The 57671-nt window shown below is 68.0% G+C and carries 46 protein-coding genes and 6 pseudogenes (1 of these 52 running past the window's edge); 26 read left to right on the plus strand and 26 right to left on the minus strand.

What is annotated here, in order from left to right:
* The first annotated feature begins 164 nt into the window (after positions 1-164).
* Positions 165-958: pseudogene (locus tag CLM62_RS03790) on the plus strand (IS5 family transposase).
* 93 nt (positions 959-1051) lie between these two features.
* Here the strand turns inward: CLM62_RS03790 and CLM62_RS03795 are convergent.
* Positions 1052-1984: an RNA polymerase sigma-70 factor gene (locus CLM62_RS03795; protein ID WP_095748446.1), complete on the minus strand. Its 933-nt coding sequence runs from the start codon at positions 1982-1984 to the stop codon at positions 1052-1054.
* 189 nt (positions 1985-2173) lie between these two features.
* Here CLM62_RS03795 and CLM62_RS03800 point away from each other — a divergent pair, with 189 nt between their 5' ends.
* Together CLM62_RS03800 and CLM62_RS03805 are read left to right on the plus strand one after the other, a co-directional pair.
* Positions 2174-2653: a carboxymuconolactone decarboxylase family protein gene (locus CLM62_RS03800; protein ID WP_095748447.1), complete on the plus strand. Its 480-nt coding sequence runs from the start codon at positions 2174-2176 to the stop codon at positions 2651-2653.
* Between the two features lie 111 nt (positions 2654-2764).
* Positions 2765-3052, plus strand: a complete 288-nt coding sequence (locus CLM62_RS03805; RefSeq protein ID WP_095748448.1) for an antibiotic biosynthesis monooxygenase — start codon at positions 2765-2767, stop codon at positions 3050-3052.
* A 202-nt stretch (positions 3053-3254) separates the two neighbouring features.
* Here CLM62_RS03805 and CLM62_RS03810 read toward each other — a convergent pair.
* Positions 3255-4479, minus strand: a pseudogene (locus CLM62_RS03810) (TrkH family potassium uptake protein).
* Here CLM62_RS03810 and CLM62_RS49720 point away from each other — a divergent pair.
* Positions 4445-4612 (plus strand): hypothetical protein, encoded by a 168-nt coding sequence (locus CLM62_RS49720; RefSeq protein ID WP_179381925.1) that lies wholly within the window; start codon positions 4445-4447, stop codon positions 4610-4612. The pseudogene CLM62_RS03810 and the gene CLM62_RS49720 sit on opposite strands and share 35 nt — an antisense overlap.
* Before the next feature lie 149 nt (positions 4613-4761).
* Positions 4762-4953, plus strand: coding sequence for a hypothetical protein (locus tag CLM62_RS52890; RefSeq protein WP_373559102.1), 192 nt, complete (start codon positions 4762-4764; stop codon positions 4951-4953).
* Here CLM62_RS52890 and CLM62_RS03815 read toward each other — a convergent pair.
* Positions 4947-6023, minus strand: coding sequence for a site-specific integrase (locus tag CLM62_RS03815; RefSeq protein WP_306457880.1), 1077 nt, complete (start codon positions 6021-6023; stop codon positions 4947-4949). The genes CLM62_RS52890 and CLM62_RS03815 overlap by 7 nt on opposite strands.
* Before the next feature lie 14 nt (positions 6024-6037).
* On the opposite strand from CLM62_RS03815, the pseudogene CLM62_RS52620 reads away from it, so the two are divergent.
* Positions 6038-6385: pseudogene (locus CLM62_RS52620) on the plus strand (transposase); the annotation flags it as partial.
* Here CLM62_RS52620 and CLM62_RS49725 read toward each other — a convergent pair.
* The 6 genes from CLM62_RS49725 to CLM62_RS03850 all read right to left on the minus strand — a co-directional run bounded on the left by CLM62_RS49725 (position 6277) and on the right by CLM62_RS03850 (position 18268).
* Positions 6277-6573: a hypothetical protein gene (locus CLM62_RS49725; RefSeq protein WP_179381926.1), complete on the minus strand. Its 297-nt coding sequence runs from the start codon at positions 6571-6573 to the stop codon at positions 6277-6279. The pseudogene CLM62_RS52620 and the gene CLM62_RS49725 overlap by 109 nt on opposite strands.
* A gap of 50 nt (positions 6574-6623) precedes the next feature.
* Positions 6624-6899, minus strand: a complete 276-nt coding sequence (locus tag CLM62_RS03830) for an HIT domain-containing protein (protein ID WP_257003663.1) — start codon at positions 6897-6899, stop codon at positions 6624-6626.
* Positions 6900-7302: 403 nt separating this feature from the next.
* On the minus strand, positions 7303-7737 hold the full coding sequence (locus CLM62_RS03840; RefSeq protein ID WP_095748449.1) for a hypothetical protein: 435 nt from the start codon (positions 7735-7737) through the stop codon (positions 7303-7305).
* A 234-nt stretch (positions 7738-7971) separates the two neighbouring features.
* Complete coding sequence (locus CLM62_RS49210; protein WP_143658918.1) at positions 7972-8412, minus strand: hypothetical protein; 441 nt, start codon at positions 8410-8412, stop codon at positions 7972-7974.
* Positions 8413-9017: 605 nt separating this feature from the next.
* Entirely contained in the window at positions 9018-9431 is a 414-nt protein-coding gene (locus CLM62_RS03845; RefSeq protein ID WP_095748450.1) for a hypothetical protein, read from the minus strand.
* Positions 9432-9553: 122 nt separating this feature from the next.
* The gene (locus tag CLM62_RS03850; protein ID WP_095748451.1) at positions 9554-18268 is read right to left on the minus strand and encodes a DNRLRE domain-containing protein; all 8715 of its coding nucleotides are present in this window, start codon (positions 18266-18268) and stop codon (positions 9554-9556) included.
* Between the two features lie 297 nt (positions 18269-18565).
* Between CLM62_RS03850 and CLM62_RS03855 the strand changes: the two genes are divergently transcribed.
* From CLM62_RS03855 to CLM62_RS03865, 3 genes are all read left to right on the plus strand, one after another.
* Positions 18566-19111, plus strand: a complete 546-nt coding sequence (locus tag CLM62_RS03855) for a hypothetical protein (protein ID WP_257003649.1) — start codon at positions 18566-18568, stop codon at positions 19109-19111.
* A gap of 352 nt (positions 19112-19463) precedes the next feature.
* Complete coding sequence (locus CLM62_RS03860) at positions 19464-20396, plus strand: L,D-transpeptidase family protein (protein ID WP_095748452.1); 933 nt, start codon at positions 19464-19466, stop codon at positions 20394-20396.
* A gap of 265 nt (positions 20397-20661) precedes the next feature.
* The gene (locus tag CLM62_RS03865; protein WP_095748453.1) at positions 20662-21132 is read left to right on the plus strand and encodes a hypothetical protein; all 471 of its coding nucleotides are present in this window, start codon (positions 20662-20664) and stop codon (positions 21130-21132) included.
* A 25-nt stretch (positions 21133-21157) separates the two neighbouring features.
* Here the strand turns inward: CLM62_RS03865 and CLM62_RS03870 are convergent, their stop codons facing one another.
* On the minus strand, positions 21158-22105 hold the full coding sequence (locus CLM62_RS03870) for a site-specific integrase (RefSeq protein WP_257003650.1): 948 nt from the start codon (positions 22103-22105) through the stop codon (positions 21158-21160).
* A 114-nt stretch (positions 22106-22219) separates the two neighbouring features.
* On the opposite strand from CLM62_RS03870, the gene CLM62_RS51020 reads away from it, so the two are divergent.
* From CLM62_RS51020 to CLM62_RS03880, 3 genes are all read left to right on the plus strand, one after another.
* Positions 22220-22384, plus strand: a complete 165-nt coding sequence (locus CLM62_RS51020) for a hypothetical protein (RefSeq protein ID WP_257003651.1) — start codon at positions 22220-22222, stop codon at positions 22382-22384.
* 994 nt (positions 22385-23378) lie between these two features.
* Positions 23379-23717 (plus strand): DUF4158 domain-containing protein, encoded by a 339-nt coding sequence (locus tag CLM62_RS52895; RefSeq protein ID WP_373559103.1) that lies wholly within the window; start codon positions 23379-23381, stop codon positions 23715-23717.
* Between the two features lie 28 nt (positions 23718-23745).
* The gene (locus CLM62_RS03880) at positions 23746-24069 is read left to right on the plus strand and encodes a transposase (RefSeq protein WP_373559104.1); all 324 of its coding nucleotides are present in this window, start codon (positions 23746-23748) and stop codon (positions 24067-24069) included.
* A 683-nt stretch (positions 24070-24752) separates the two neighbouring features.
* On the opposite strand, the gene CLM62_RS03885 is transcribed toward CLM62_RS03880, so the two are convergent.
* Both CLM62_RS03885 and CLM62_RS03895 read right to left on the minus strand, forming a co-directional pair.
* Entirely contained in the window at positions 24753-25247 is a 495-nt protein-coding gene (locus CLM62_RS03885; RefSeq protein WP_095748454.1) for a hypothetical protein, read from the minus strand.
* Between the two features lie 713 nt (positions 25248-25960).
* Entirely contained in the window at positions 25961-26278 is a 318-nt protein-coding gene (locus tag CLM62_RS03895; RefSeq protein ID WP_095748456.1) for a WD40 repeat domain-containing protein, read from the minus strand.
* Positions 26279-27378: 1100 nt separating this feature from the next.
* Between CLM62_RS03895 and CLM62_RS03910 the strand changes: the two genes are divergently transcribed.
* From CLM62_RS03910 to CLM62_RS03925, 3 genes are all read left to right on the plus strand, one after another.
* On the plus strand, positions 27379-27960 hold the full coding sequence (locus tag CLM62_RS03910) for a carbonic anhydrase (protein ID WP_095748458.1): 582 nt from the start codon (positions 27379-27381) through the stop codon (positions 27958-27960).
* 14 nt (positions 27961-27974) lie between these two features.
* Positions 27975-29453 (plus strand): SulP family inorganic anion transporter, encoded by a 1479-nt coding sequence (locus CLM62_RS03915; protein ID WP_095748512.1) that lies wholly within the window; start codon positions 27975-27977, stop codon positions 29451-29453.
* A 983-nt stretch (positions 29454-30436) separates the two neighbouring features.
* Entirely contained in the window at positions 30437-31459 is a 1023-nt protein-coding gene (locus tag CLM62_RS03925; RefSeq protein ID WP_095748460.1) for a DNA-directed RNA polymerase subunit alpha, read from the plus strand.
* 218 nt (positions 31460-31677) lie between these two features.
* Here the strand turns inward: CLM62_RS03925 and CLM62_RS03930 are convergent, their stop codons facing one another.
* The gene (locus CLM62_RS03930; RefSeq protein WP_257003652.1) at positions 31678-32961 is read right to left on the minus strand and encodes a serine/threonine-protein kinase; all 1284 of its coding nucleotides are present in this window, start codon (positions 32959-32961) and stop codon (positions 31678-31680) included.
* Between the two features lie 366 nt (positions 32962-33327).
* Here CLM62_RS03930 and CLM62_RS51030 point away from each other — a divergent pair, with 366 nt between their 5' ends.
* From CLM62_RS51030 to CLM62_RS03955, 5 genes and pseudogenes are all read left to right on the plus strand, one after another.
* Positions 33328-33552, plus strand: coding sequence for a protein kinase (locus CLM62_RS51030; RefSeq protein WP_143658921.1), 225 nt, complete (start codon positions 33328-33330; stop codon positions 33550-33552).
* A 757-nt stretch (positions 33553-34309) separates the two neighbouring features.
* Entirely contained in the window at positions 34310-34894 is a 585-nt protein-coding gene (locus CLM62_RS03940; RefSeq protein ID WP_257003653.1) for an RNA polymerase sigma factor, read from the plus strand.
* Entirely contained in the window at positions 34891-35679 is a 789-nt protein-coding gene (locus CLM62_RS03945; RefSeq protein ID WP_143658923.1) for a hypothetical protein, read from the plus strand. The genes CLM62_RS03940 and CLM62_RS03945 overlap by 4 nt, the downstream gene beginning before the upstream one ends.
* Positions 35680-36383: 704 nt before the next feature.
* A complete protein-coding gene (locus CLM62_RS03950; protein ID WP_095748464.1) occupies positions 36384-36968 on the plus strand; it encodes a DUF488 family protein in 585 nt (194 codons plus the stop codon).
* 231 nt (positions 36969-37199) lie between these two features.
* Positions 37200-37469: pseudogene (locus CLM62_RS03955) on the plus strand (DNA-directed RNA polymerase subunit alpha C-terminal domain-containing protein); the annotation flags it as partial.
* A gap of 284 nt (positions 37470-37753) precedes the next feature.
* Here CLM62_RS03955 and CLM62_RS03960 read toward each other — a convergent pair.
* The 3 genes and pseudogenes from CLM62_RS03960 to CLM62_RS03970 form a co-directional block, all read right to left on the minus strand.
* Positions 37754-37957 carry a cold-shock protein gene (locus tag CLM62_RS03960; RefSeq protein ID WP_014670069.1) on the minus strand — a complete coding sequence of 68 codons (204 nt, stop codon included), beginning with the start codon at positions 37955-37957 and terminating at the stop codon, positions 37754-37756.
* A gap of 320 nt (positions 37958-38277) precedes the next feature.
* Positions 38278-38509, minus strand: a pseudogene (locus CLM62_RS03965) (hopanoid C-3 methylase HpnR); the annotation flags it as partial.
* 132 nt (positions 38510-38641) lie between these two features.
* Positions 38642-39182 (minus strand): annotated as a pseudogene (locus CLM62_RS03970) (aromatic ring-hydroxylating dioxygenase subunit alpha); the annotation flags it as partial.
* A gap of 577 nt (positions 39183-39759) precedes the next feature.
* Here CLM62_RS03970 and CLM62_RS52900 point away from each other — a divergent pair.
* Entirely contained in the window at positions 39760-39984 is a 225-nt protein-coding gene (locus CLM62_RS52900) for a DUF2180 family protein (RefSeq protein ID WP_095748465.1), read from the plus strand.
* 45 nt (positions 39985-40029) lie between these two features.
* On the opposite strand, the gene CLM62_RS03980 is transcribed toward CLM62_RS52900, so the two are convergent.
* From CLM62_RS03980 to CLM62_RS04015, 8 genes are all read right to left on the minus strand, one after another.
* Complete coding sequence (locus CLM62_RS03980) at positions 40030-41085, minus strand: TerC family protein (RefSeq protein ID WP_095748466.1); 1056 nt, start codon at positions 41083-41085, stop codon at positions 40030-40032.
* A 336-nt stretch (positions 41086-41421) separates the two neighbouring features.
* Positions 41422-41763 carry an STAS domain-containing protein gene (locus tag CLM62_RS03985; RefSeq protein ID WP_095748467.1) on the minus strand — a complete coding sequence of 114 codons (342 nt, stop codon included), beginning with the start codon at positions 41761-41763 and terminating at the stop codon, positions 41422-41424.
* 198 nt (positions 41764-41961) lie between these two features.
* A complete protein-coding gene (locus CLM62_RS03990) occupies positions 41962-43092 on the minus strand; it encodes a site-2 protease family protein (protein ID WP_095748468.1) in 1131 nt (376 codons plus the stop codon).
* 155 nt (positions 43093-43247) lie between these two features.
* Entirely contained in the window at positions 43248-44630 is a 1383-nt protein-coding gene (gene nhaA / locus CLM62_RS03995; protein WP_095748469.1) for a Na+/H+ antiporter NhaA, read from the minus strand.
* Between the two features lie 68 nt (positions 44631-44698).
* Entirely contained in the window at positions 44699-45160 is a 462-nt protein-coding gene (locus tag CLM62_RS04000; RefSeq protein ID WP_095748470.1) for a CBS domain-containing protein, read from the minus strand.
* Complete coding sequence (locus CLM62_RS04005; protein WP_095748471.1) at positions 45147-45578, minus strand: DUF3040 domain-containing protein; 432 nt, start codon at positions 45576-45578, stop codon at positions 45147-45149. Before CLM62_RS04005 ends, CLM62_RS04000 begins: the two co-directional genes overlap by 14 nt.
* Positions 45579-45641: 63 nt before the next feature.
* A complete protein-coding gene (locus CLM62_RS04010; protein WP_095748472.1) occupies positions 45642-46427 on the minus strand; it encodes a slipin family protein in 786 nt (261 codons plus the stop codon).
* Entirely contained in the window at positions 46424-47773 is a 1350-nt protein-coding gene (locus tag CLM62_RS04015) for a nodulation protein NfeD (RefSeq protein ID WP_257003654.1), read from the minus strand. Before CLM62_RS04015 ends, CLM62_RS04010 begins: the two co-directional genes overlap by 4 nt.
* Before the next feature lie 149 nt (positions 47774-47922).
* Between CLM62_RS04015 and CLM62_RS04020 the strand changes: the two genes are divergently transcribed.
* Together CLM62_RS04020 and CLM62_RS04025 are read left to right on the plus strand one after the other, a co-directional pair.
* On the plus strand, positions 47923-49107 hold the full coding sequence (locus tag CLM62_RS04020; RefSeq protein ID WP_095748473.1) for a CdaR family transcriptional regulator: 1185 nt from the start codon (positions 47923-47925) through the stop codon (positions 49105-49107).
* A gap of 154 nt (positions 49108-49261) precedes the next feature.
* Positions 49262-51436, plus strand: coding sequence for a hypothetical protein (locus tag CLM62_RS04025; RefSeq protein ID WP_095748474.1), 2175 nt, complete (start codon positions 49262-49264; stop codon positions 51434-51436).
* Between the two features lie 50 nt (positions 51437-51486).
* Here CLM62_RS04025 and CLM62_RS04030 read toward each other — a convergent pair whose 3' ends face one another.
* Both CLM62_RS04030 and CLM62_RS04035 read right to left on the minus strand, forming a co-directional pair.
* A complete protein-coding gene (locus CLM62_RS04030; protein ID WP_095748475.1) occupies positions 51487-53328 on the minus strand; it encodes a glycoside hydrolase family 15 protein in 1842 nt (613 codons plus the stop codon).
* A 125-nt stretch (positions 53329-53453) separates the two neighbouring features.
* Positions 53454-54500, minus strand: coding sequence for a PP2C family protein-serine/threonine phosphatase (locus tag CLM62_RS04035; protein WP_095748476.1), 1047 nt, complete (start codon positions 54498-54500; stop codon positions 53454-53456).
* 562 nt (positions 54501-55062) lie between these two features.
* Between CLM62_RS04035 and CLM62_RS04040 the strand changes: the two genes are divergently transcribed.
* The 3 genes from CLM62_RS04040 to CLM62_RS04050 all read left to right on the plus strand — a co-directional run.
* Positions 55063-55959 (plus strand): universal stress protein, encoded by an 897-nt coding sequence (locus tag CLM62_RS04040; RefSeq protein WP_095748477.1) that lies wholly within the window; start codon positions 55063-55065, stop codon positions 55957-55959.
* A gap of 161 nt (positions 55960-56120) precedes the next feature.
* Positions 56121-56531 (plus strand): four-helix bundle copper-binding protein, encoded by a 411-nt coding sequence (locus tag CLM62_RS04045; protein ID WP_095748478.1) that lies wholly within the window; start codon positions 56121-56123, stop codon positions 56529-56531.
* Between the two features lie 563 nt (positions 56532-57094).
* Positions 57095-57671, plus strand: partial view of a sodium:proton antiporter gene (locus CLM62_RS04050; protein ID WP_095748479.1) — the 5' portion only. The gene runs 707 nt beyond the window's last position; only the first 577 of its 1284 coding nucleotides appear in the window; the start codon lies at positions 57095-57097; its stop codon lies beyond the right edge, outside the window.

Here is a 57671-nt window from a genome sequence, read left to right on the forward strand (position 1 = left end):
CAGGATCGAAGAGCTGCTTCGCTCACACGAGACCCCCGTGGAAGACCTCTTCAGCACACTGCTCGACGAGCTGGGCTTCCCCCAGGCCGCTGAGCCCTCACCTGCACCATAAGAAACGACCTCTAAGACCGTGTCCTATGTGGTGAGGCGGACGTTGACCAGGCATTGGGTGGGGAACGTGGAGCTGGATTGTGCCGGACGGCTTGTGGGAGATCGCCAGGCCGCTGATCCCTGAACAACGGACACGGCCACAGGGCGGCGGCACCGCGAACACCCCTGATGAGAGGCTGTTCGCGGCCATCATCTACGTGCTGGTCAGCGGCTGCGCCTGGCGCGCGCTGCCACCCTGTTTCGGCGTCTCGAAGTCGACCGCACACCGCCGGTTCCTGATCTGGTCCAGAGCCGGGGTGTGGGGCCGGCTGCACGAGGCGGTCCCGCACCGGCTCGACGACGCGGGCCTGATCGACGTCTCGCGCGTCGTCCTCGACTCCGCCCATGTCAGGGCCAAAAAGGGGGCGAACGCACAGGTCCGAGCCCCGTGGACCGAGGCAAGCCGGGTTCCAAGATGCACATCCTGTCGGACGCGAACGGACTGCCCTGGTCGTCGGCGTATCCGCCGCGAACGTCCACGACAGCGAGGGCTTGAAGCCGATGGTGGAGGGTCACCAAACGAGACACGACCCCCACCGCGGCCGGTACTTCAAGCCCCAGCGCCTGCATGCGGACAAGGCGTAAGACGTGCCTCACCTGCGGAAATGGCTGCGAGGCAAGCGAATCGGGGTGCGCATCGCCCGGAAGGGCATCGAGTCCAGCGACCGGGTTGGGCCGCCGCCGTTGGGTGATCGAGCGGACGATTTCGTGGCTGTCCGGCTACCGCAGACTCAGTCCCCGCTATGAGCGTCATCCCCGCAACTACCTGGAGCTGAGTTGTCGAAGTCACCTCGCCACTCATACATGATCGTCATGGTCCGAACGTAGTGACCATCGGCAGTCGGATGCCAGGGCTAGCCGAAACGCTGACCTCCTGCTTGTTGTCAAGAAGGCATTGGGCTTAGCGGCGCAAGGTGGTCTCCCGTTCCAGATGCGACAGCTTCTCGGGATTGCGCACGGCGTAGAGCCCGGTGATGAGGCCGTCGTCGATGCGGATCGCCATGACGGTGTCGATCTGGCCGCCCAGCCGGACGATCAGCGCCGGGTCGCCGTTGACCTGTGTCGGCTGCAGCGACATCGCGGTGGCGATCCTGCCCAGCACGTGGGCCACCTGGTCGGCCCCCACGACGGGCGCCAGTGCGGCCTGCACGACTCCGCCGCCGTCGGTCAGCAGGACGACGTCCGGCGCGAGGATGTCGAGCAGGCGTTGCAGGTCGCCCGTTTCAACTGCCCGCTGGAACGCCTCGACGGTGCGGCGGGTCTCGGCAGGGGAAGCGACCCCGCGCGGTCGGCGCACGGCGACGTGGGCCCGTGCCCGGTGGGCGATCTGGCGGACCGCGGCCGGGGTCTTGTCGACGGCCTCGGCGATCTCGTCGTACCCGAGGTCGAACACCTCGCGCAGGACGAACACCGCCCGCTCGGTCGGGGTGAGGGTCTCCAGCACCAGCAGCATCGCCATTGAGACGCTGTCGGCCAGCTCGACGTCCTCGGCCACGTCGGGTGCGGTCAGCAGCGGCTCGGGCAGCCAGGGGCCGACGTAGGACTCCTTGCGCCGGCCAAGCGTACGCAGATGACTCAGCGCTTGGCGGGTGGTGATCCGGACCAGGTACGCACGCTGGTCCCGCACGGTGTCGAGATCCACGCCCACCCACCGTAACCAGGTCTCCTGCAGGACATCCTCGGCGTCGGCGGCCGAGCCGAGCATCTCGTAGGCGACGGTGAACAGCAGGTTGCGGTGGGCGACGAACGCCTGGGTGACGCTGTCCATGCGGTCGCCACGAGCGACCGGCTCGGATGTGTCCCTTGTCCAGCCGCTCGTAGTTCGGTCGTTCATCGCCGACTCCTGCCCGTTCGCTCTCGACTGCGCCGTACAGCCGTACACCAGACGCCGGCCCCCACCGCTTTGTGACACCCGCGACCGGTGACGCACGCCACATCACCGCGCCGTCACAAGGCTCGGGCCGTCGGCATCTTGTGTTCGTCCAGTGCAGCCGCACGCAACACCACGAGTGAGGACGACGTCATGGAACCCCGTTTCAACCTGTTCGACAGCCCGACCGCCGCGAAGGTCGCCAAGCGGTTCTACAACACCTCGTTGGCCCTGGAAGGGTCGACGCTGCCGAAAGTCCTGCGGGAACTGGTGGAGTTGCGGGTCGGCCAGATCAACGGCTGCGGTTTCTGCGTCGACGTCCACACCAAGGAGGCCGCGGCCGCCGGTGAAACCGCGCTCCGGCTCAACCTGGTCGCCGCCTGGCGCCACAGCACCGTGTTCACCGAGGCCGAGCGCGCCGCGCTGGCGCTCGCCGAGGAAGGCACCCGGCTCGGCGACCACGGCGTGACCGACGAGACCTGGGCCGAGGTGCGCAAGCACTACGACGATGACCAGGTCGGTGCGCTGGTCTGCCTGGTCGCCCTGATCAACGCGGCCACCCGGATGAACGTGATCGTGCACAACCCGGGAGGCTCGTACGAGCCCGGCATGTTCGCCCGTACGTCGAGCTGACCAGCAGGCCAAACGCGGCCCGCCCCAGGACCGTTCCATCCGGGCCGGGACCGCGCATGACACAGACGACAAGGCTTCGCACCGTCCCATTCCTACGAAGGGAATCGTCAGATGACCTACCAGGTGGTGGCCATCTTCAAGCTGGACCCGGCCAACGTGGCCGAGGAGGTGCGCCGCGCCGAGACCACCGCGGCGACGCTGCGCGAACAGAGCGGCTTCATCTCGTTCGACGTGATGAAGCCTGATGAGGAGACGGTCGTCGTGACCCAGCACTGGACCTCGCAGCACGCCTTCCTCGACGGCATGAACGGGATGCGTGAAGCGGCCGGACAACTGCCCCCGCCCATCGTCAACACCCGCGAGACCTACAGCGGCGAGGTCGCGGTCAGCGTGCACTGACCCCATCGTCATCGTCACCACGGACTCGGGACCGACTCGGCCGCGCTGCTGTCCTCATTCTCGACCCGCGATGCCCCAGCGGTCGAGAATGAGGCAACGATCTCCCCTGCCACGCCCTCGGTCGGTGTCGCAAACCCGGTGAACATTCATGGTCAGCGCACTAGCACCCCCGTTGGCCGTGGCGGCAGGGACCGTTGAGGTGTCAGCCGATGACAGGACGTTCCTCGGGCAGGCTGTACCTGCGGTCGCGCCGACGGAGCGCGAGCGCGCTGGCGAGAGTGATCGGACCCACGCGTCCGACGAACATCAAGGCGATGATGGTGAGCTGGCCCACCGCGGGAAGGTCGCCGGTGATGCCGGTGCTCAGGCCGACCGTGCCGAAGGCGGAGACGACCTCGAACAGGGCCGCCTCGGCCGACACCGGGGTGACGACGAGGAGCACCAGCGTGCCGGACATGACCAGACCCACGTCCATCAGCGCCACGGCCAGTGCCTGACGCAGAGCCGCTGAGGAGATCCGGCGGCACATGACGTCCACGTCGGCGTGCCCGCGGATCTCCGCCAGGATCGCCGCTCCCAGCACCGCGAACGTGGTGACCTTGATGCCACCGGTGGTACCCGCGCTGCCGCCGCCGATGAACATCAGCACGCAGATGCTCAGCAGCGTGGCCGGTTCCATGGCGCCGGTGTCGACGGTGTTGAAGCCCGCAGTGCGCGCTGGCGGCGGTGAAAAAGCCGTTGAGCAGTTTGTCCCCCCACTCCATGGGGCCGAGGGTCCCGGGGTTGCTCCACTCCAGCGCGCAGGTCAGCAGGGTGCCGACGGCGAGCAGGACCGCGGAGGTGGCGAGAGTGAGGCGAGTGTGCAGGGACCACAGGTGCCGGGCCCTGCCCCGTACGGCCGCGCGGCTGCGCAGCAGTTCCAGCAGTACGGGGAAGCCGAGGGCGCCGACCACGCACGCGGCGGCGACCGGCAGGACGATCCAGGGATCCGTCGCATAGCCGACGAGGTTGTCGTCACGCAGTCCGAATCCGGCGTTGTTGAAAGCGGAGATCCCGTAGAAGATCCCGTGGTAGAGGGCGTCGCCGGCCCCGAGGCCGTAGCCGAAGCGGAAGCGGACCGCGAGCACCGCCGCGGTGGCGAGTTCGATGGCGACAGTGGTGCCGGCGACTCCCAGGACCACCCGGCGGATGTCGCCCGCGCCCTGACTCCCCCTCTCCGTCTGCGTGGTGAGCTGCGTCCGCATCCGCAGGCGACCGGACACGAGCAGAGCCAGCAGCGAGGCGAGCGTCATGGGTAGTCTGCGGCTCACGACCTTCGACCGTCGATCGGCCCGGACCGGCCCAGCGGGTGCCGACCGGTGGTCACGCGGCGGCATTCCCGCAGGCCCACGCATGACTTCCGCCCCAGAGCGCAGTATGCGCCGCATCGTCGCCGCCCTCACGCTGCTGGCCGTGGCTCTGGTCGCTGGGGGTGCGCTCGCGGACTGGCTGTGGCTGCTCGGGCTCGGCGCCTGGGTCCTGATCGTCGCGTTCATGATCGACATGATCCATAGGCCGTGAGCTGCTTGCTCGACCGACTGTTGCGTTAGCCCGCTGCGACCAGGCTGTGGCCAGTGGCACCGCAGTGTGTTGTGGTCACGCACGAGTGAAAGTCAGGAACTCGCCGTGGGCACTCAATACCGTCGAGCAGCTCTGGCGGACCCAACCGCGTGCCGCCTCGTTGCCCGCCCCCATGTCCCTGGGCTGTCCCTGGGCCAGATCGACTTACCGACGGCACTTGTGTCCTGGGCTTCCTGTGCGATCCGCACTCCGCGGACACCGGTACCGACGTCACGCACGACGGCTGCTGGCGCGCCTACCTGGAAACCATCGCTCCCACTTCATCGGCCCGGCGTTACTGATCCTGCTCGGGCGGCTTGTCGTAGGCGCTGAGGAGCCCTTCGATGCGCTGGTTGTTGATGGACTGCCGGTCGTACAGGCACTTCGCGTACCGACTCAGCAGGACCTCGACACTGTTGCCCGCCCGCTGGGCTACCTCGGCCGGGTCGGCGCCCGCGCACAGCCAGGTGGACAGCGCCGAGTGCCGCAGGTCGTATGGCCGTTTCGCGAGCGGGGTGCTGGTGAGGGCGGGCGGCAGAGCCAGTTCGCGGGTCTCGTACCAGACCCGGTTGTAGGTGGTGTACGTGATGATCCGGCCCTGCTCGGTGAAGAACAACCGGCCGTCGTCAGCCGTGCCGAACGTAGCGACGTGATCCCTCCACAGCGCCACCAGGTGCGGCGGCAACGGCACCAGCCGCGTCTCTCCCGGCGGGCGGTTCTTCAGCCCACGCTCGTCGTGGAATTTGCCGGTGTCGGTCCACCGCTTGCCCGCCTGCGGCAGCGTTCGATGCAAGATCAGCCGTCCCCAACCCGTTCGGGGCAGGCGGCAGTCCGGCAACGCCACTGCGACCGCCTCCTCCGGACGCAAGCCGGCGTAGTACATGCCGGCGAAGAACCCGACCAGCCGACGGCCCCGGGCCCGCCGATAGCCGCCCACGTAGGAGACGGCGCTCAGCAGATCCCGCGCCTGGTACGGGTTGGCCACCGCCCGCGGATCCACCGCGACCGACGGCTTGGGCACCCGCCAGCGGATCTTCTCCAGCGGATGACTGCCCAACTCACCCCGCTCCACGGCGTAGTGGAGCGCGTGCACCAGCACCTTGCGCTTGCGGCGCATAGTCTCCACCGCCGCCTCGCCGCCGTCGAGCTTCCGGCGCAGCGACTCCAGCACATCGCGCGCCATGATCGGATCGTGCAGGTCGACCAGCGGCCGGGACGCCTTCGCCACCCACTGCAGCACCAGCCGGTCCTCCGCCGGCAGCTCCCGCTGCTCCGGCCCGGGGACGACGAATGCCCAGTGCCGCAGCGCGCGGCGCAGCAGCTGCCCCTTCGGCCGGCCCGGCATGTCCCAGCACATCGCCATGGTGATCACGGTGAGCGCCTCAAGACAACGCCGCCGGCATCGCGCTGCTGGACAAGATCGCCGCCGACACCGACACCGTTCAGAAGGCCCTGGTCGACCAGGGCTTCAAGAACGCCGTCGTCGCGCACGGAGAGAAGGTGGGCATCGAGGTGGAAATCGTCGAGCGCAACCCGGCCCAGGCCGGGTTCGTGCCGATTCCCAAACGATGGATCGTGGAGCGCGCCTACGGGATCTTGATGCTGCACCGCAGGCTGGTGCGCGACTACGAGCAACTGCCGCGCAGTTCGGAGTCGCGGGTGTACTGGGCGATGACCGCGGTGATACTGCGCCGGCTGACCGGGGCCACCGCTGCGGCCTGGCGCAGCACATGACCCGCGGGGAGCTGACGCTCGGGGCGGTGCTGGCTGATCGCCTCAGCCACCGGGCTGCCGAGCAACCGCTCGATCTCTGCGGTCACCTCGCGCGGCATCGCCGCCCAGGCCATCCTCCGGCTGCCTGTGGCCTCGGGCATGCCCAGGCTGCCCGCCGCTATGAGGCCGTTTTCGGGATCGTGCTTCATCGTGGGTCTTCCCGTCTTCGGCGGATGGTGGTGATTGTGCGAGAGGCACGTCACGGCTGCTCCAAGACGCCCGGTGGCCCGACTCCACCCGCCGCCTCCAGGGCGGTGATTCCGCTGCGGACCGCCGCTGCCGTCTCGTCCAGCAGATGACGTTCGCGCACCCGCCAGTCCGCCTCGATGCGGAACGGATCCCCTCGGAAGCGGGGGAAGACATGCAGGTGGACGTGAAAGACCTCCTGGAAGGCAGCCTCGCCATCGGCCAGGAAGAGATCAACGTGGTGAACAAGGAGCAGGCCGCGGCCTGGAACGGCTACGAGGGCCGGCACTGGGCCGACCACCAGGACCCGCTACGACGCCCTCAACGACGGGGCCAACACCCCACTCCTCGACGCGGCGGCCCTCACGCCGACCGACCGCGTCCTCGACATCGGCTGCGGCAACGGCCGTACCACCCGCCTCGCCGCCGCCCGCGCCGCATACGCCCTGGCTTGTTGGTTCCCTGTTGGGAGCCATCTTGTGGCGCATTCGCTCCACGAGAGCACGTTGCCAGATTCTCCAACTGGGTGCCCGACCCGCTCAGCTACTTGCCCAGGAGATGGCAGGCGTTGATGTTTTCCCGCACTGGGAGCGCCCCGAGGAAGCCAGCTGCACGCTGTGCCCACCGGTACCCGGGAGGGGCGACCACCGAGAGATTCGTGGACATGGAATCCGCCCAGGATGGGCTACTTCTCATACTCCTTCGTCATCAACGTCGCGGTAATAGACCTTCCGCTCCTCAACCTCCGCAAGAAGATGTGGTCCGGCATAGGGCCTGAACCGCTTCCAGTACCCTGGACACCCCAGCAACTCATCGGTGACCCGCAGGCTGACCATGTCACGCACGCTGGGACGCCCGCTCGCCAGCAACGCGTCAATCAGCCGCGCACAGCGTTGAGCGACCGCTTCATCCGTCGATTCGCTCGCCAGAAATGGCTGTAGCACGGGGTAGACGAACGCATAAGTAATCAGCGTGTACATGCCGACATTCCCATCCCCGTCGCCGAAGAGGAGGAGCTCCTCTCTCTCCAGCCTCGGGATTTCATCCCTACTTTCTGGGACGATTTCCCAGATGCACCTCCGGACGAATCCATCGCCATCCTCAACCATCATCGAGTCATCTGCCATCCGAGGACCCCTTACGCGAACAATAACCAGTTTCCTGCATTGGGGTCACAGATGGACCCGCCACCGTCATTCGGGAAGACTTCCCAGGCGCCGCGCGTCCATCCGTATTCCTGGACGTATCCGGGAGCCTGCGCTGCGGCGATCAGACCGCCGCCGGCGACGCCTATAATGCGGGGAAGTTTCACGGAATTGGTCCGCTTGGGAGCCGAGAACCCTCTCGGATCCTCCTGGAATTCACCGCCGGTCACCGATGCCAGCGACGGTGCACTGGCAGCGCGTGATCGACTTCTTCACCGCATTATTGATCTCCTTGTTCCCCTTGATGAAAGCCTTCACCTTGCCGGTGGCATCGGGATTGTCCATGACGTCCCAGATCTCCTGCGCCTCACTGAGCGCGATACGTCGCTCGCGATCGGTGAGAAGGCCATTGTTCTGCTTTCGGTCGTCCTCGAGGAGGCGAGTGAGCTTGATCAGGTGGTCGGCTGCGTCTCCAGCATGCCAACTGCAACTCGTGCTCGAGCGCGGGGCCGACCTTACCGTTGCCCACTTGGGGCTTGGCTCCGGGCTTGATGTAGATGTCTTGATGATTCCCTGGAGCCTCGATTTCGTGACCTTCGGAGGGTTCGCCGCGATACCGGCCTGCCCCAGCAGAGTGTTGAACGCCTTCGACTTCAAGGTTCACCATGCCGGATCCAGCGAGTCGGCAGCGGGAGTAAGATTGCCGGTGAAATAGGTAGGAAATTAGGGGCTCATCGAACCAGCCCTTCGTAAATAAAGGCACGGCATGCCCGATGAACCAATGATGGGGATGCGACTTCTCGTTGGAAGCCGACCACCTGTTTCACACACCGGTGACGGCAGTACCGTCGCCCCACTTATCGCTGTAATATCCACCTTGGGGACGGGGGTGGTCTAAACAGAACTTCAATCCGTCCGTAAGAGCCACAATTCCAAGAATGGGCCGTGGCCCTGAGTATGCCGCTCAGCGCCATGAAAGGGCACCGAGGTCCTTGCCTGGGTTGCTGGCTCCTGGTGCGCTCCTATCTGTCCACCGCCCACAAACGCAAACTGCGGCCCCTCACCGGCCTCCGCGACCTCTTCACCGGAAAACTCTGGCTGCCTCCGCTCACCGCGTAGTCAACCGACCTGAGCAGTCACGACCGGGCCACCAGACCCCAAACAATGGCGACACGCGGATGTGCGGCAGTCCGCGATCCAACTCACGGCAGCGCGCAGTACGGCATCTGCCGTCAGGCACGTCAGGCGCTCGCTCGCGAAGTTCAGTCGAGGCCCGGGACCGGACCACTCCGGCCGAATACCCGAAGACCCTCCTCGTGTACACCTACGTCGTCCAGAGAAGTGCGCCACCCGGCCCCCTCCAGAACATCCCTCAGCATCATTCTCATGGCATCCAAAACCACATCCGCGAAAGGAAGTACGGGGTTCTCGTAATCGCCGCGCGCGGCGCAATCGTCCACCTTCGCCATCAGCTCCGCGCTGGACAGCCACTCGACGTAGACCCCCTCGGACCCACCTGCCGATCCGGCGTCGAGAAACGTGTCGATGTACACGTGCGCACCCGAATTTCCCGTGCGGTCGACCAGGGGGATTCCGACCAGGCGCAGGGTTTTCCGAACTTCTTCTGCGGTACGCTCGTATTGGAGCTTGGTTTCTTGTGAGACATGCTCGATCATGTTTTCCCCTGTCCGGGCGGTGTGGTAATCGGGCGGCGCCGAGCCGCGTTGTTTGAGGCTAGCTCAGTGATGGCACGGAGGGGGCGGCGTGGCATCGTCGCCCCCTCCGTGCCGAACCCGTACTAGTAGCCCCGGGCTCGGTCAATCATCTGAGCAAGCAGGCGCTTGTATCCCGCGTTGATGGATCGGGCGCCAGGAACCTTGCTGCTCACCCACGGAACCGAGTAGGCGATCTGCGCACCACTGGCCCTTGGATCGTCGCGCAGCAGCGGTCCGCACATGTCCGGGCACGGCTGGCGCTCGCTGTAGAGCTCGAGGATCTTGTCCCCTTCCCTGAGCTGGTCCAAAATCTTCTGTTCGGAGTGACCCGTGGGACCGCTCACCGCGGAGACCTCCCGGATCGTCCCGTTCTGACCCTGGACGTTCGCCACGGCGACGTTGTGATCGGCGCCGAACAACCCGCCGTTATCACGGATCTCGAATGCCCTCCGGCTCAGATCGTCACTGTTGTAGTCGATCTGCTTGGCCTCGGGCGAGGCCGATCCGGAGCCGCCGGAACCGCTGCCCCCGCCAGTGCTCTCCATGCGGGCGATGCCGTCCCCGAGGCCCATGGCACCGTGTACTGCGAGCGCCGAGCCCGCGGCGATGAGCCCAGCGCCGGCGGCAAGGCCGCCCGCGCTGGCGATGCACACCGTGCCAAGGGTGGGAATGGCCCCCGCCACGCAGACGCCGACGGACCCAGCTACCAGCGCGGCCCCGCCTGCCATGGCGCCAACGCCGCCGGCCATTTCAAGTGCGCTCCCCGCGGCGTCCAACAAAGCGTCTGAGTTGTGGTCAGCCCAGTCGAGAGTCGCGTCGAGCGTGTCGGAGCACCAGTCACACCAGTCATGACCGTCGAGCTCGATACGACTGATGGGATTTCCGCCGGTGAAGGCGTACCGGTTTCCGGTGTACGGATCTGCCCCAAGGCTTATGTCGGCGAGGGCCCCGGTGTACATGTCCCGGGTGGTGAAGCGATTCAGGCCCGGGCTGTAGTCGCGGAAGCCCATGTCGTAGGTGCCGGACTGGGCGTCCCACCGCTTGGCGTTGAAGCGGTAGGGGTTGTACTCCTCCGTGGTGGGGTTGGCGGCGTCGGGTTTGTCGATGCCGGTGAACTCGGAGGTGTCGTCGGAGCCGTAGGCCGTGTAGCCGTACGTCGCCTTCGTGTTGCCGTTGCTGTCGGTGAGAGTTTCGACGTCGGTGTGGCTGTTGTAGCCGTAGTAGGCGTCCTCGGCCGTGCCGCCCGTGTTGTGCTTGACCTGCGACAGGCGCTCGCCCCACGGGCTGTACTGGTAGGACTTGGTCAGCTGGCCGGCGACCTTCTCGTCCAGGACCTCAGTGGACAGGCCCAGGTACGCGAAGTCCGTGGTTTTGCCGTCCGCGGTCTTCGAAGCGGTGCGGTCCAGCGGGTCGAAGATGTACGTCGTCGACTTCAGCGCGCCCGTGGAGTCCGCCTTCTGGGACTCGATGACGTGGTCGAAGCCGTCGTACACGCTCCGCTCGATGACCTTCCCGCCGCTGGTGACCGACTCCGTCCGGCCGAACGGGTCGTAGTTGTAGTTCGCCGTCACCCCTCCTGCTACGGCACTGAGCAGGCGGTTGCGGTCGTAGTTGTAGGTGGTGGTCGTCCCCTTGACCGTTTGGCTGACGACGTTGGCGTTGTCGTCGTGGACGTAGGTTTCCGTCCCGGCTCCGTTGCCGGTCTTCACCGCCTGCTTCAGCCGGTCGGCCGGGTCGTAGGTGTAATCCGTGGTCGAGTCGAGGTACGCCGCGTGGTTGTCGGCGTTCATCTTCTTCGCCATGTCCTGCGCCTTGTTCCCGTTCGGGTCGTAGGCGTAGGTGTGGGAGGCGACGAGCGTGAGGTTGCCCTTCTTCTCGCTCGTCGACTTCAGAGCGCCGTCGCGGTAGTAGGTGTGGTCGACGGTGTTGCCGTTGGCCTTGGTCTCCTTCAGCCTCTGGCCGCGGTCGGTGTACGTGTACGACGTCACCTTCGGCGAGGCGTCCGTGGCGCTCTTGCCGACCGAGACCGTCCTGACCAGCTCACGCAGGTCGTAGGTGTACCTGGAGAACTGGTCGGGGTGCGTGACCGTCTCCGCCTGGCCGTTGACGTCGTAGGTGTACGACGTCGACTTCTTCTCCAGCGTCGCCAGGGACTCGGTCACCTTCTGGACCTGGTTCAGGCCCGTGTACGTGACCGTGTACGCGTCGATCTTCGCGCCCGACGACGTGTCGTCGATCTTGGTGAGGTTGGCGTTGACGTCGTAGGTGTAGGCGAAGGTCCTCTTCTCGGTGTCCGTCTCGCCGGTGGCGTCCCTGACCAGCTTCACCGCGTCAGCGACCACCATGCCGCCGCTGTTCTGGGACAGCTGCAGCTTGGCGTCGTTGCCCTGCTTGAAGGTGTACGAGCCGAGCGACACCCAGGTGCCCTGGTTCGCGCTCGCGTTCTGGTCGACCGTCTTGTCGGTCGTGGTGTCCTGACCGAGCGCCGACTTGTGGTGGACGGTGTACTTCGCCGTCGCCACGGCGCCGGTCACCTTCGGGAACTTCACGTACGCGGTGTACGTGCCGTCCTTGGGGATGTTGAGCGTCCAGGTGAAGGCATCCGTGCCCGCGCCCGCCGCGTGCGTGGCGTGGTCGTAGCCCTGCTGGCCGGCGAGGTCTCCCTTCGTCCAGGTGCCGGTGGAGGAGGTGTTCTGGGTGTCGGAGTTGTCGACCACGACCACGCTCTTGCCGACCGGCACACCCTCGTCCGAGCGGGACTTGAGCTTGCCGTCGGGGTAGTACGACCAGCTCATGGTGCGGTCCGAGGAACCGCCCGCCGACGTCAGCGTCCGCGCGGTCTGCTGACCCAGCTCGTTGTACTCGTACGTGGCGGTGATGTCCCATGGGTCCGTGGACGACCTCGCCCACCCGTTGTCGAAGTAGCTGTAGGTGGTGTCGTTGCGGACCGTCTGGCCCTGCGACGGCGGCAGCGAGGTCTTCGCCACCCGGCCGACCGCGTCGTAGAACGTCTGGGTGTAGACGTTGGGGCTGTTGTAGCGGGCGTCGCCCGGGTCGTACGGCTGGAACTGCTTGACCGGGCGGTTCAGCGCGTCGTACTCCGTACGCGCGGTGAAGTCGTCCGCCGTGGCCGTCGCCGTACCGCGCGGCGTGATCACCTTCGTGGTGTTGCCGGCCTGGTCGTACTCGTACTTCGTCGTCCGGTACGTGATGGTCGTGGTGCCGTCGTGCGGGACCTTGACCTCGGTCTTCTTGCCACGCTCGTCGTAGGTGACGAGCGTGGTGTTGTTCTCCGCGTCCGTGGTCGACGTGACCAGGCCGTCCTTGTCGTACCCCTTCCTCGTGGTCTTGCCGGCCGCGTCCGTAACGACCGTGACCCGATGGTTCAGGTCGTACGCGATGGTCGACATGAAGTCGGTGGCATCCGCTGTTGCGTTCTTCTTCGGGTCGATGACCTTTGTGTTGTTGCCGACATTGTCGTATTCGTAGGAGATCTTTCCGCCATCCGCGTTCACGACGGACGTCAGCTGGTAGATCTCGTCGTAGTGGTTCGTGGTGAGGTAGTCGGTGGCGTCCGCCGTGGTCAGCGTGCCCTTGGGCTCCGTCGTTGTCTTGAGGTTGCCGACCTTGTCGTACGTGTAGACCGACGTGCGCTCATCGGAGGTCGAGGTGTCCTTCGGCGCGGTCGCCGACGTGACTTGATCCGCCACGTCGTACACCGCGGTGGACACCGCACCGTTGGGCGCTGTCGACTTCGTGACGTTGTCGTTGGCGTCGTACTCAGGCGCCGGCGTCGTGATGAAGGCGCCCGCCGCCTGGTCCCTCGGCACCGTGCTGACCAGCGGACGCCCGAACGTGTCGTACGTCTGCGTGGTCACTTTCTGGTTGGCGTCTGTGACCTTGGTCACCTGGCCACGCTCGTCGTAGTCGAACAGCGTCGACTTCTGCAGCGGGTCCGTGATCGTCGCCGGGTAACCGGTGGGACCGAAGCCGCTGTTGGTCGTCGCGTTGCCGTTGGCGTCAGTCGCCTTGGTCAGCTGCCCGTAGGAGTCGTACGCGTACTTCGTGGTGTAGCCGCTGGTGGTCGGCTCGCAGACTCCCGAGGTCCAGTTGGCTGTGCCCTTGGGGTCGGTGACCGTCTTCAGGTTGCCGAAGCAGTCGTAGCCGAACGTCCAGGCGCGGCCCTCGGGCGAGGTCTTGCGGACGAGGTCGGCCGCGTAGCCGTCGGCGCGGGTCTGGTACTCGTACTTCGCCGCGTTGGCCGGGAAGGTGCCCGGTGCGCAGTCACTCGACGGCGGCACGCCCGCCGTGTTGTTCTCCGCGTCCCTCGACCAGAGCGGGTAGCCGGTCTTCTGGTCGTAGCAGTACGCGGCCTTCGCGCCGTTGGCCTCCTCCAGGTAGGTGACGTTGTTGTCCGCGTCCCAGCTCATCTTCGTGGTCTGGGACTTGGCGTTGGTCGTCTGGACCGGGCGGCCGAAGTCGTCCGTGACGTACTTCGAGGTGCGGGTTTCGGCGTCGGTGACGGTGGTGTCGGTGAACTTCGTGTTCGTCGTGTTCGCCGCGTACGCGAAGCCCGTGTCGTAGCCCAGACGGTCCTTGATCGTCTTGGTCCACCAGTGGTACTTCGGGTCGTCACCGGCCTGCGGGGCGTAGTACGCCATCTGGGTGCCGTTGCCGCGCGGGTCGGTGGCGGTGACCAGCTTGACGTTCTTGTTGCCCTGGGTCGCGTCGTAGGTGAACTTGAAGGTCTTCGGCTGGCTGGATCCATTGCCGTCGACCATGCGGCCCAGCAGGCCCTTGTCGGTGTAGTAGAAGGAGATCCTGCGCCCGGAGATGTCCGTCATGGACGACACGTGGTCGTAGATCTTGGAGTTGTTGAGGTTGGTTCCCGAGACCAGGGCGCCGCTGTCGTTCACGTACGAGTAGGTCGCGTCGCCCTTGAGGTAGTAGCCGATGCGCAGCGACTTGCGGCCCGCCGGGTCGGTGATGTACTTGAGGAACTTCGTCGGCTTGTTGTTGGACCTGCGCTCCTCGTAGGTGTACGTCTGCGTGTTGCCGTTCTTGTCGACCACCGAGGTCAGGTAGCCGTCACAGCCGAACAGGAAGCGCGTGCCGTCCGGGCGCAGCAGCGTCCAGGCGTCGGGCGTGTTGTCCTTGTCCGGGGTGCAGTCAAGGCCCGCCTTGGCCGTGATCCGGTAGTGGACGCCCGCGGGGGCCTTCCATGTGCCGTCGGACTGCTTGGTGAAGACGTGCGTGGTGCCGTCACCGTCCGGGAGGCGTATCTCGGTCGGGTTGGGGTTGGGGTGGAAGTCCAGCGGCGCGCCCAGCCGGATCGGGCCGGCCAGCTGTGCCGACCAACCGGCACCCGTGACGGTGTCGGAGGTGTCCAGCGAGTTGTACGCGAACCTGGCGAAAGTCGTCAGGCCGCGTCCCGGGTTGGTGAACGCGTTGTACGACCAGACGCTGTTGCCCGAGGCGAGGTTGTTCATCACCGTCGAGCCGGCGCCGGTGTTCTTGCCGGTGTAGGAGTAGAACTTCTCCAGGCCCAGCGCGTTGGAGGTGGGGTCCTCCACCGCCACGTTCTGCTTGAGCGACGGGATGCCGCCGGTGCCGGCGGACAGCCAGCTGCCGTCGGCGACCTTGCGGACGTCCCAGCCGAGCACGTACTCGGTGCGCTTGTTGCCGGAGTCGGAGTTGATCGGCGTCTTGACCTGCGCCTGGACCGTCGCCGACGAGCCGGGCGACAGCGCCGGGATCGCCGTGGACAGCTGGTTGCCGCCGGTCGTCACGTCCGTGCCGTCGGGGAGCTTCCAGGTGTACGACAGCTGCCGCTCACCGCTCGCCCAGGCGGCGTTGGTGGTGTTGGTGACCGTGAACTGGACCGTGTACGTGGAGTTCGGGGTCATCCGGGCCGGGGTCTGCGGCGCGTAGTAGGTGTCCTCCGTCGTGGAGTCGACGTAGATCACCCGCAGCAGCGGGCCGATCTGCTGGTCGAGGGCCTCCGAGGCCAGGAACACCGTCTGCGCCTGCGGACCGGTGCTCGTCTCGTCCCTGAGCTTGATCATGGCGCCCTTGTTGGAGGACGGGGTCTTGATCCAGCCCTGGGTCAGGCTCGTGGCGTCCCAGTAGTGACGGCCGACGTCGTTGCTCCACTGCGGGGTGTAGTCCGAGACGGTGGAGGAGAAGTCGCCGCCCGCCGTCGTCCACGCGGTGCCGGTGGCGGCGCTGTTCCAGGTGGCCTGCGTTTCGGTGAAGTCCCGGGTCAGACCGTGGAGTTCGTAGTTCGCGCCGGTGGCCTTGGTGACCGACTCCGCGCCCCACATGAACAGCCGCGACTCCATCACCGTGGCCGTGGTGGGCAGGTCACTGGTGGGGAACTTCATCACCGCACGGGTCTTCTCGGTGGCGTTGGTGGGCGTGTTGTTGCCCACGCTCAGCCACTTCTGTGCCCCGCCGTCCCGGCTGATGGTGTCCAGGTTGGTGGTCGGCGTCGCCGACGACAGCGTGGTGTCCGTCACCGAGGCCGCGGTGCCCTGGATCAGCCGCATCGTGCGACCCGCCTGCGGGATGCCGACGATCCGCGTCGGCGAGCCCAGCAGCTGGCCGTCCACCGTCTTCACCGCGATCTGGTAGTAGTACGACCGCCCGATCTCCACCGTCTCAGAAGGGGGAGACGGGGTCGCGGTGGTGTCCGTGTACGTCGTCGCGCCCTTGTCGATCGGCGCCACCAACGTCGCCGCGGACGGCGTGAACGCCTGCTGCGTGGAGCGGTGCAGCTGGTACTCGGCGATGTTCAGGTCCGCATCGCCGGTCGCGTTGGAGTACGCCTGCCACGACAGCTCCGGGCCCGTGGAGTGGATCACCGTCGGCGAGTCCAGCGTGGTGCCGACCTTGCCGTACGTCACCGTCAGCCGGGGGATCGTGGAGGTCTCCCCGCCGTACTCGCCGTCACCGGCCTCATAGCGCGGGCCGCCGATGGGGTTGTTCGCCTCGTCGGTCGACTTCAGCACGAAGCCGTGGTTGACGGCCGTGCCGTCCACCCACTTCTGCACCGTGTCGCCGACCGGGAAGCTGTGCCACCGGTTGTACTGACCCGCCAGCTTGGTGATCTTCGCCGGGTCGACCAGGCGCACCGCGTCCGCGATCAGCGCCTGGCTGGTCGGCACCGAGGTGTCCTTGAGCTCGACCTTGTAGGCGCCGCCCTTGTTGAAGCTCAGCTCGTTGCCGTCGCCGCCGAGGGAGGTCCACACGCCGCCCGTGCCGGAGGTCTGGTTGACGTTGTACGTGCTGGTGGCGCCGCCGGCCGCGGTCACCGTGTAGGGGGCGGCGGTGGCCCGGTTGGCGCCCTGCACATAGTGCGCGTCCACCCGGTAGGTGGCCGTCTCCGGCACCCTGAACGGCCAGGTGAACGAATCACCGGTGAGCGAGTCGAGGTTGTAGCGGAAGGTGTCCCCCACCGCGTTGGTCGTCGCACCCGAGGTCGGCCAGGTCCCGACCGCGGCCGTGCCCGCCTCCTCGTCGTCGACCTGCACCGTCGTCGACGCCTGCTCACCCACCAGATCGCTGGTGTTGGACCAGTTCGCCGACAGCTCGTCCCAGGTTTTCGTGGCCCGGTACACGCCGATCTGGGTGTTCGTATCACCCGCGCTGTGCGCCTGGTCGAAGTACATCTCCAGCCGCGCCGAGTCGATCTTCGTGCCCGACGGGACCTCGCCCAGCGGGAACTTGATCAGCGAGCGGGCGTTCGCCGTGGTGGAGGTGCGGCCCGCCGACAGCTTCCAGGTGGTGTTGAAGTTGGTCGTCGGCTGGTCCGACAGGACCATGGCATCCTGAGAGCCGGACGGCGACGGGGCGATCGTGATCGTCGGGTCGATGACGACCGGGTACTGACGGTCCTTCGACGCCAGCCACTTCGCGTCCGGAGTGACCGTCAGCTTCCAGGACTTGCCGTCCCGGGTCAGCTTCTGCGTGACCTTGGTGCTGTAGGTCTTACCGAAGACGGAGGAGTCCGCCTTCTTCGCGTCCGTCATGTAGGGCGCCGGGATCACCATCACCGGCGTGTTCGGCAGCGCACCGTACAGCGCGACCGACCCCTCCTTGCGCGCCTTCGGCACCAACCCGTCGGTGTCCAGCGTGAACGTGAACTTCAGCGGACCGTCCGGGCGTTCCGCGAGGACGATGTTCTCCTTCACCCGGCCAGGACCCACGGCATACTGCAGGTCAGCGCCCTGCACCGCGTCCTTGTACGTGACCGTGGAGCCCTTCGCAGCCGGCTTCAGCGCGCCGCCCGCGCCCTCAAGGCCGAGGGTGACCGACCGGCCGTCCGGCGACTGGAACCGCACCAGCCGGTCCGCCTCCGCACCGAACCAGCTCCGGCCCTCATTCGTCGTGTTGGCGAACTCGAAACCCTTCGCCTGCGACGCGCGAACCGTCGTATCGATCGACTTCCAGGACGCCTTCTTGCCCGAGCCCGAGCGGTAGGACGTCGGCGTCGCCGCAAGTTCCGCCTCTATTCGCCCGTCCGACAACTGCCAGAACCGAGCGTTTGCCGTGCGTTTACCTGTCAGCTCCCTGACACGCTTCGCCTTCGGATCGCTCTTCGGCCAGGATGGCTTCTCCCGGTCGGCGATACTCAGGTCGTCATGGGACGGTGGTTTCTCGAGCTTATTGCTGTCATCCGCGAACCAGCTTTTGACGGTGTCGACAATTCCCTTGCCGTCATCGTCGTCAGCGGGCGCCGCATACGCGACCTGGGGCAGCGCGGTACTGGTCACCGCAGCTACCACCAGGCACGCCATAAGCCTGCCCAGTCTGGGTCTCACGCCAAACCTTTCCTCGAATGTCACGGACCAAACACGCCGCCCAAAACCCCCCCCACCCTGCATCGGCGAAAGGTCATAAGCAGCGGCGCCGGGTTTCTATTCACTCCGGTGACGCGGTGTCAAGCGTCCAGACAATGAGGACAGTTGACGGCAAACAGGCCGCCGGGTGTCCGATATTTCCGCTCACTGGCCACCGGCCGACGGCATCGTGTATAACCGCCCCGGTTGCAGCCCGAAAACCTGAGCATTCTGCACTTCGAAAGGGATTCGATCGTGCGCGGCAAAACCCAGGAACCCACAACGGAAGATCCAGAAGTCGACGGCGTCGATTCAGCGTCCGAGGAATCGGACGCTCCCGCTGCTGCGGACCCGGCAGGCACACCGGCGGACAAGAAACGGATCGGCGACCGTGCCGGCCTGCTCATGGCCGGCGCCGTACTGACCGCCTGCGGTGGACTCGTCCTCTACGGCGTGCTCGAACCGGGCAAGAGCGACGGCACGCCAGAACGCCGCACGCCCACCGCCGCGGTGACGTACGAAGTGACCGGCCAGGGCACCGCCGACATCGCATACCAGGCCCGCAGCGAAGCCGGTCAGGCCGTCGCCGTCGAAGCGGCCGAGCTGCCCTGGCGCAAGACCGTCGACGTGCCGCTCGGCAAGGAGCCCATCGTCAGCATCGTCCTCGGCGAGAACGGCGGCCAGGCCCGCTGCGCCCTGGCCATCCGCGGCAAGCACGTCCAAAGCGCCACCGCCACCGGCACGTTCGGCCGGGCCACCTGCTCGGGCACCCTGCCCGGGCCGGACCCGACCGAAGGCTGACATCCCGAGCCGACGCCGGACGGTCCGGCCGACTGTCGGCTCGATCGCGGCAGGCAAGGTAGCCGCCGACGAGGATCCGACAGCAACGAGGAACCCCGTTGGGCGGATTTGCCGCTGATCGCTCCCTTTGCCGCCTCGCTTGACACAAACTCGGCCAAGTACCTACAAACCCGGTCCGGTTTGTACGTGACATCCAACCGGCCGTGCGACATGCACCCGCGCGGCCCTGCCGCCGTGCCCTCACACCCATCACGGTCTGTCCTCCGGCCAAGTGAGCACGGTAGGCCGCCCTGCCGTCTGGCCCTTTGATCCGGGTCCGGCAGCACACCCCCACCCCTGTAAGGAGCTCAGTGTGCAGGTCCTCCCCCGGCAGATTCTGATCACCACCACCGCCCTCGGTGTCCTGGCAGTGACGTCCGCCTGCGGTGGACACGGCGACCGACAGGAAAAGGCCGCGGACTCCGTCGAGCTGTCGCCAACCCCGAAAGAGAGCCTGGCCGGTGCCTCCGGCTCCGCGTCGCCGAGCACCTCTGCGTCCGCGTCCGCGAGACCCTCCACCTCCCCGCGCGCATCCGTCTCGGCCTCGGCGTCCGCCGCCCCGTCCGACGATCCCGCCAAGGAGACCAGCGGCTCGGCGAGCGGCGCGGGGACCGGGTCCGGCGGTGCGACGGCGGGCCCGGCACCCGCCGCCCCAGACTTCCCCGTACCGGTCGAGGTGGGCGACGCCACCCAGCTGATCACCGTCAAGGCCGGCGGCTCCTACGCCACCGTCACGGCATGGGCCAAGGGATCCTCCGGCTGGAAGGCACAGTTCAGCACGAGCGCGGGCCGCGTCGGCTCCAACGGCGTGACCGATGGGGCGACACGGCGGCAGAGCACCTACACCACCCCCACCGGCACCTACACCCTCACCGAGGGCTTCGGAGTCGAGGCCGGCGGCACCGCCATGCCGTACCACCGGGTCACCGACGACGACTGGTGGGTGCAGGACCCCGAGTCGAAGTTCTACAACTCCATGCACGGCGAACAGGGCGCGGACTTCCCGCTCACCGAGTCCGGCGACCGCGGCAGCGAGCACCTCATCAACTACCCCACCCAGTACGCCAAGGCCGTCGTCATCAACTTCAACCGCTGGCCCGCCACACCCGGCCGCGGCGCCGGCATCTTCCTCCACGTCAACGGCAACGGCGCCACGGCCGGCTGCGTCTCCGTCCCCCGGGCCACCATGGACCGGATCATGGGCTGGATCACGCCGTCCGCCCACCCCCGAATCGCCATCGGCTGACAGCCTTCCAAGGAGCATGGCCGGTTTGCCCGTGCTCCGCACGACCCGCCATCACGCCCGCGGTGCGCCAAGCCAGCCCCCGCCCGGTGGTTTGGCGCCCGAGGCGCCCGGACGACCGCGAGGGTGGACAAGACACAGCTCATCCAGAGCGTCTCCGCTGCGGACCGGTACGGCACGCAGCTGCGATCGTTACCCGTTCCAGAAGAGCAGGCGAACCGAGCGCCACCGGCCCAGAACATGGCCACCGAACCCCGGCCGGCGCGGCATGCTCGGCCGCTACAGCTACGCCTCGCACGGCCTCCGCTTCGCCATCAAAGGCCCCACCGAGTCCGCCGACGCCTTCCAGAGACGACTGGCCGAACAGGCCGAACACGAAAGCGACGCCATCGGCAACTCCAAGGCGTTCGAGTCCCACAGCCGCTGGCTGGTCGGCCCCCGGTTCCGCAACCTCGGCTCCCTGCACGCGGACATCTGGCGCGGATCCGCGGCCGAACTCGCCGACTGCGGCATGCTCGCGGTCTACCCGGTAGGCGGCTGGTGGAAGGCCAACAAGCGCACCGACCGGATCGGCCTGCCCGTCAGCTACGCCCTCCTGGTCTCCTTGCGAACCCCGGACGTCACCACCGACCTGTACACCCCCATCGCCACCCAGCTCGGCGTGCCGGTCGAGGTAGCACCCGCAGCCCAGACCGAGATCATCGACGGCATCCCTGTTCAAATGGAGTTCGGGTGGTGAGCCGCCAGCAGCCCGTGCGAGGAAGCTACTCTTCCTCTTCGTTCCGATCAGGCTCGGGCGGCCGGTCGTAGGCGCTCAGGAGCCCTTCGATGCGCTGGTTGTTGATGGACTGCCGGTCGTACAGGCACTTGGCGTACCGGCTCAGCAGGACCTCAACGCTGTTGCCGGCCCTCTGGGCCACCTCGGCCGGATCGGCGCCCGCGCACAGCCACGTGGACAGCGCCGAGTGCCGCAGGTCGTACGGCCGCTTCGCGAGCGGTGTGCTGGTGAGCGCGGGCGGCAGGGCGAGGTCGCGGGTCTCGTGCCAGACCCGGTGGTAGGTGGTGTACGTGATGATCCGGCCCTGCTCGGTGAAGAACAGCCGGCCGTCGTCAGCCGTGCCGAACGTGGCGACGTGGTCCCTCCACAGCGTCACCAGGTGCGGCGGCAACGGCACCACCCGCGTCTCTCCCGGCGGGCGATTCTTCAGCCCACGCTCGTCGTGGAACCTGCCGGTGTCGGTCCACCGCTTGCCAGCCTGCGGCAGAGTGCGGTGCAGGACCAATCGGCCCCAGCCGGTGCGGGGCAGGCGGCAGTCCGGCAACGCGACCGCGACCGCCTCCTCCGGGCGCAGTCCGGCGTAGTACATGCCGGCGAAGAACCCGACCAGCCGACGGCCCCGGGCCCGCCGAAAGCCGCCCACGTAGGAGACGGCGTTCAGCAACTCCCTCGCCTGGTGAGGGTTGGCCACCACCCGCGGGTCCACCGCGATGGCCGGCTTGGGAACCCGCCAGCGGATCTCCTCCAGCGGATGACTGCACAGCTCGCCCCTCTCCACGGCGTAGTGCAGCGCGTGCACCAGCACCTTGCGCTTACGGCGCATCGTTTCCACGGCCGCCTCGCCGCCGTCCAGCTTGCGGCGCAGCGACTGCAGCACATCGCGCGCCAGGACCGGATCATGCAGGTCGACCAGAGGCCGGGATGCCTTCGCCACCCACTGCAGAACCAGCCGGTCCCCGCCGGCAGCTCCCGCTGCTCCGGCCCGGGTACGACGAATGCCCAGTGCCGCAGCGCGCGGCGCAGCAGCTGCCCCTTCGGCCGGCCCGGCATGTCCCAGCACATCGCCATGGTGATCGCGGTGAGCGCCTCGCTGACCTCGTCCCGGGTCTTCGCCGCCCTGCCGGGCCAGTGGGCCCGCGCGTACTCGGTCGCGAAGGCGTACCAGCTCAGCTTGGACGGACCGCGGAGGCCGTTCATGGGGCTCGCGCCTTGAGCCAGCCCCGTGCGGATGGCCCGCACCAACTCTGCTCCGAACTCGCCCGCCAGGTCCGCGACCGCGCTGCCGTGGTCTTGGCGTCCCTCACCATGAGGCTGCGCCGGTGATCGGTCCGCCGACTCTTCGGGGTCCGATGTGGCACGGCTTTCATATCCGTTTGGGTCCATGTCCGCCTCCTTTTGATCGGCGGGGCATGGCTGCCCGAATTGTCTACCCCAACATCCCTCAGTACTGGTGCACCCAGGTCACGCAGGGTTGACGGGTGGAGATCGCCAGATGTTCGGGTTGACATCTGATTACAGGAGATAACCGAGTCCCGGCGGCAACGCGATAGAGCCCGTCAGGTCGGCGGCGGTGAACCAATCACTGTGGTCGAGGACCGATGATCAGTATGTACGCGTTACCGGAAGACCGGACATAGGACGCCGAGGGGGAGCCGGCGCTGGACACGCTGGTGACAACGGCCGCTGGTGTTTCCGCTCGGCGGGCGTACTTGTCGGCGTTTGACCGTTGCTCTTTTCGGGCCTCGCATTGCCCTGCTTACCGATTCCGATCTCTCCTGCTGGCAGATTTCTGCAGGTCAAAGGCCCTATGCTAGTGGTTTGTTGGCCATACACGCCGCCGTATACCGGACGTGCCACAGACCGGTGGCCCCCACCTCGCCTTCTGCCGAAATGCCTCGCGTGACCTGCCTGAATGTGGTCCACAGCACACCGAAGCGCAAACGGTCTGGTGGGTCGTTGCCATTTCCGCTCCGGCACGTAGCACGAGTCACTTCGGTAACTCTTTGGCCATACGGGGGTACCGCCGAGATAAGCTCAACAGGCCACAGGATGATCTTGAAGCCCTGAGATCACAGCCCGTCACCCGTTCGCCTCGGCTTCGTTGGTGCGATGTTGGGCTTGTCATCTGGGGCCGGGGCGGATTGTGACCTCGCGAGCGGACCGCGTATCCGCGGTTCAAGCGGCTGATCACCGCGCATGAGCTGCATCTGTTCTGCGCGCCGAGCCGGGATGAGGTCGAGTGGGCGTTCGGTGCCACGAACTGCGATAAACATCTCCTGGCCCTGCTGCTGATGCTGATACTGAAGTCGTATCAGCGCATGGGGTGTTTCCCGAAGCTGCAGGGCGTCCCGGAGATGGTGGTGGACTTCGTACGGCGAGCGGTGGAGCTAACGGAGGGCACGCTGCCGCTGTACCGGGCGGTGAAGACGCCAAGAACCACTGGGGCCTGGAGCGGCAGCGGGTGCATGTGGCTACGACCACGCCGAGGCCCGCCGGATCGCCGAGGCGTCGATCCGGAAGGAGGCCGCGACGGGCCACCGGTCTAGCTGTTCCCGGAAGGACTACCGCGACCTGATCCAGACCGCACACCAGCAGCTTGGCGGCCCGATCGTGCTGGTCTGGGACAACCTCAACACCCACCTCACCGCCGACATGCGCCGCTGCATCGCCGACCGCGACTGGCTCACTGTCTTCCAACTGCCGCCCTATGCACCCGACCTCAACCCGGTCGAGGGCATGTGGTCCGTCATGCGACGCACCACCGTGGCCAACCGTGCCTTCTCCGACCCCGATGACTTGATCACTACCGTCCGACGCGGCCTACGCCAGCTCCAGTACCGCCACGACGGCCTCGACGGCTGCCTCACCGGCACCGGCCTCCGACGCCAGCCACCATGACGACATCACGCATTCAAGGTCAGTAGGAGAAGTAGGAGTGGCGAGGCTCCGGTAGATCTCCGTTCGGTCTGCTACTTCCGGATCTTTCCGGTTCCCTTGCAGGCGGAACACTGGTACCAGTCGTCTCGTTGATGGAACCCACCACGTCCTCTGCACTGACGGCACTCATTGGGGCCGAGCGGCCGGAGCCGTTCAATGATGCCCAGGACGACGGCGACGACGACAAGAGCTATCCACCAGTCCGGCGGACCTGATCCGTGCATCTCACCATCTTCAGCGGCGTTGGATGCCTGATTGAAGGCATCAGGAGGGGGCGCACGGGGGCACGCGGTGTGTCTTTGGGCCATACGGAAAGGGCGGGGGATGCAGCAGCAGGTGCGAGTCGTTCGGCTCGGCCAGCGCGAGCCGGGCGACTCGTCGTCCCGTGGCTCGAAGACAATGCCCTGGGGCCCTGATCTGTATCCCTTAGGACGGTTCGTGTTGCCGTCCTGGTGACGCTTCGGCGAACGGCGCGAGCTATGTGCTCAGGTTGCTCTCCGCCTTCCTGCCGGGCGATCCGCTTCCCCTTGAGTACGAGGGGTTCACGACTGCGGTGAGCACACACAGGAGCAGAAATCACGCCCCATCAGCGGAGTGCTAACGCGACTCAACTAGCCTGCTGAGGCGGGTCAGCGTGTCCCGAGTCATCGCGGAGCCACCCCGACCGCAGAGAAGACGATCACTGCGATGCCGACCAGACCGATTGCCATGGGAAGCCCCAACCAGAGGATGTGGAGCCGGATTCGCTTGAGCCTGGGGAACTTCTTCTTGTTCTCCTTCTTGCCCGCGTCCCTCAACGCTTCCGTTCTTACCCATCCGGTCACGGACTGATCGTGTAGCTGATCGATCCTGCCTCGGATCTGGCCGAGGATCTCGGTGTGCATCCGATTGCGCTCGTAGTGCTTGAAGCTGAGTGCGAAACCAAGCACGCTGAGGATGATCACCACCACTCCGGTGAGGATGTCCGCCTTGGACAGTCCGCCCACGCCGGCGAGTGTCACCACAGCGGCTGCAATCCCGGCGAGCGTGCTCGTCACGGTGGCCCGCAGGTTCTCGTGCTGGCGCGCCTGGGCCGCGTGTTCGTCGTAGTAGGCCCAGAGACTCGTCAGCGCTGCTTCCATCTGCTTGTCGGAATCCACGTGGCCTCCCTGCCCCTCCTTGCTCCGGACCCAACATGCTCCCGCCCGCCGGGAGAGTCCATGGAGTGACCTGGCCAGCGTGGCGCGCGGGCAGCGTCTTATCCATAAGCAACACGCTTGAGGGCCCGTTCGTGGAGATCCGTGCAGCCGTTGGCGCCCATGTGCCGAGCGTGAAGGCCGTCACCGACACCGCGTACGAGCACCACGCCACGCTGCGGGAGCTCATGCGCGAGCGGAGCGACCCTCGGTCGTCACGCCGGGCGTCACCGTGCACGGGGATGGACGTCGGCAAGTGGCGGCCAGGCACCGCCAGCACAAGGTCTGGCAGGGCCTGATGGACGGGCAGCGCGAACTCCTGCAAGTTGACGCGTCCCGCTGCCGCCGGAGCAGGAAGTGCTCGCCAAGGCCCCCAAAGGCTCTGTGGCGGTCTCCAGGGGCCACGTAGAACGGCTCGAGGACGGCACCGAGGTCAGGCTCGGGCACGCTCGGCGGCGGGCCCCACGCAGCGCGTGCCTCGCCAGGCTGTTGGCTACCTACCAGCGCCAACGCGTTATATCCACTGACTTGACGCCTGCTCCCGCTCCCTCATCCGCGGGGATGGTCCCAGGCCGGACTGTCCGGCGGCTGCCAGGGCATCCCGACCGCTCTGATCGACACGGCCTGGCCCCTCCGCCGCCTCGCAACGGCCCGCGCCGGGGGCCTGACCGGATCACTCATTCGGTTCCGGCGGTGTCGTCCGAAAGGTACTGTCGCCGTTCTTCGTCGGTCAGTGGTGGATATGCGGTGGCTGTGACGTCCGCGGCCACTTCCTCCGCGTCCAGTCGCCATAGCCGTGCGGTGCCGTCGGCGCTGCCGGAAACGAGCACCGACCCGTTCGGGCTGAAGACCACGGAGCTCACCCGGTCGGTGTGACCAGTCAGGCGAACGGGCTGTGGGGCGGCCTGCGTCTTCAGGTCCCAGAGCGCGACGGTGTTGTCGTAGCTCGCGGTGGCCAGCCTGCTGCAGTCGGCGCAGAAGGCGACTGCCTGCAGCGCGGCACTGTGGCGACATCGCGGCCGGCGTCGGGTTCCATCTCTCCTTCAGACCGTCGCGCAGCTCTTCGACAGTGAGGGCGCGGTCTTCGAGGTGTCCGGGACGGCCACCCTCGGAGTTTTCGCCCTGGGCGGCTTGCCCTTCACCGTGGGGTGGATAGCCATGGTGCGGCTGGGTCGCGAGCGCCTGGACTGGAAGACTCCTCAGCCGTAGCGCGCTCGTTCCGTCATTTCGGCCAGTCCATCACGAATCCGGTAGGGCCGGATTCCGTTCGCTGGGCGCTCCTCCGCCCCCGAGTCCGGACTTCCTGCCAGAAGGCGTCGACCTGCGACGTACTGAAGGGCTGCCACCGCAGGGAGAACATCTGGGCAGTCTCCCGCTCGCGGCGCCGACCCGGGACACCCAGCGGCTCGTCGAGCTCGTGACCAGGCCCCAGGCGACGAACTTCAGCACATCGAGGGCTAGTTCACGTCACCCACGACACACTTTCAGGCTCTCTTCACGTCGAAACGCTGAGTTAACCCTGCAAATGATTTTGCAGGGCTATTGTGTTTCTTGGTCAAACATTGACCAAGCGTTGACATGCTCTAAAGGCTGCGAAGTGCCTGGGGGAGGCTCATGTTCCGAGGTACGACTTCCCGGACCGTGGTTTCGATCCTCACCGCCGTCCTGCTCGGTCTCCAACTTTTCGCGCCCACCGCAGCCTTCGCATCCGCGCATACAGCCCGTCACGCCGTGGCCAAGGGCCAGCCCGGAATCAAGCCCTCCGGGAATGCGCTGCGCGACGAGATCGTCACCTGCCGGGATGCAGGCCACCACGGGGACCCGACCGGTCCCCTGCGCACCCGCGACCGGCACCGCACCGCCGCGGACTCCACGCCCGAGGCACCCCACCGTCCACACCGGAGGCAAGGAGCCTCGAAGGCGGGCGAGCCAGGCTCACCCCGCACCGCGCACCACCGCACGTCGAGATCGTCGACAGCCCACTCCCCGGCGGCACTTCAGGTGTTCCGCTGCTGAGCAGCAGAGCAGTACACCCACCCCTGTCCTGTCAGTCCGACGCGCCCCCCACTGGCGCGCCAGGAGGAGTCACCACACCATGCAACCCCTCATCGACAACGCCCGCACGTTCGGACAGCGCCCTGAGGAGTTCGCCGGCCTCGCCAAAGGCCAGTCGCCCGAGGTCCTGTTCATCACCTGCGCCGACTCCCGGGTCGTACCGGCCCTGATCACCGGCGCCCGCCCCGGTCAGCTCTTCGAGCTTCGCACCGCGGGCAACATCGTTCCGCCCTACGCCTCCGAGCACCCCACCAGCGAGGCGGCCACCATCGAATACGCCGTCGAAGTGCTCGGCGTCCGCGACATCGTGGTCTGCGGCCACTCCCACTGCGGCGCCGTCGGCGCGCTGGTGCGCGGCGACGACCTGAACGCCGTACCCGCCGTACGCGACTGGCTCACGCACGCCGCCGACGAGCCCAAGTGCTCCGACCCCGCCGACCCGACCGTCGCCGAGGCCGTGCAGAACCACGTCCTGACGCAGCTGCTGCGGCTGCGCTCCTACCCCTGCATCGAGCAGCGCCTGCAGGCGGACCAACTCCGGCTGCACGGCTGGTACTACGAGGTGCACACCGGAGCCGTGCGCGAACACCGCGCGGAGACCGACACGTTCGAGGCGCTGTGAGGGTGCTGACTGTGATGTCGAAGTTCCCTTACCTCAAGCAGGACTTCGCCGCCTCCATCGTCGTCTTCCTGGTCGCTGTACCGTTGTGCGTCGGGGTGGCGGTCGCCTCGGGTGTCCCCGCGGAGCTGGGCCTGGTCACCGGCATCGTAGGCGGCCTGGTCACCGGCTTTCTGCCCGGCAGCAGTCTTCAGGTGTCGGGGCCGGCCGCGGGTCTGACCGTGCTGGTCTTCGAAGCGGTCAGCGAGTTCGGCGTGGCCGCGCTCGGTGTGATCGTGCTGATGGCTGGTCTGCTCCAGCTCGCCATGGGCTTCCTCAAGGTAGGCCGCTGGTTTCGGGCGATATCCGTCTCCGTCGTCGAGGGCATGCTCTGCGGCATCGGTCTGGTGATCATCGCCGGGCAGATCTACGCGGCAGCCGGCCTGAAGGCCCCCGAGACCGGTATCGGCAAGATCGTGGGCCTGCCCGGGGCGTTCGCCGACGCGCTCGGCAGCACCGAGGCGCTGACCTCGCTCGCGATCGGCGCGGGCACCATCGCCGTCATCGTGCTGTGGAAGAAGATGCCGAAGAAGGTGCAGGCCGTTCCCGGCGCTCTCGCCGCGGTGATGCTGGCCACTCTCGCCTCGCTCGCCTTCAGCTTGCCGGTTGCCACGGTCGAGGTGGAGGGTCTGCTCGGCGTCATCCAGCCGCCCGGATCCGAAGCCTTGGGTGAACTGGCCAGCCCGGCCATCTGGGGCACGATCATCGCGTTCGCGCTGATCGCCTCTGCCGAGTCGCTGTTCAGCGCGGCGGCCGTGGACCGGCTGCACAACGGTCCGCGCACCCAGTACGACAAGGAGATGATCGCCCAGGGCGCGGGCAACACGGTGTGCGGTCTGCTGGGTGCGCTGCCGATGACCGCGGTCATCGTGCGCAGCTCCGCCAACGTCCAGGCGGGCGCGAAGACCAAGGCGTCGCGTGTGCTGCACGGCGTGTGGCTGCTGCTCTTCGCCGCCGCGCTGCCCTCCGCGCTGGCGCTGATCCCCCTGCCCGCGCTCGCCGGCATCCTCGTGCACGCGGGCTGGAAGCTGATCCCGTTCCGCCAGATCGCCGAACTGTGGCAGAGCCACAAGGGTGAGGCGCTGATCCTCGTCGTCACCGCCGTGTCGATCGTCGCCGTGAACATGTTCGAGGGCGTGCTCATCGGTCTGGCCCTGGCGGTGATCAAGACCGCCTGGGAGGCATCGCACCTGAAGACGGAGGTCATAGACAAGGGCGCCGGGCCGATCCAGGTGTACCTGTCGGGCAACGCGACGTTCCTGCGGCTGCCGAAGATACTCGACAGCCTGGAGGCCCTTCCGAAGGACCGGCCGATCGAGGTGGACCTGTCCGGGCTGCACCACCTCGACCACGCCTGCCGCACTGCGCTTGAGAACTGGGCCGAGCGGCATAGCGCACCCGACACCGAACCGGTGAAGGTCACGACCGCACAACCGGTGAGGGCCACAGCGCCGTAAGGATCTCCTTGTAGGGACCTGCTGCCCGGCCGGATGCTCGACCCGAGCCTCCGGCCGGGCAGCTCGTCGCAGCAGCACCAACCAGGGCCAACCCGACTGTGTGCACCCAGCGCCCCGGCAACAACGTTGATTCTCTGATGGGAACACAACCTGCAGGGCGCCAAGGCGCTACACGAAAAGGAGGGCACCGCGTCGGCCTGCGGACTGGCGTCGCCCATGGGCCGCGACGCGGACCCTTTGTGGGCTCACCAGCCTTGCGGCAAGACGACAGTGGGACACGGCACGATCGCCGTCACCGTCTTTCCCGTCGCATGGACGTGGACCTGCACATCGTCCGACAAGTCCTGCACCAGCTGCCAGCCGAACCCTCCCGGCTCGCCAACGTCCCAGGGCAGGGGCCGCGGCGGGCCGTGCTGGCGTCCTGCACCGCCACCATCACCGTCCCCGGTCCGGCTTCCAGACGGAACTCGGTCACTCCGCCGGCATGCTGCACCGCGTTGGCGAACAGTTCCGACACCACCAGCAGCACCGCGTCCACGGCACTGCCGCCGTCCGGCGCCGCCACCAGCAAAAACCCGCGGGCCACGTCCCTGGCCTGCTCAACCGTCCGCAAGCAACCGTCACCGACACACGCGTGGCCCTCCTCGGGAGGATGCACCATTTCCGATCTCCGGCAGCTCAGTACTCGAACACCATCAGACTGTCCTGGATAAACCAGATCATCCTGGGAATCGGCAACTGGCCGATATTGGTCACGAAACGTGCTCCCGGTCCGCACCGCACACCCACAGCGTTGCCGGTTCTCATGGACATCTCCGGGCCCCAAGATCGCTAACTGCTGCCCAGACCCGTCGACAATCGTTGCGACAGAACCACTCCCACTCCGTGCGGGCGGTCAGCGGCCGACCGGCTCGGGTGCCCGTACCCTTCGTCGTGTCTACGGCGTCACATAAGGGGCGCCAAACCACTGGAAGCAACACCTCGTGCTGATTGCTCAGCGTCCGTCTCTGACCGAAGAGGTCGTCGACGATTTCCGCTCGCGGTTCGTGATCGAGCCGTTGGAGCCGGGCTTCGGCTACACCCTCGGCAACTCCCTGCGTCGTACGCTCCTGTCGTCGATCCCGGGTGCGGCGGTCACGTCCATCCGCGTCGACGGCGTTCTGCACGAGTTCACCACCGTGCCGGGCGTCAAGGAGGACGTCACCGACCTGATCCTCAACATCAAGCAGCTGGTCGTCTCCTCGGAGCACGACGAGCCGGTCGTGATGTACCTGCGCAAGCAGGGCCCGGGTCTGGTCACCGCCGCCGACATCGCGCCGCCGGCCGGTGTCGAGGTGCACAACCCCGACCTGGTCCTGGCCACGCTCAACGGCAAGGGCAAGCTGGAGATGGAGCTGACGGTCGAGCGTGGCCGTGGTTACGTCTCCGCCGTGCAGAACAAGCAGGTGGGTCAGGAGATCGGGCGTATCCCGGTCGACTCGATCTACTCGCCGGTGCTGAAGGTCACGTACAAGGTCGAGGCCACGCGTGTCGAGCAGCGGACCGACTTCGACAAGCTGATCGTCGACGTCGAGACCAAGCAGGCGATGCGTCCGCGTGACGCGATGGCGTCTGCCGGTAAGACCCTGGTCGAGCTGTTCGGTCTGGCGCGCGAGCTGAACGTCGACGCCGAGGGCATCGACATGGGCCCGTCCCCCACGGATGCCGCCCTTGCCGCTGATCTCGCCCTGCCGATCGAGGAGCTGGAGCTCACGGTCCGCTCGTACAACTGCCTCAAGCGTGAGGGCGTCCACTCCGTGGGCGAGCTCCTGGCGCGCTCTGAGGCCGACCTTATGGACATCCGTAACTTCGGTGCGAAGTCCATCGACGAGGTCAAGGCGAAGTTGGCCGGTCTGGGCCTGGGCCTCAAGGACAGCCCGCCTGGATTCGAGCCCACCGCCGCTGCCGACGCCTTCGGCGCGAACAACGACACGGACGCCGGTTTCGTGGAGACCGAGCAGTACTGAACGCTGCGCTGCGCCGGTCATAGAGACACTTCGCGTACCGAGACAGGGAACCTCCACCCTATTCCCCGCCCGCTGAGCGACCTCGGCCGGGTCCGCGCCCGCACACAGCCAGGTGGCGTTACCGTTTCGGCCCGCCCACTCGTACTCCAGCGCGCAGACGCCCGGGAATGTCACGGCAAAAGACCGGCGGCGCGGTACTTTTGCCGCAGCTGTGCGGGTCAGTCGTCCTCGCGTGCTTTCTCGGCGGCTTTTCTCTTCTCCTCTTCCTGCTTCTTGCGCTCTTCCTCTAGCCGCTTCCGTTCCTCCTCGGCAGCCTTGCGCTGCTCCTCGGCCTCCTTCTTCGCCTCTTCCTCGTCGTGGCTGTCGTCCTCGACCGGTGCGGAGGACGTCGGCGACGGAGGCGGAGTCGTGGGCTTCTCCGTGGCCGGCGGGGAGGTCGTGGACGGGGCTGTGATGGTGGGATGCGGGGAGGCGCCGTCGCTGTCGTCCGACGACAGTGCCGCGCCGACGGCTGCCGAAGCGGCGAACACTATGACCCCGCCAAGGGCGAGCAGGGTTTTCGGGGACACGGCGGAGCGCCGGGCGGCACGTGGGCGCGCCACCGCCGGGAGACCTTCCGTCCGGGGCAGCTGCGGCGGCGGCAGCGGCGGGCCGGGCGGGGACGCCTCCTGCTGCGGCGGGCTGGGCGGTTCCGCCGGGCTGGACAGCCAGGCGGCGGCCTCATCGGCGGTAGGGCGCTGAGCGGGGTCCTTGGCCAGCAGGCGCAGTACGCAGTCGGCGAGCGGCGCCGGTATCTCGGCACGCAGCTGGGTGGGCGCGATCGGTGCGGCGTCGACGTGCTGCTGGACCACGGCCAGGCTGGTAGCGCCGGTGAACGGGGGGCGGCCGGTGAGCAGTTCGTACAGCACGCAGCCGAGCGAGTACACATCCGAGGCGGGCTGGGCGGGGCGGCCCAGGGCGCGCTCGCGGGCCAGGTAGGCGGCGGAGCCGATGATCTTCCCGGTGGCGGTCAGCGTGCTGGCGGCTCCGTCGGTGAAGCGGGCGATTCCGAAGTCGGTGATCTTCACGGTGCGGTCGGCGGTCAGCATCACGTTGGCGGGCTTGATGTCCCGGTGGATCACGCCCTGGCGGTGGGCAGCGGCCAGGCCGGCCGCCGCCTGTGCCGCGATATCGGCGGCTTCCTGCGGAGGCAGGGTTCCTCGCAGGGATTTCTCCTGGGCGAGGGTCCAGCCGTCGATGAGCTCCATGACCAGGTAGAGCCGGCCGTCGTGGGAGCCGAAGTCATAAACGGCGACCAAGTTCGGGTGGTTGAGGCGGCCGGCGGTCTGGGCCTCCAGGCGGAAGCGTTCGGCGTCGGTGGCCGCGGCCTGTTCCGGCTGGTCGGTGTGCAGGAGCTTCACCGCGACCGGCCGGTGGAGGACCTGGTCGGTGGCGCGCCAGACCTCACCCATCGCGCCGCGCCCCAGCGGTTCGTCGAGCTGGTACCGATCCGCCACAAGCACGCGCACGCCCATCCTTCCCCGAGGACACCGCATCATCCAACGCCGGAAATTGTGCGCTATGAACACAATTGAGCCGATGCGCGCCCAGCGTACAGAAGCGCAGACATCCGGTCCCGGCCGCCCGGCGCCGGCTACAGGCGGGCCGGGGCCTCGGTCGCGCGGAATACGCGCGGGGCAGGCAGACGACGGGGGTGCGCCTGCCTGCCCCTGCACGAGTACCCGCTCACGGGGGGAAAGCGGGCCTCACGGGGGCCGCCCTCGCGGCCCACCTGCTACAGCGCCCGGCGCGCTGCAGATGTCACACCCGACTCTGGGGGAGAAGGTCGCGGACCCGGGCGCCCAGGCGGCCCGCGCGCTGGCCGCGCGCTGGCCGCGGCGCACGCTGCGGGCATCGTCCATCGCGACGTCAAGCCTGCCAATCTGCTGGTCACCGATGACGGCACCCTGAAGATCGTGGACTTCGGCATCGCCCACTTCACCGACCACGCTTCCCGCCACGAGGCCGTGCCCGTGCTGGGCCCCGCCACCTACACCGCCCCCGACGTGGCTCTGCACCACCCGGCCGGGCCGGCCGCCGACCTGTGTGGATAACCAGTGCGGCTGAGATCCTAGCTGCGGCAGCGGTCGCGAGAGCTCTGCGACGAAGGGTGTGGATACGGTCGAGGAGGTTCCGCAGCGGAGACCCGACGTTCCCGCAGGTAGATGTGTCAGCCGCGTTCAAGGGAGACGCGTGGCTGCGAGGGAGTCCCCCCGTCGACTTGGCTACCGGTCCGCCTCATGTCGCTCCATCGGCAGAAGAGCCACCCGCCCGGGCCGGTGGAAGCAGTGCCCGATGACCTGCACCAGGGCCCCGAACTCGCGACCGTGCTCGGCTTGGTGTCGGAAGCGCGCCGCCGCCGAGCAGTAGGCGATCGCCGCAGCCGTCCACGAGCTCGTGGAAAGCCCCCGCCTGAACCAGGGCGACGCCGGCCAGCCTGCTCGGCATGTCCCCGAGCGAGGTTGCCCTGGGACGGCAGTAGCGTTCATGGCGGACTTGTGACGACGACAAGTACCCGCCTTCACAGGCGTGTTGATCTCGCAACCATCAGTTGCTGCCCGTGACACTCCAGGGGCATGACGCGCTGGGGGGAGTGACCCGTTGGGAGGGTCACCTGGCCCGCCCTCTGGGGGGGAGGCACGCGGGCACCAGCGTGCAGGGACAGGCTCGTTTCGCCCGTGACGGGTCTGCCGTGCACGCGTGACCGGCAACAGGGCGGAATGAAAGGGGCACCATCCCACTCGCTCCCCCTGCGTCGGCGTCCGTAATCGGTGTCCGTTGGTTGTGTGGAGTTGCCACCGATTTCAGCGCGTGTCGGCCGACGATCCTGCGCTGGGCACGGCGGTCGTTCGTGCCCAGGATGGCGATGAGGCCGCATTCAGCGCGCTGTACCGGCTGGTCCACCCGGGTCTGCTCGGCTACCTGCGCGGGATCGTGGGTGAGGGTGCCGAGGACATCGCCGCCGCTGCCTGGCGGGAGATCGCCCGTGAGCTGCCACGGTTTCGCGGCGACGGGCAGGGTTTCCGCGGCTGGACGGCGAGTATCGCCCGGCGCCACGCGCGCGGCGACCTCCGGCGCCGTGGGGCATCGCCCGGCTCGCTGGGAAGCTCCTGGACACCACCGGCCGAGGACCACACCGCCCACAGCCTGCCCGGAGCGACGCTGTCCGCCGAGACGGCCCAGGCCCTGGTCGCCCGGCTGCCCCGCGCCCAGGCCGAGGCACTCCTCCTCCGCCATGCTGTACGCCTGGACGAGCCCACGGCCGCCCGGGTGATGGGCAGGCCCCGCGCTGTCGTACGTATTCTGGCCCGCCGCGGTGCGAAGAGTCTGGCCCATCTGCTCGGCCCTGACGATGTGACACATGGTGTCGCGCGGACGCTGGGGGAACCGACATGAGCACGGATCGAAACGGGGATGACCGGTTGAGCGGCGAGGCCCGGCGACGCGAGGCCACCCCGCCTCTCGGAGCACCTTCGGGCCCGAGCCCCGCGACCGACTTTGACGACCCGTCTGCCCTCGACAGGACAGCTGAACGGATCGGTGCGGCCCTGCGACAACAGCGCGTGGACGACAGCGCGGAACAGGCCGCTGTAGCCGCGTTCCGAAGCGCACGTTCGGCGGGCGACAGTGCCCTGCGCACCCGGCGCCGCGACGACTGGTGCCCGCCAACGCGGAAGCAGCACTGGGCTCGCGGCGGAGCGATCGCCGTCGTGGCGAGCATGCTGCTGGGTGGCATCGCCTTCGCCTCCATCGGTGTGGTGGACACGCGGCGGCACGACACTCCTGATCCCGGCACCAGCCACAGCACTCCCCGGCCGCCGACATCGCCGGTACACACGCCCCGCGAACGGACCGCTCCTCCCGCCGAGCCCAGCACAGCACCCACCACACACTCCGCACCCGGGCACTCCGGCACGGCGAAGAACATCAAGGCGCACTGCCGCGCCTACGACAAGATCAAGAACCGTGGCCACGCCCTGGACGCCACGGCATGGCAGCGTCTCGTCGAGGCCGCAGGCGGCGAACAGCACGTGGCGGCCTACTGCGCCCAGCTCACGGACTCAGCACACTCGGCCGCCTCCTCGTCGCCGACGAAGGCGAACATGAGCGGAAAAGGCCACGGCAATCCAACCGCCAAAGCCAAGCCGTCGAAGACGAAGGGGCCCTCCGGTCAGCGTTAGGCAGTGCCCGATCCGACACCGGAAAAGATCACCGTTTCCCGCGGCCCGACGGCTCTCGCGGCGAGGGAGCGTGCCGACCTCCTGCCGGCATCCGCTGCCGGGCGGGGCAGTCGGCAACCACCGCCGCCGCAGTGCATTCGGCATGCACTGCGGCGGGCTCTATCGGCCGGTCACAGGCCAATGTCGGCCAGGCCCTGGCTCGTGGTCCGCGGGGTGATGGCCAGCAGCTTCTGGGCGGAGCGTTCGAGCGGCCCGGGAGCATGCCCACGGCCTCGTAGGCTTCCGCGACGTCGGCGGCGGGGCCCTCCCCGAGCAGGGGCACGACGGAGGTGCGGAAGTCCTCGGGCCTGACCGGCTCGAAGACCACCCTTCGGCCGAGCCGGACGCCGAAGTCACGGTCAGGTCCGGCTCCCTGATCGCCGGGTGCTGCCCGACGGAGACCACTCCGGTGACGTCCGGGCGCTCGACAGAGCGACCTCGACGTAGGCACTGTCGAGATGCACGACGCGGCGGTACCACCTGGTCACTGTCAGGCGCTGTCAGCACTCGGCGGCAGAACCAGCTGGCTTCGTTCGTTTGTTGCGCAGCGACGCGATCCCGCAGTGAGCTCCTCGCCCTGACCGTCCTGTCTCATTGACCGTCACAGCCAAGAAGAGTGGAAGCCCGGCGGTGCCGTCGGGGCCGGGAGCTGCTGCACTCGATGTATGGACCTCGACCAGAGCGACCCTCCCGACGGGATCCGAGCGCCTCGTCTTGAGCTGGTCACGTTCGGCCACAGCACCGCGGAGCGGGGCATGCTGGCAGGGCTCCTCCGGGAAGCCGGCATTGCCGCCGTCGTAGACGTCAGGACCGCTCCCGGCAGCCGCCGTGACCCGGATCTTTCACGGCAGCGTTTGGCCCAGTGGTTGCCCGAAGAGGGCATCGCATACCGGTGGGAGCAGCGCCTCGGCGGCTTCAGGAAAGCGCCGCCGGACTCACCCGACACGGTATGGCGCAACGTGTCGTTTCGCGGCTACGCCGCTCATACCCGCAGTCCGGATTTCGTCACCGCGATGGACGGGGTCATGCGTCAAGCGGTTGACCAGCGCACCGCGGTGATGTGCAGCGAGGCGGTGTGGTGGCGATGCCACCGGCGCCTCATCGCTGACTTCGCCGTCCTGGCCCGCGGCATGCTCGTGCACCACCTGATGCACGACGGGCGCCTCACGCCTCACACTCCGACACCAGGCGTGCGCCTTCGTGGCGACGGCCTTCTTGTGTACGACGACGCCGGTGCCGTACCACCGTGATGGCGGTTCAGGGCTGCGGTCAGCCGGAGGACCCCCGATCCCGGCCGCGTCCGGCGGACTGGACGCGCATGCCGGGCCGACGCCGGTCAGGTACGACATGCCCCGCCTGCCCGCGACCAGGCCGCGTGTGGAGCCGTGGGGCACCCAGGCGAGGCTCCCTTCGCTCAGGGATCACGGCCCGTCGGAAGTGACCAATGTGCCGTCCCCTGCCACGACCAGCAGGGAGAACATCCGTCCCCGACGGACGCCGCCCTTGCCGCCGATCTCGCCCTGCCGATCGAGGAGCTTGAGCTCACCGTCCGCTCGTACAACTGCCTCAAGCGTGAGGGCGTCCACTCCATGGGTGAGCTCCTGGCTCGTTCCGAGGCCGACCTTATGGACATCCGTAGCTTCGGTGCGAAGTCCATCGACGAGGTCAACACGAAGTTGGCCGCTCTGGGTCTGGGCCTGGGCCTCAAGGACAGCCCGCCCGGATTCGACCCCACCGCCGCTGCCGACGCGCGCAGCTGGCTCGGGCGGAGGAGTACGCTGCCGCGCTGGCCGAACTCCTCCCCCGGAACTCCCGCACGCTCACTACTCGGTCCGCCTCTGTGCGCCTGTGGCAGGCACCGTTCTCCCACCCTGTCCCCATCCCAGCGCACCCGTACCGCGCTGCTGCCGTCGATGGCTCATCGGGACACCTCGCATATGTCAGGACGCCGGTCGGATTGCCGCCATAGTGGCCCGTCCGCAAGGAAAAGGCCCGGCCCCCGAAAGGGAAGCCGGACCTTACCGAGGCTGCGGGATCAGGCGGGGCGGATGTTCTCCGCCTGCGGGCCCTTCTGGCCCTGGGTGACGTCGAACTCCACCTTCTGGCCTTCCTGCAGCTCGCGGTAGCCCTGGCTGGCGATGTTGGAGTAGTGGGCGAAGACGTCGGGGCCGCCGCCCTCCTGCTCGATGAAGCCGAAGCCCTTCTCGCTGTTGAACCACTTGACTGTGCCCTTGGCCATGACTGTCTCCTTCGAGGGGAAAACCGGGCTCGCACCCTGCGTGCCCGGGAGGTGATCGCCCTGGTCCGGAGAGGCGCTGAACAGCAAGAACGCCCGTGATTGCGATCACGGGCGAACGGGACTTCGGAACCACGACTGCTGAATCACAACGCTATACCGGCGTAGCGGCAGCCGCTAGCGTGGAGGTGCTGCCATCGGGGTGCTCACCGCAGAGCGGTATCCGGGCGCCCATGAAACGGATCGCTTCCCACCTGCCGACTGCGCCGCTGGAAAGATTCCTACTACCCAGCAACCTGAAGATCACACGGGCTCCCCGCGTGGGCGAGGCCGATCGCCTCGGGGATGTTGGCCAGGTAGTTCGGGGACACGCCGAGAGCGTGGGGGCGGAACGAGCAGAACTCACGAACCAATTCCTTTCTACCGGTCACCTGCAGGTCCACGATCCTCACCTCGCGAGCCGCACCGGCCACCCTCTCCAGGCCCATCGGCTCCAGACGCAGGGAGGTTTCCGAGTACATGCAGGGCGCTGGGATGGACGAGAAGCAGGCGCATGGTCACCTCGGCGGGCGGGGACGGCGGCGGGGCCAACGGCCGCCGGGGGAGTCCCGCGGAAGGTGATCAAAACCACACGTCCGCCGAAGGGCCCAAGGCCAGCGGTTCGGCGCCGATCGGCGTTCACCGTATTCACCTGCCCGGCAGCTCAGTTGAGGACTTCGGTCCTTCGGGGCCGACCGATCCTATGGGGTGGTGGTCGGGCGCCAGGCCGTCGGACGACGGGTCGGCGCCGCACGCGGCAGCCTGGGGACGGAGCGGGACGCCGTTGGAGCGCAGCACCTCGCGGACGTCCAGGATCAGGGGGAAGATCTCGTGATTGCGGTCCTCGACCCTGTTCTTCCCAGGCCCGCTGTTCGGCTTCGACGGCCATGCGGTCCTCGGCGAAGACACGCTCGGTGAAGCGCCTGATGAGCGGCCAGGCCAGATGGAGGGCGCCGGGAATCCCGGGCTTCTCGATCATAAGCAGGCCGTAGGCGTGACAGGTACGCTGCTCGGCGTCCTCGGGCACGTACGCGGCCCACAGACAATAGGCCGGCCGTTCGGCGCCCTCCGGGACCAGGTCGAGTGTCTGGTACGGGTATTCGGTGCGGATGGTCATCACGTCGGCGGAGTCGCTGCCGCCGATGCCCTCGGCGGCCAGCAGGCCCGCGGCGCGGTTCCGCTTCCCCCCGGCGATGCCGGGATGCGGAGAGATCGGCGCCGTCGTAGCCTGACGTGAGCCGCCGAAAGCCGCGGCTGCCCCAGCGCATGGCCGGAGCGGGCAACAGGTTCCGCATCCTTGGCACCTCTGGTCAGCGCCGGGCGTTTCGTGTCTCCCACATGAGCGCTGGCGTCTGCGCCAGGGCAGCCGCACACCGTCTGGTAGTGGAGTTGTTCCGCTCACGGGCGTCTACCACGGCGGCGAGGACCCTGCCGTCAGGTGGATCGGTTTTTGCGACGAGGTGCTGGTCTACCCACGTAGTGCCGACCGCCCGCGATCGGTGGTTCTGCCCGTTTCCCGGTCCACCGCCACCTCGAATCTCAAGATCACCATTCTGGAATCTCAAGGTCACCATTCTGCAGGAGAGACCACAGTATCGATACCAAGCGTGCCGGACGGCAGACGAAAAGGAACACTCAGAGATCGCCTGCCTACGATCACAGTCATTTTCGCCGCCTTATGGCCTTCGTGAGCGAGCATGGCAGGTTTCCCAATCGGCTGTTGAGAAACCCCGTCATCGATGGCGTAGGGCTGTCCAGGAGTGGTCATGCAGTGCTATGAATGCCTCGCCCTGGACCGTACGACACCGGCTTCGGCGGTGTGTGCCTCTTGCGGTGCCGCACTGTGCTCGGAGCATGTGAGTGAGCAGGGCAAGGAGATCCGGCATCTGACCGGCATGGGCAAGGCGACTCACGAGCGCCGGGCCCGCAAATTTCTGTGCCCGGTGTGCTCCGCTGCAGAACAGGATTCTGCCTCGCAACAGGGTGCCTGACCCCACCGGTAACGCACCGGTGCTGCACCGGGGGACGCAGGCAGGTCATCTGTCTTGCGGTGGGTCGCGTGTGTCCTGTGTTCCCTGTGCCGGGGGGTGATCACCAGGCGAGGCGGAGGCAACGCCGTTCTCGTCCCGGCGGGCCAAGGAAGCCTTGTCCTGGGCGATGGGGCGGGGATACCGAATGCTCAGCGCTACGGACCCGGCCAGAACCGCGACGATAACCGCCAAGCTGACCGGTGACGGGATCTCCGGGATGCTGCTGCTGAACAGTTTGTGGGATGCCTGGAGGATCAGCTTCACGCCGATGAAGGAGAGGATCAGCGCAAGGCCCGTGCTGAGATAGTGGAATCGGTCGAGCAGACCGGCGAGTAGGAAGTACAGGGCGCGCAGGCCGAGGATGGCGAACGCGTTGCTGGTGTAGACGATGAAGGGGTCGTCGCTGATCGCCAGGACGGCGGGCACGCTGTCCACGGCGAAGATCAGGTCGGCTGCCTCAACCGCGGCGACGACCGCGAGCAGCGGGGTGGCGACCCGTTTGCCGGTTTCTCTGACGAAGAACTTCATCCCTGCGTACTCGTCCCGAACAGGCATGACCTTGCGCAGCAGCCGCACGGCAATGCTCTTACCCGGGTCGAAACTGTCCTCTTCCTCCTTGAGGATCTTGTAGGTGCTGTAGAAGAGGACAACGGCGAAGGCGAACAGCACTGCGGTGAACCGGCTGACCACGGCCAGTCCGGCGGCCAGGAAGATGCCTCGGAACACCAGCGCGCCCATGACGCCGTAGAACAGCACCCGGTGCTGGTAGGCGCGCGGCACCTTGAAGTAGGCGAAGATCAGCGCGAAGACGAACAGGTTGTCGACCGACAGGCTCTTCTCCAGCAGCCACGCGGTGGTGTACTCGACCCCTGGTGTTCCGCCCAGAACCAGGAAGACGACCCCGCCGAAGACAACGGCAAGCCCGACCCACACCCCGCTCCAGGCGGCGGCTTCCTTGAACCCGATAACATGCGCCTCTCGGTGCGACAGCAGGTCCACGGCCAGCGACACAACCACGGTGACGGCGAACGCCGCCCATAGCCAGAACGGCACATCGAGCACTGAAGGCCCCTTACACGCGGGGGTTGGAAGCCTGCCTTCGTGAAAATTCTGACGCACCGGTTCCAGCTTGTCGCACGCGCCCGCGCGCGGGCCCGCCGGCCTGGGCGTCGTTCAGAGGTGTTGCTGGAAGAGCGCCTGGGCCGATGGTGGCGCTGCCTGGTCGCCGGTGACGGCAGCCGTGGCGGCAGTGCGACCTGCCGCCCTCCGTCGGCTGGTCACAGCAGTCGCGACTTGCCTTCGACTCCGTCGAGGAGCAGGTGGCATAACCAGGGACTGGTGTTGCCGCTTGCCCACCGCACACGGCAGAGGGCGGTCCAGTCGCGCGGCTCGCGCTGGTCACTCCTCGAGGGTGGCGACCGCGTCGAGGCCGGCTGCGTGCAGGGTCCGCCGCACAGCGCGGCGCGCCCCGCGGATGTGGAGCTCGGCCGGCACCGGCAACGTGGTGGCTGCCCGGAGCAGTGCGTAGGCGCACGCCAGGTCCATCTGGGCAAGTTCGCTCATCTCCAGCTCCCATCTGCGGGCGTGGCGCAGACGGGGATCGACGAGCTGTTCCTCCAGCGGGCGGACCATCCGTGCCTCCAGAGCGCCGCTGAAGACCAGGGTGGCAGCCTCTCCGTCCGTGGTCAGCGCTACGGGAAGGCGGCGGGGTGCGGGGATGGGACTGGATTCGGCGGCCACGGTGACCTCCTCATCGGACTGTCATGGGGCCCGTGCTTCCCCGTCCCCCTCGGACCCGGCAGTGTTGCGGCAGTGTCCGAGAGGTTCGTGGGAGACGCGGGCGGAGTCGTCGGCTTACCCAAGGTTCAAGGGCGCACGTCTCGTTCCGGACAAAATCTTGGGACGCGTGTTCTGTACGGGCGGTACGCCGGGCGGTGTTCATTCGGACCCGTTCCTGTGCAACTGGCGGCGCTGGGCGAGGTGGATGATGTCGCGTGCTGTGATGATGCCGGTGAGTTGCCGGCCGTCCATGACGAGGATCGGCAGGCCGCTGCGCGGACGGAGCTTTTTGATGACGTCCTCCAGGAGGTCGTCAGGTGCGCAGGTCGTGCACTTGGACAGAGGGGTTCCTGCGTCGCGCAGGCGCAGCGTTTCCCGCTGGGCTGCGGGGATCGTTGCGAGGCGTGGCAGGTGAAGCAGGCCGCTGGGGTGCCCCTCGAAGTCGAGCAGCGGCAGTGTCGAGTGGCGGGCGTTCATCGCCGGTCCGTCGAGGAAACGCTGCACAGTGGTCCAGTCGGGCGCGGTCTGCACGGGGCTGGACATGGCGTCAGCGGCTCGCACCCCGCTCAGAGCGGTGACCAGGGATGCCTGCTGTCGCTCGGCCTTGGCGACGATGATGATGAAGAAGCCGATGAGGGCCAGCCACAGCCCGCTCCACGAGCCGCCCAGGAACGCGATCCATCCGAGGGCGATCAGCAGGATGCCGAGGATCTGTCCGCTGCGGCCGGCTGCGCGTTCGGCCCGCTCACGGTCTCCGGTACGCCACCACATCATGGCCTGCACCACCCGCCCGCCGTCGAGCGGTGCAGCGGGGAGGAGGTTGAAAACTGCCAGGAGAAGGTTGGCCCATCCGAGCCACACCATGACGGCGGCGGGCACCTCCCAGCCCAGGCCCGCGCCCAGCCCTGCCCCGGCGCCGAGCGCCGCTCCCCCGACCACCAGGCTGGTGAGCGGTCCGCTCACTGCGACGAGGAAGGCCGCGCCGGGTGCGGGCGGTTTATCCATGTGGGTCATGCCGCCGAGCGCCCAGAGGGTGACGCTGTGGACGGGGATGTCGTTGCGTCGGGCCGTGAGGGCGTGCGCTGTCTCGTGCGCCAGCAGGCTGAGCAGGAGCAGCAGGGCGCCGGTGAGTCCGGCGACGGTGTAGGCGGTCGTCGACTGTCCCGGGAGCCAGGCCGGGAGCGTCTGGCTGCCCAGGCTGTAGCCGAAGAGGAAGACCAGAAGAGGTACCGTCCAGTGGATGCTGAGGGGCACCCCGAGAATCCGTCCGATCCGTAGCGAGTTGTTCATCACTGTCTCCTGCCGGCCCGAGTCGGATGCGGTCCAGACGAGCTGGTGTGCCACGGCGACTGCTGCGCGACCGACTTGGCCTGGCGCCTCGCCGTGGACGGTCCTGGCTGGTGAGGGCCTGTGACCGAGGATGTGGCGTTCGGGGGCATGGCGATTCATCCCTCGTCGGGTGTGTCGTCGGGGCCGCCGCTTCGGTGGGGGCGGTCTGGGTTCGAGCGCTTCGGGGCCGGGTTGCGCTGCTGTTCCCATGCGGTGTCGGACTGGTAGATGTCCGGGATGCCGTCGGCGTCCACGTCGGCCGTCTCCGCCTCGTACAGCCGTCGGTACTGGTTGTTTCGCGCTCTCAGCAGGACGCACGCCAGGAGCGCCGCGGCCAGTGATCCGAGGAGGACGGCGGCCTTGATGTGCTCCTGGTCCGCCTGGTTGGGGTAGGCCAGTTCGCCGATGAGCAGCGAGACGGTGAAGCCGATTCCGGCGAGCATGGCCAAGGCGAACACGTCCGCCAGCGCAAGGCCAGGGCCGAGCTGTGCGCGGGTGAAGCGGATGGCCAGGTACGTGCCGCCGAAGATACCCAGCACCTTTCCCGCCGCGAGCCCCAGTGCCACGCCGAGTGGCTCCGGGTTGGTGACCACGGTTCCCAGCGTGTCGCCGGATACGCTCACTCCGGCCGCGAACAGGGCAAAGAGCGGGACGGCCACTCCTGCGGAGACCGGCCGGACCAGGTGGGCGATGTGCTCGGCCGGCCGGCGGCCCGCCTCTCCGTCCTTCGCCACACGCAGCAGCAGCCCCATGGCGACTCCGGCCACGGTGGCGTGGACGCCGCTGGCGTAGGTCAGGCCCCAGATCACCAAGGCCAGCGGGATGTACCAGTACCAGCCGTGCACCCGCCTCTGGTCGTGCAGGTGGAAGAACAGAGCGAGCCCGACCACCGCGCCGACAAGGGCCGGCACGTTGATCGTCGACGTGTAGAAGAGAGCGATGACGAGAATGGCGCCCAGGTCGTCGACAATCGCAAGAGTCAGCAGAAAGGCGCGCAGCGCGGAGGGCAGATGGGTGTCGATCACCGCGAGCACGCCCAGGGCGAAGGCGATGTCGGTGGCCATGGGGACGGCCCACCCGTCCCAGGTCCCGCCCATGGACGTCGCGACGATGCCGTAGACGAGCGCGGGGACGACCATGCCGCTGACTGCCGCGACCACCGGCACGGTCGCCGCCTTGGGGTCGCGTAGCTCTCCGACCACCAGCTCGCGTTTCAGCTCGGCGCCGGCGACGAAGAAGAAGATCGCCAGCAGCCCGTCTGCAGTCCAGTGGGCAACGGAGAGATCCAGGCCCAGTGCCGGAATACCGAAGTGGAAGTCCCGTACCTCCTCATAGGAGCGTCTCAGCGGTGTGTTCGCCCACAGCAGCGCCACCGCGGCCGCGGCGAGCAGCAGGATGCCACCGACGGTCTCCGTGCGCAGAGCCTTCGCCACGAAGGTGTACTCCGGCAGCGGGAGACGGCCGAGGAAGGTGCGGGGCCTGCTGTTGCGGTGGGGCATGCAGTCGGTTGCCTTTCGCACGGGTCTTGAGAGGGCGTCTTGGGTGGTGGTCGAGTCGGCAGGTGTGGTCAGACAGCTTGGAGGAGACGCTCGAGGAGGCGCGCGGCCGTGACCACGCCGAGCAAGCGGCCCGGATCTTCGTCGGTCCGGTTCACCACGGCGATGAGAGGGCTTCGGCTGCGGGCCATCAGCTCCGCGATCTCGACGGCTGTCCAGTCGGGAGCGGCGGTGGGCAGGAACGGGCGTTCCACAGGGAGGCAGTCGGCGACCGTACGCCCTCGCAGGACACGGCAGAGGTGATCGGCATGCCGCTCGTCGATCACCCGGGCCAGTCCACCGTCTTCCTGGACGTAGCCCGGAACCAGTGTCCTGACCACGTCACAGACAGGCAGGGCCGCGTACGGCTGCCCCGCGGAATCCGTCACCAGCAGACCGGGCAGATTCCGCTCCACGAGCAGGCGCACGGCCTCGATCGCATCGGCGTCCTTGCTGACCGAGACGTATGGCTCTGCGAGATCACGTGCGCGCACGTAATTCCTCCCGGATAGGTTCTCGGTGGATCGGTGGATCGGTGGGGCGAAGTCCGGTGCCGCAGCCCGGGAGCCGTTGCCGTGGCGGTGTGCTCGACGGAGTTCGTCGCTCGCTCTGAGTGCCCGTACCGGGCCCACGCGGGGGTACTGGGTCCTGGTCGGACCGGTGGGCATTGCTGTTCAACACCGCGGTGACGAAGAGGCCGAGGAATGAGATGACGGCGAACACCGTGGCGGCGGTCACCCACCAGTTGCGCTGTTTCTCTCCTTCCTTGAGGCCGTCGGCCGACTCTGCTTCTGCGTCGTCGGGGAACTGCTGGTTGAGCGCGTCCATGGTCGCTGCCAGTTCGGGATCGTCCTGGGCAAGGCGTCGTTCGAGCTGTGCGAGGATGCGTCGGTCGTCCATCTCGGGGTTCATGTCCACCACCTCGAGCCGTGAGCGAGTGTTCGCGCCGAAGCGCGCAGGCTGGATGCGAGTGCGCTACGTCTTCTCCACACCGACGGGGGTCTGGGGCTGTCGGAGCATGTCGACGAGACGGAAGATCTCCATCGGCAGCGGGAAGATGAGGGTGGAGTTCCGTTCGGCGGAGATCTCGGCCATCGTGGACAGGATCCGCAGGTGAAGGGCCGCGGGATGGCCTTCGAGACGGTCCGCGGCGTCCGCCAGGGTCTCGGCCGCCTCGTACTCGCCCTTGGCGTGGATGACCTTGGCACGCCGGTCACGTTCGGCCTCGGCCTGGCGGGCCATCGCGCGCCGCATGGCCTCGGGCAGTTCGACGTCCTTGACCTCGACGAGGGTCACCTTGACGCCCCACGGGTTGGTGACGTCGTCGATGATGCGCTGCAGCCGCTGGTTGATCTCGTCCCGGTTGATCAGCAGCTCGTCGAGATCGACCTGGCCGAGGATGCTGCGCAGCGTCGTCTGGGCGATCTGCGAGGTGCCCTTGATGTGGTCCTCGATCGCCACGACCGAGCGGTTGGGGTCGACGACGTTGAAGTACGTCACGGCGTTGACCCGTACCGTGACGTTGTCCTTCGTGATCACGTCCTGCGGCGGAATGTCCATCGTCACGGTCCGCAGCGAGACGCGGACCATGCGGTCGACGACGGGAATGATGACGAACAGCCCCGGCCCCTTGGCGCCGATGATCCGTCCGAGGCGGAAGATCACCCCGCGCTCGTACTCGGGCACGATCTTCACGGCGGCCATCAGCAGCATGAGCAGCACGACCGCGCCGATGATGATGCCGAGCAGTCCTGAGTTCATGATCCGTCCTCCTGTTCGGTGTGCGGACCGTCGCGGGCCTGGGCACTGTCGACGATCAGTTCCAGACCGTCGATGGCCACGACGCGGACGTGTTGTCCTGCGGTGACGGGCGCGGCACGGCCGCGGACGGTCCACCACGCGCCTTCGAGCAGTACCTGGCCGGTGTCGCCGTCCATCCGGCGTACGACGGCCTCGCGGCCCAGCAGACCTTCGTGTCCGGTCGTCGCCGGGGCCCGCCGAGCCCGCCAGGCCAGCCGACCGGCGAGCACCGAGCCGCCGCCGACTACCACGGCGGTCGGCCACAGCACGGCTGGGTCCACGCCCAGCTCACCGCGGAAGAGCAGGATCCCGGAGAACACCAGGGCCACCGTCCCGCCCGCGGCGAACACACCGACTCCGGGCGTGAGCACTTCGGCGGCGAACAGGGCTGCGGCCAGGAACAGCAGGAGCAGGCCGCCGACGTGGAAGGGGAGCACGCTCAGGGCGACGAACCCGAGCACGAGCAGGACGACCCCAATGGCCCCGGCGAATCCCATCCCGGGGTTCGCCAGCTCGTAGATCACGGCCAGAGTCCCGATCGAGAGGAAGAGGAACGCCAGCTCCGGGCTGGCCAGCAGCTGCCGGACCTCGCCGAAGAAGCCGAGATCGTGCTCCACCGTCCGGGCACCCGCGGTGTGCAGAACGACTTCGTGCTCGCTCCCCTCCGGACCCACTACGACCCGGCGGCCGTCCAACTCGGCGAGCAGGGCCTCGCGTGACGGCGCCACGAGATCGACCACATCGGTGCGCACGGCCTCCCGGTCGGAGACGGCCGCACCTTCGCGCACCATGTCCCGGGCGAAGTCCGTGCTGCGGCCCCGTTGCTCGGCGATGGACACGGCGAATGCGACGGCGTCGTTGACGACCTTGTCGCTGGCTTCTTCGCCCTGACCGGTCACGGGTGTGCCGGCCCCGATGTGGGTCCCGGGCGCCATGGCCGCGACGTGCGCGGACATCGCGATGTACGCGCCCGCCGACGCCGCGCGAGCACCGGACGGGGTCACGTACGCGACGACCGGGACGTCGGACGCGAGAAAGTCCTGCACGATCTCCCGGGTGGACTGCAGCAGCCCGCCAGGGGTGTCCATCTCGATCACATAGGCCGCGTGCCGCTCACGCTCGGCGAGGCGAAGCCCCTCCTTCAGGTGATCGGCGACAACGGGAGTGATGGTGCCGTCGACCCGAGTGACCAGCACACTCGGTGCCTGCGCCACGCTTACGGCAGGCGCGGCGAGGAGACAGGCGAGCGCGACCAAGAGGACCTGGACGAACCTCCGGACCGGAGTCAGGGGCTGGCTTCGGGGCACGGCACGGTACCCCCTTGTTCTCACACGGTTCCTGACTGGGCGTTTTACTCACGGATTACCCTCGCCTCCCGGCCGGATGCTTGCTCACAGTGCTCAAGTAAGGCCGTCTCGTATAGCCCTTTTTTGCCGACCCACTGCAAAATGGCCCTATGCCGAGGCGAAATAACGGCCAGAACGCCGCCGACAGCGCAGCCGATGCCACGGTGCCGGCCGTCGCAGCTCCCGTGGGAAGCGAGCCCCCGGATGCCAGTGCTCTGGCCCCCTACCTGAAGCGGCTTGCCAGCATCTCCGCCAGCAGGGAGCGGCTGGGTGAACACGAACTTGAGGGGTTGCGGGAGGTGGCTGCTACCGCGGCGGGCCGCGGCACCGCCCTCACGGCTCTGGTCTCCGAGTACCTCGACTCCGCCTGCCGGGTGTGGGAGGACCTGCCCGACACCCGCCGGGCGGAGGACCACGAGGGCGTGACACCCGTGGTGTCCGCCCTCCTGCGGGCGGTCGCCGATGCGACGGTTGCGCTGACCGAGGGATACGAGACGGCCCACCGGGCAGCCATCCGGGGAGAGGAGGCGACGCGGCGGGAGTTCGTCGACGACCTCTTGGAGGGGCGCACCAGCCTCGGCCGGCTGGCCGAGCGCGCCGAACGATTCGGGTTCCGGCTGCTCGGCCCGCACACCGTCGCCGTCGCACGGGCCACGAGCGCCTTCGGCGCGGGCGATCCCGCCACTTGCTACGTCGAGGACGCGCTGACCACCCGGTTTGCCGCGCGCGAGGTCCTGACCACCGCCAAGGACGGCCTTGTGGTGTGTGTGTCCCGCGGCACGAGACCCGACGTTCCCGAAGCCTTCGCCACCGCCGTGGGCAACGCGGTCGGCGACCAGCACCAGATCGCCATCAGCCGGCCCCGGCGGGGCCCCGGCGGCATCGTCCGCTCCTACCAGGAAGCGCGCAGCACCCTCGCCCTCGCCACCCAGCTCGGTCTGTCCGCCTCACTCGTCCACGCCGCGGACGTCCTGGTCTTCCAAGTCCTAGGCCGGGACCGCGCAGCCATCACCGACCTGGTGGCCACCGTCCTCGGCGGGCTGGAACAAGCTCGCGGCGGCCCGCAGCCGCTCCTGAACACCCTCACCGCCTACTTCGCCAGCGGCTGCCTGAACACCGCCACCGCCCGCCGCCTGGGGATGAGCGTGCGGACGGTCGCCTACCGGCTCAGCCGCATCCGGCAGCTCACCGGACACGACCCCACCGACCCCGACCAGCGCTACATCCTGCAGACCGCCGCGCTCGGCGCACGCCTACTGGACTGGCCGTCACAACCCCTCCAGCCCGCCGACTGAAACCAGCTCGGCCCGACGACCAGCGTGGCGCACGGGAGTTCCGAGGAGACCTGCCGTGCTGCCCTGCCCTGCCCCTCCCCGAGGCCAGTTATCTTTCTGCGTGTCCGCCGGCCACGAGACGCCTCGGCCGGAGGTGCTGAGCGACCATGGGCGGATGCGCACGCCGTCGCGACTTCCGCGGTCGCTCCGCCTGGCGGCCTGGGTGGTGGCACTCGTGAGCCTGACCGCCTTGGCCCTTGGGGCGACGCTGCGCAGCAGCATGCTCGATCCGGACTTCTACCGTCGAGCCCTCGACAAGGAGCGGGCGTACCAGCGGATCTACGACGAGGTGTTGGCCGATCCGGGCAGCGCGGATCTCACCCGTGACCTGCTCGGCCGGCTGCCTGTACCGGAATCCGCGGTGACCGCCAATCTGAAGCTCGTCATTCCTCCGGAGACGCTGCGCGCCATGGGCGATCGCCAGATCCCCGAGGTGGTCCGCTACCTCAGAGAGGACCAGGAGCAATTGCGTCTCGCGGTGGACATCAAGCCGGTGGCCGAGAACATCGGCACACTCGCCGAGATCTATTTCGGTGATGCCGTCGCCGCGATGCAGCAGCAGCCCGAACCCGATTTCCAGGCGTTCACCGAACGCCTGAGCAAGGCAGCCGAGAGTGTGGTGGCAGGACAGGCGCCGAAAGGGCTCCCCTCGCTCCCGCTCTCCCGCGACCAGGCGGTGCGGGCCACCGCACTGCTGCTGCGGGTCGTACCGGAGGCCGAACGCTCCAAAGTCAGGCCGGAGATTCTAGCGTCTCTGGAGGGCGGTGACGTGGCTTCGGCAATGACCACAGTCACCTCCGCCGCGGTGTCCGACCGCACACGCGCGGCCGTCGCGGACGTGCTGCGCGAGAGCGGCGGCAGCACGTGGGTGATCACCGCCGACATCGAAGCGTCGAACGATGTCCTGGCTCCCGTCCACCGGGCCCGCACGGCCATACACATCATGCGGTACATGGTGGAACCGGCTGCCGCTCTGCTCGGCAGCGTCTCGCTGCTCCTGCTGTGGTTCTCCGCACCGCCCACCACGTCGCGGCGGCTGATGCCCCTGGGCTGGGCACTGACCACGGCCGCCGTACTGATCCTGTCAGCGGTGGTGTACGGCCATCTCAGGGCCCGTGACCATCTGGTCGACAGTCCCTCCTCCTGGCCGCCCGCGGCGGCTCGCCTCGTCGACGACGTGCAGCACGCTCTGCTCGATCGGGTGCTCGCGACCGCGACCACGGCCGCGACGCTCCTGCTGACAGCAGCAGCGTTGTTCATCGCAGTCGCCTGGGCCGGGCAGACTCGGCCTGCCGCACCGTCGCCGACGCGCACTCGCCCCGTCCTGCTCCTGGCAACTGCGGTGACCACCGGCGCGGTGGCCGGCGCAGTGGTGATTCCTCCGGTGATCAACGGGCCCGCGCCGCAGGTCTGCCAGGGCAGCCCGGACCTATGCGATCTCCGATACGACCAGGTCGCCCACCTCACCTCCCACAACGCCATGGCCTCGACAGCCGACCAGTTCATCGGCCCATCCCAGGACCCGGACATCACCGGACAGCTCAATGCCGGAGTACGCGCGCTGCAGATCGACACCCACCGGTGGGAAAAGCCCGCGGAGATCGCCGACCGCCTGCGCGACTCCGACTTCTCGCCTCGCCAGCAGCGCCAGCTTCTCCAGGCTCTGGAACGGCTGAACCCGCCCCGTGAGGGACTGTGGCTGTGTCACTCGGTATGCGGCGCCGGCGCGCTCGAACTGGCGACCGCCCTGCGGGAGATCGGTGACTGGCTGCGTGATCACCGCACGGAAGTCGTGACGCTGATCATCCAGGATGGAGTCAGCCCCGCAGAGACGGAAGGGGCGTTCATGCGGGCGGGCTTGACCGACCTGCTGTACGAACCGGATCAGGACCCCGCTCAACCGTGGCCCACCCTCGCTGACATGATCGGCAACGATCAGCGTCTGGTCGTCTTCGCGGAGCAGGCAGACGGTCCCGCGCCCTGGTACCGCAACTTCTACCGCTACGGCATGGAAACGCCGTTCGGCTTCCGCAGTCCCCAGGAGATGACCTGCCTGCCGAACCGGGGAGGCACCGGCAAGCGGCTCTTCCTGCTCAATCACTTCGTCACCGATTCCGGGGCGAGCCGACTCGACGCCGGCTGGGTCAACAGGCGCGAGGAGGTCCTGCGGCGGGCGCACCGATGCGAGCGCAGGCGTGGCAGCCCGGTCAACTTCATCGCAGTGGACTACGCGACCGTCGGTGACCCACGCGGCGCGGTCGACGCCCTCAACGCCGAGCGTGCGCGGTAGCTCACGAAAGCAGCCGGCTCGGTGACATGTCATGTCCGCTGCTCGATGAGTCAGGCGAACCAGGCCGCCGTGGAGAGGTCTGGGCGTACCCCCCGGGTGGTGCGGGCCAGGGCGACCGCGCTGGAGATGAGACCGACGTGGCTGATGGCCTGCGGATAGTTGCCGAGATACGTGCCGTCGGACGGGTCGATCTGCTCGGGCAGCAGCCCCAGGTGGTTGGCGTGGGAACACAGGCGCTCGAACAGTTCACCGGCCTGCTCGATCCTGCCCTGCCCTGTCAGGTTGTCCACGAGCCAGAAGCTGCAGAGCAGAAAGGCGCCCTCGGGCTGATGATCCATGCCGTCCGGTGAACGCTCCGGCAGGTAGCGGTACAGCAGTCCCCCGCCCGCACCCAGTTGCTCGGTGATCGCCCGGCAGGTGGCCACCATGCTGGGATGGTCGGCAGGCACTACCCGGCGCAGCGGCAGAGCGAGGAGGGAGGCATCGAGCGCTCCTCCCTCACCCAGGTGCTCGGTCAGGGCACGGGTCTGCTCGTTCCAGGCATGGCGGAGGATGCGCTCGGTGAGCTGCCCGGCTTCGCGAGCCCAGTGGTCCGCGTCACCGGGCAGCTTCAGTCGGCGTGCGAGCCTGGCGGCCCGGTCGAGGGCGACCTGGCACATGGCGGCGGAGTAGGTGAAGGGCCTGCCGGAGGTGCGGACCTCCCAGATGCCGTGGTCCGGACTGCGCCAGGCATGCTCGGCACGCTCGCCGAGGCCGGCCAGCCGGTCCCACAGCGTCGCGTCGAACGTTCCTCCGGTGGCTGCCCATTGAAAGGCACAGTCCAGGATCTCCCCGTAGACGTCGTGCTGGGTCTGCTCGGCTGCGGCGTTGCCCCACCGAACGGGTGCGGACCGGCGATACCCCTCCAGGCCGTCGTCCACCACCTCCGGCGGCGGCACTTCACCGTCGACGTCGTACAGAACCCGCGGCTGATGGTTGTGACGAGCGGCCTCAAGGGCCCAGCGCAGAAAGCCCCCGGCCTCCGACGGCAGTCCGATGCGGCGAAGCGCGAAGACGGTGTAGGCGGCGTCGCGGATCCAGGAGTAGCGGTAGTCCCAGTTGCGTGTCCCCCCGATGTGCTCGGGGAGCGACGACGTGGGAGCCGCGATGATCGCCCCGTTCTCGAAGTGGTCCAGCAGTTTCAGGGTCAGAGCCGACCGGCCCACCAGGTCGGACCGCGGTACGTCGTCGACCACGAACGCGGCCCAGCGTTTCCAGGCACGCACCGTGCTCGCAAGGCCGGCCTCCACAGACGGGTAAGGGCTGGGCGACCCCTCCCAGCGCAACCGCAGGGACAGCTCCTGCCCACCGTGGAGCGTCAGGCCGCTGTCCGGAGGCGTCACTGGGGGTGAGGACCACAGGCGCAGGGTGATGCCCTGCCGCACGCAGTCGAGCATCCAGTCTTCTCCCCGGCGACGGATGCGGGCGCCGCCGCGTGGCTCCAGGCGGAGACGAAGGGTGACCTCGCCCTCGACAACGCGGACCTGGCGTAGCAGCTCCCCCGCCGCTGCCGGCGCGTCTTCCTCCAGACGTGCACCAGGACGCAGCACAAAGGCGTCCGTGACCTGAAGAACGCCGGTGTCCGTGCGAAGCTCCGTGATCAGAACGGCCGTGTCGTCCACGTAGCGCTGGCGGCTCTCCCGCACTCCGTCCGGCGAGAGCCGGAAGCTACCGCCATGACGCCGGTCGAGCAAGGAGCAGAACACAGGGTCCCGGTCGAAGCGCGGAACACACATGAAGCTGATCTCCGCGTCCCGGCCGACCAGGGCGCAGCCGCGGCCGTCGCCGATCAGGCCATGAGCCTCGATCGGCAGGTACCCCTCTCGGCGTGTCAGTGGCTGCCAGGGCTGCATGAGCGGGCAAGTACCCACAACCGGCCCGGTTGATCAGTCCCTACCCGGCTCACGGGACTCCCCCGGTGGAGCCAGGCTCCGGCGCACCGATGAGGAACGTACGGCGGTCGAAGGGGCGCCAAGCGTCAGCGGTAGCGGAGCAGCAGCATGGCGGCGTCGTCTTGCAGCGGACCGCTGACGTGCTGGAGCAGGTCCTGGCGCACCATCTCCAGGGCTGTCTCCGGGTCGCGTTCCTTGAGCAGGTGAGCGCGGTCGGCGAGAGGATAGAAGCGGCCCGCGACGTCGCGGGCTTCGGTGACTCCGTCGGTGTAGAGCAGGAGCTGGTCGCCTGGAAGGAAACTCACACGGAACGGCTCCGCAGGCTCCGTACCGTGAGCGCCCAAGCCGAGCGGGAGCGCGTAGGAGAGAGGCTCGGGCCAGGTGGTGGTGCCGTCGGCACGCATCAGCAGGGGCGCCGGGTGGCCGAAATTGAGGAAGGTGACTTCTTCCGCCTTCACTTCGGCAAGGATGGCGGTGACGAACTTCTCCCCCTCCAGCTGCCGCTCGACGGCCCGCTCCAGCCTGCACCCCACGGCCGTCAGGTCGGCTTCCTCGGGAGCCGCTTCGCGGAAGGCGCCAAGGACCACGGCCGCGGTCTCCACCGCGTCCAGCCCCTTGCCCTGGACATCGCCCACGATCACTCGTACGCCATGGGGTGAGGTGACCACTTCGTAGAGGTCGCCGCCGATACGGGCCTCGGCCACGGCGGACATGTAGGAGACGGCCGCACGCACCCGCCCGGCGAGCCGCGGAACGGGCTTGAGCAGCACCCGCTGGGCGGCCTCGGCGATGGAGCGCACGCTGGCCAGCTCCGCCTCGCGTTCCTGGCGCATGGACACGGCCACGAGCCCCGCCGCGGTGACGCCGAGGACCGAGGCGATGCTCATGAAACCGCGTCGAGCATCGAGCAGGTCGTTGTACCAGCCGAGCCCCACGCACAGCAGCAGCGCGATTCCGCCGACGCACGCGGTGCGCCTCCAGCTGCCGATGAGCGGGGCGAAGGCAGGCCCCAGCGACACCAGCGGCAGGAAGCCCACCGCAGGGCCGGCGGCGATGTCAGCCGCGGTGACCGCGGCCATCATGGCGAAGGGCAGCACCGACAGCACAGTGAGACGGCGACTCTCGGCCTTCATACCGTCCTCCGCCTCCCCCTCGACCGGTCAGGCCCCGGACCGGGGCAGCACGGCCCCAGACCGGACGAACAAGATCCATGGTGGCAGACCCGCCCCTCCCCTTCCCAGGAGGCGGACGCAACCCACCGCGCGCAGCCCGGCATTACTCAGGTGCCGAGCCCGTCCGACCACGCGGTGTTCTCGCCGACTGGACCATACGCGGAGGTGCGAACACAGCGGGGCACCGAAGGAGAAGGCGGCGCGCGGGCTTCGCCGCTGCCCGGCTTGAGCGCCGGTGCTCCCGTGTGGCAGCCGAGGGGGGGTCCGCCGTGAGAGCCCTGTTCTCCGGGTGCCCGGCGATCACGGGCGTGATCGTTGCATCGCGACGGTGCGGCAGCAGCGGGTGACCCGGAGCACGCAGCGCCCCGTCCGAGGAGGAAGCCGGAGGCGTTTCGCTCGAGCCTTCTGGCTTCCCTGCGGACCTCGCCGGAACCCGCCCAGAGGCGTTACCGGCGGACGTCTGGAGCAGCCTGGGTTCGGGTACTCGTAACGGCCCTGGGACCGATGCCCGCCAGGAGCAGCCATGACCAGTGCCACGCAGCCGCCGGAGCGCCCCATCATCGCCGGTATCGACAGGGGGCCCGGCCATGAGGATCTCGTACGGTTCGCAGCCCGCGAGGCGGCACTGCGCGGACGCCCCCTGCAGATCGCGCACGCCTTCGAGCTGCCGTTGCCCGGAGGTTCCGTCTCCGACGAGGAGGAGAGCCGCTCCGCGGCCAAGGCGAGTGCCCAGCTGGTGGAGCATTACGAGCGGATGGCCCGCGAAGAGGTTCCCGGCCTCGCCGTCGGCGGCGAGCTGATCATGGGCCATGCGGCTGCCGGGCTGATCGAACGCTCCGCGGAGGCGGAGTTGATCGTGATCGGCCACCGGGGCAGTGGCGGGTTTCCCCGGCTGCCGCTCGGATCGGTGAGCTGGCAGGTGGCCACGCACGCCGAGTGCCCCGTCGTCGTCGTGCGTCCCCCGCAGACGGCGGAGCGGCCGGACAATCGTGTCGTGGTCGGCGTCGACACCGACGACGCCTCGCTGCAGGCCCTCGACGTTGCCTATCTGGAAGCCGATCTGCGCGGTGCTCGCCTCGACGTGGTGCACTGCGCCTTCGATGTCGCCACGTCTCCCACTGGGGCCATCACAACCGTCCCAGTGGACCCCTCATTGGTGAAAAGCGGCCAGCAGGAGTTCTTCGACAGCGAACTCAGAAGGCGGCGTGACCGCCACCCCGGCCTCGAAGTGAACCTGCGTATCGACCACGCCTCACCCGGACCGCTGCTCGCCGAAGCATCCACCGGTGCGTGCCTGTTGGTCGTCGGCTCCCGTCGGCGCACCGGCGTGCGCAGATTCCTGCTCGGGTCGGTCAGCGCCGAAGTGCTGCACACCGCACACTGCCCAGTCGCCGTAGTACCTGTTCAGCGCGACGGCTGATTCCCGTTACAGGCTCCGGCCGCAGCGGGGGCTCCGGCCCGACAGGGCAGGCCAGGCGCGTTTGAGCCTGCGGGCCGGGGCCAACGCGGCACGGGCCGGAGGTCTACGAAGCGGGGACGACCAGGTCCGCCGCCTCCGGCGGCATCCGAAGGAGACACCCCATGACGACCGCGGTCAAGGACATGCTCGCCACCTACCCGGCCGACCTCGGCCAGGTCGACCGCGACAAGCTCACCCGCTGCATCGAAAAGTGCATTGCCTGCGCCCAGGCATGTACCGCCTGTGCGGACGCCTGCCTGTCCGAGGGCATGGTCGGCGAACTCACCAAGTGCATCCGCACCGACATGGACTGCGCCGACATCTGCAACACCACGGCGTCCGTCCTGTCCCGCCACACCGGCTACGACGCCAACATCACCCAGGCGATCCTCCAGGCATGCGCCACCGCCTGCAAAGCCTGCGCCGACGAGTGCTCCACCCACGCCGACCAGCACGAACACTGCCGCCTGTGCGCCGAAGCCTGCCGCTCCTGCGAGCAGGCGTGCAACGACCTCCTCCAAGCCCTCGGCTGACCAACCGATCGCCTACGCGACGGCCGCCGGGGCAGCGGATGGCACTTCGACGGCCCTCGCGCTCGACGAGACGCAGTCCGGCGGACGCCTGCTCGCGTTGTCGGCGACGGCCACAGCGGGCCGTGACTCGCCCCCCTGTGCTGAGGTGCGCGTCGTCGGGCGTCCAGGTGGTGTGGAGCGTAGAGGCCGCCGCTCCGTGTGATGTACCGGTCTGGCGCAGCTCCCCGCCGTGAACCGGCCGCTGGTGGCCGCCCTTGGAGCGCACAGTCGGGGCCTCCCCGTAGGCGTCGTGCTGCTTCTGGTCCGCAGTGGTGACCAGCAGGCGTTCGCCGCTGCGGGTGCAGGGAGTCTGCCTGGGGCCTCCATCGGGATTGGCACCGGCCGGCCCTTTGTGCACCGGGCCGTGTGGCGTCCGGCAGCCCTTTCGTTGGCCTGCTCCCCCTCGGGGCCGTCATAGCGGACCGTGGCCTTCGCCTTCCTTCGACATCCCAGGACAGAGCGCGCGGGGTGGGTACACGCGCGGCTGGCGAGACTCGATGCGCGGCGGCGGGCAGGAGTATGCAGTGACGCTTTCGGACTTGGTCTATATGTGCCTGGGAATCGGGGCGCTCGGGGCAGCTGTCCTGCCCCGGGTGGTCGCCAAGCGGCCGTTCTCCATGCCCATGATCTTCCTTGTCGCGGGCGTCCTCATCCAGCTGCTGCCGCTGCCCGTACCGGCGGTGGATCCCGTACGCGACCGCCTGTGGGTCGAGCACACCACCGAGGTGTGCGTGATCGTGTCGCTGATGGGCGCGGGCCTCGCCATTGACCGGCCTTTCGGCCGTCGGAGGTGGTCCAGCACCTGGCGGTTGCTGGGCGTCACCATGCCGCTGACGGTGGTGGCCGTCGCTCTGCTGGCCTGGGGGCTGCTGGACTGGCCGCCCGCCGTCGCCCTGCTGCTGGGTGCGGTGCTCGCGCCCACCGATCCCGTGCTGGCCGGGGAGGTACGGGTGGGAGAGCCACTCGGTACCGAGCGTGACGAGGACGAGGCGCGGTTCTCTCTCACCAGCGAGGCGGGACTGAACGACGGACTCGCCTTCCCATTCGTCTATGCGGCCATCGCCTTCGCCACAGCGGCAGGCGCCGGGTGGTCGGCGGAGT

This window comes from Streptomyces sp. SA15 (assembly GCF_002291145.1).
GTDB lineage: Bacteria > Actinomycetota > Actinomycetes > Streptomycetales > Streptomycetaceae > Streptomyces.

What these genes read in the sequence shown, in the direction of transcription:
- CLM62_RS03910 (WP_095748458.1), top strand. Translation starts at nt 27,379, where the DNA reads ATGCAACCCCTCATCGACAACGCCCGCACGTTCGGACAGCGCCCTGAG.
- CLM62_RS04025 (WP_095748474.1), top strand. Translation starts at nt 49,262, where the DNA reads ATGCGCACGCCGTCGCGACTTCCGCGGTCGCTCCGCCTGGCGGCCTGG.
- CLM62_RS03840 (WP_095748449.1), bottom strand. Translation starts at nt 7,737, where the DNA reads ATGGCAGATGACTCGATGATGGTTGAGGATGGCGATGGATTCGTCCGG.
- CLM62_RS04030 (WP_095748475.1), bottom strand. Translation starts at nt 53,328, where the DNA reads ATGCAGCCCTGGCAGCCACTGACACGCCGAGAGGGGTACCTGCCGATC.
- CLM62_RS04035 (WP_095748476.1), bottom strand. Translation starts at nt 54,500, where the DNA reads ATGAAGGCCGAGAGTCGCCGTCTCACTGTGCTGTCGGTGCTGCCCTTC.
- CLM62_RS04045 (WP_095748478.1), top strand. Translation starts at nt 56,121, where the DNA reads ATGACGACCGCGGTCAAGGACATGCTCGCCACCTACCCGGCCGACCTC.
- CLM62_RS49720 (WP_179381925.1), top strand. Translation starts at nt 4,445, where the DNA reads ATGACTTCCGCCCCAGAGCGCAGTATGCGCCGCATCGTCGCCGCCCTC.
- CLM62_RS03865 (WP_095748453.1), top strand. Translation starts at nt 20,662, where the DNA reads ATGCTCGGCCGCTACAGCTACGCCTCGCACGGCCTCCGCTTCGCCATC.
- CLM62_RS04020 (WP_095748473.1), top strand. Translation starts at nt 47,923, where the DNA reads ATGCCGAGGCGAAATAACGGCCAGAACGCCGCCGACAGCGCAGCCGAT.
- CLM62_RS03845 (WP_095748450.1), bottom strand. Translation starts at nt 9,431, where the DNA reads ATGATCGAGCATGTCTCACAAGAAACCAAGCTCCAATACGAGCGTACC.
- CLM62_RS04005 (WP_095748471.1), bottom strand. Translation starts at nt 45,578, where the DNA reads ATGAACCCCGAGATGGACGACCGACGCATCCTCGCACAGCTCGAACGA.
- CLM62_RS03945 (WP_143658923.1), top strand. Translation starts at nt 34,891, where the DNA reads ATGAGCACGGATCGAAACGGGGATGACCGGTTGAGCGGCGAGGCCCGG.
- CLM62_RS51020 (WP_257003651.1), top strand. Translation starts at nt 22,220, where the DNA reads ATGTCCCAGCACATCGCCATGGTGATCGCGGTGAGCGCCTCGCTGACC.
- CLM62_RS04040 (WP_095748477.1), top strand. Translation starts at nt 55,063, where the DNA reads ATGACCAGTGCCACGCAGCCGCCGGAGCGCCCCATCATCGCCGGTATC.
- nhaA (WP_095748469.1), bottom strand. Translation starts at nt 44,630, where the DNA reads ATGCCCCACCGCAACAGCAGGCCCCGCACCTTCCTCGGCCGTCTCCCG.
- CLM62_RS52900 (WP_095748465.1), top strand. Translation starts at nt 39,760, where the DNA reads ATGCAGTGCTATGAATGCCTCGCCCTGGACCGTACGACACCGGCTTCG.
- CLM62_RS03800 (WP_095748447.1), top strand. Translation starts at nt 2,174, where the DNA reads ATGGAACCCCGTTTCAACCTGTTCGACAGCCCGACCGCCGCGAAGGTC.
- CLM62_RS03850 (WP_095748451.1), bottom strand. Translation starts at nt 18,268, where the DNA reads ATGGCGTGCCTGGTGGTAGCTGCGGTGACCAGTACCGCGCTGCCCCAG.
- CLM62_RS04010 (WP_095748472.1), bottom strand. Translation starts at nt 46,427, where the DNA reads ATGAACTCAGGACTGCTCGGCATCATCATCGGCGCGGTCGTGCTGCTC.
- CLM62_RS03990 (WP_095748468.1), bottom strand. Translation starts at nt 43,092, where the DNA reads ATGAACAACTCGCTACGGATCGGACGGATTCTCGGGGTGCCCCTCAGC.
- CLM62_RS03805 (WP_095748448.1), top strand. Translation starts at nt 2,765, where the DNA reads ATGACCTACCAGGTGGTGGCCATCTTCAAGCTGGACCCGGCCAACGTG.
- CLM62_RS49725 (WP_179381926.1), bottom strand. Translation starts at nt 6,573, where the DNA reads ATGAAGCACGATCCCGAAAACGGCCTCATAGCGGCGGGCAGCCTGGGC.
- CLM62_RS03950 (WP_095748464.1), top strand. Translation starts at nt 36,384, where the DNA reads ATGGACCTCGACCAGAGCGACCCTCCCGACGGGATCCGAGCGCCTCGT.
- CLM62_RS03795 (WP_095748446.1), bottom strand. Translation starts at nt 1,984, where the DNA reads ATGAACGACCGAACTACGAGCGGCTGGACAAGGGACACATCCGAGCCG.
- CLM62_RS03960 (WP_014670069.1), bottom strand. Translation starts at nt 37,957, where the DNA reads ATGGCCAAGGGCACAGTCAAGTGGTTCAACAGCGAGAAGGGCTTCGGC.
- CLM62_RS03915 (WP_095748512.1), top strand. Translation starts at nt 27,975, where the DNA reads ATGTCGAAGTTCCCTTACCTCAAGCAGGACTTCGCCGCCTCCATCGTC.